Annotated in this window: 35 protein-coding genes and 3 tRNA genes (1 of these 38 running past the window's edge); 17 read left to right on the forward strand and 21 right to left on the reverse strand. The window is 55.9% G+C overall.

The annotated features are described in order from the left end of the window. Both purL and IFT53_RS19150 read left to right on the forward strand, forming a co-directional pair. Positions 1–1,389, forward strand: the 3' portion of a protein-coding gene (gene purL, locus IFT53_RS19145; protein ID WP_192066950.1) for a phosphoribosylformylglycinamidine synthase subunit PurL. It extends 846 nt beyond the left edge of the window; 1,389 of the gene's 2,235 nt are visible here — the last part of the coding sequence; its start codon lies beyond the left edge, outside the window; its stop codon occupies positions 1,387–1,389. Positions 1,390–1,404: 15 nt separating this feature from the next. Then, positions 1,405–1,638, forward strand: a complete 234-nt coding sequence (locus IFT53_RS19150) for a BolA/IbaG family iron-sulfur metabolism protein (protein WP_003507909.1) — start codon at positions 1,405–1,407, stop codon at positions 1,636–1,638. Positions 1,639–1,691: 53 nt separating this feature from the next. Here the strand turns inward: IFT53_RS19150 and IFT53_RS19155 are convergent, their stop codons facing one another. Next, positions 1,692–2,840: a hypothetical protein gene (locus IFT53_RS19155; RefSeq protein ID WP_192066952.1), complete on the reverse strand. Its 1,149-nt coding sequence runs from the start codon at positions 2,838–2,840 to the stop codon at positions 1,692–1,694. Positions 2,841–2,950: 110 nt separating this feature from the next. On the opposite strand from IFT53_RS19155, the gene IFT53_RS19160 reads away from it, so the two are divergent. Continuing rightward, positions 2,951–3,208 carry a hypothetical protein gene (locus tag IFT53_RS19160; protein WP_042619708.1) on the forward strand — a complete coding sequence of 86 codons (258 nt, stop codon included), beginning with the start codon at positions 2,951–2,953 and terminating at the stop codon, positions 3,206–3,208. Positions 3,209–3,300: 92 nt separating this feature from the next. On the opposite strand, the gene IFT53_RS19165 is transcribed toward IFT53_RS19160, so the two are convergent. Continuing rightward, a tRNA-Leu gene (locus IFT53_RS19165) sits at positions 3,301–3,385 on the reverse strand. Positions 3,386–3,573: 188 nt separating this feature from the next. Between IFT53_RS19165 and lipB the strand changes: the two genes are divergently transcribed. Both lipB and IFT53_RS19175 read left to right on the forward strand, forming a co-directional pair. Continuing rightward, the gene (gene lipB / locus IFT53_RS19170) at positions 3,574–4,308 is read left to right on the forward strand and encodes a lipoyl(octanoyl) transferase LipB (RefSeq protein WP_042619287.1); all 735 of its coding nucleotides are present in this window, start codon (positions 3,574–3,576) and stop codon (positions 4,306–4,308) included. A gap of 105 nt (positions 4,309–4,413) precedes the next feature. Further along, positions 4,414–5,478, forward strand: coding sequence for an NAD(P)-dependent alcohol dehydrogenase (locus IFT53_RS19175; protein WP_192066953.1), 1,065 nt, complete (start codon positions 4,414–4,416; stop codon positions 5,476–5,478). Positions 5,479–5,613: 135 nt separating this feature from the next. On the opposite strand, the gene IFT53_RS19180 is transcribed toward IFT53_RS19175, so the two are convergent. The 4 genes from IFT53_RS19180 to IFT53_RS19195 all read right to left on the reverse strand — a co-directional run bounded on the left by IFT53_RS19180 (position 5,614) and on the right by IFT53_RS19195 (position 6,939). Then, complete coding sequence (locus tag IFT53_RS19180; RefSeq protein WP_042619285.1) at positions 5,614–5,826, reverse strand: hypothetical protein; 213 nt, start codon at positions 5,824–5,826, stop codon at positions 5,614–5,616. Between the two features lie 235 nt (positions 5,827–6,061). Continuing rightward, positions 6,062–6,307, reverse strand: a complete 246-nt coding sequence (locus tag IFT53_RS19185) for a hypothetical protein (protein WP_197980304.1) — start codon at positions 6,305–6,307, stop codon at positions 6,062–6,064. A gap of 139 nt (positions 6,308–6,446) precedes the next feature. Continuing rightward, positions 6,447–6,522, reverse strand: a tRNA-Lys gene (locus IFT53_RS19190). A 165-nt stretch (positions 6,523–6,687) separates the two neighbouring features. Then, positions 6,688–6,939, reverse strand: coding sequence for a GlsB/YeaQ/YmgE family stress response membrane protein (locus IFT53_RS19195; RefSeq protein WP_042619284.1), 252 nt, complete (start codon positions 6,937–6,939; stop codon positions 6,688–6,690). 150 nt (positions 6,940–7,089) lie between these two features. Here IFT53_RS19195 and IFT53_RS19200 point away from each other — a divergent pair, with 150 nt between their 5' ends. Further along, positions 7,090–9,669, forward strand: a complete 2,580-nt coding sequence (locus tag IFT53_RS19200) for a mechanosensitive ion channel family protein (protein WP_192066955.1) — start codon at positions 7,090–7,092, stop codon at positions 9,667–9,669. A 167-nt stretch (positions 9,670–9,836) separates the two neighbouring features. Further along, positions 9,837–12,350, forward strand: coding sequence for a GcvT family protein (locus IFT53_RS19205; protein WP_192066957.1), 2,514 nt, complete (start codon positions 9,837–9,839; stop codon positions 12,348–12,350). 158 nt (positions 12,351–12,508) lie between these two features. On the opposite strand, the gene exoR is transcribed toward IFT53_RS19205, so the two are convergent. Both exoR and IFT53_RS19215 read right to left on the reverse strand, forming a co-directional pair. Next, positions 12,509–13,303: an exopolysaccharide production regulator ExoR gene (gene exoR, locus IFT53_RS19210; protein ID WP_042619282.1), complete on the reverse strand. Its 795-nt coding sequence runs from the start codon at positions 13,301–13,303 to the stop codon at positions 12,509–12,511. Between the two features lie 522 nt (positions 13,304–13,825). After that, positions 13,826–15,079, reverse strand: a complete 1,254-nt coding sequence (locus tag IFT53_RS19215) for an OmpP1/FadL family transporter (protein ID WP_192066959.1) — start codon at positions 15,077–15,079, stop codon at positions 13,826–13,828. A 489-nt stretch (positions 15,080–15,568) separates the two neighbouring features. Here IFT53_RS19215 and trmFO point away from each other — a divergent pair, with 489 nt between their 5' ends. Next, positions 15,569–17,062 (forward strand): methylenetetrahydrofolate--tRNA-(uracil(54)-C(5))-methyltransferase (FADH(2)-oxidizing) TrmFO, encoded by a 1,494-nt coding sequence (gene trmFO / locus IFT53_RS19220; protein WP_192066960.1) that lies wholly within the window; start codon positions 15,569–15,571, stop codon positions 17,060–17,062. Here trmFO and IFT53_RS19225 read toward each other — a convergent pair. From IFT53_RS19225 to yajC, 5 genes are all read right to left on the reverse strand, one after another. Beyond that, positions 17,011–17,508, reverse strand: coding sequence for a hypothetical protein (locus IFT53_RS19225; protein ID WP_244656389.1), 498 nt, complete (start codon positions 17,506–17,508; stop codon positions 17,011–17,013). The two genes, trmFO and IFT53_RS19225, sit on opposite strands and share 52 nt — an antisense overlap. Before the next feature lie 108 nt (positions 17,509–17,616). After that, positions 17,617–18,453, reverse strand: coding sequence for a phytoene/squalene synthase family protein (locus IFT53_RS19230; protein ID WP_446737693.1), 837 nt, complete (start codon positions 18,451–18,453; stop codon positions 17,617–17,619). A 26-nt stretch (positions 18,454–18,479) separates the two neighbouring features. Further along, entirely contained in the window at positions 18,480–18,872 is a 393-nt protein-coding gene (locus tag IFT53_RS19235; protein ID WP_042619278.1) for an Mth938-like domain-containing protein, read from the reverse strand. Further along, the gene (secDF, locus tag IFT53_RS19240; RefSeq protein WP_042619277.1) at positions 18,872–21,430 is read right to left on the reverse strand and encodes a protein translocase subunit SecDF; all 2,559 of its coding nucleotides are present in this window, start codon (positions 21,428–21,430) and stop codon (positions 18,872–18,874) included. The genes IFT53_RS19235 and secDF overlap by 1 nt, the downstream gene beginning before the upstream one ends. Before the next feature lie 63 nt (positions 21,431–21,493). Further along, entirely contained in the window at positions 21,494–21,850 is a 357-nt protein-coding gene (yajC, locus tag IFT53_RS19245) for a preprotein translocase subunit YajC (RefSeq protein WP_042619276.1), read from the reverse strand. A gap of 233 nt (positions 21,851–22,083) precedes the next feature. Here yajC and IFT53_RS19250 point away from each other — a divergent pair, with 233 nt between their 5' ends. Both IFT53_RS19250 and IFT53_RS19255 read left to right on the forward strand, forming a co-directional pair. Then, complete coding sequence (locus tag IFT53_RS19250; RefSeq protein WP_192066963.1) at positions 22,084–22,956, forward strand: ATP-binding protein; 873 nt, start codon at positions 22,084–22,086, stop codon at positions 22,954–22,956. 181 nt (positions 22,957–23,137) lie between these two features. After that, positions 23,138–24,037 carry a PhnA-like protein gene (locus tag IFT53_RS19255; protein ID WP_192066965.1) on the forward strand — a complete coding sequence of 300 codons (900 nt, stop codon included), beginning with the start codon at positions 23,138–23,140 and terminating at the stop codon, positions 24,035–24,037. A 118-nt stretch (positions 24,038–24,155) separates the two neighbouring features. On the opposite strand, the gene IFT53_RS19260 is transcribed toward IFT53_RS19255, so the two are convergent. The 3 genes from IFT53_RS19260 to IFT53_RS19270 all read right to left on the reverse strand — a co-directional run bounded on the left by IFT53_RS19260 (position 24,156) and on the right by IFT53_RS19270 (position 25,452). Next, complete coding sequence (locus IFT53_RS19260; protein ID WP_244656390.1) at positions 24,156–24,686, reverse strand: lipocalin family protein; 531 nt, start codon at positions 24,684–24,686, stop codon at positions 24,156–24,158. 85 nt (positions 24,687–24,771) lie between these two features. After that, positions 24,772–25,218, reverse strand: coding sequence for a VOC family protein (locus IFT53_RS19265; protein WP_042619703.1), 447 nt, complete (start codon positions 25,216–25,218; stop codon positions 24,772–24,774). A gap of 159 nt (positions 25,219–25,377) precedes the next feature. Then, a tRNA-Glu gene (locus IFT53_RS19270) sits at positions 25,378–25,452 on the reverse strand. Between the two features lie 168 nt (positions 25,453–25,620). On the opposite strand from IFT53_RS19270, the gene IFT53_RS19275 reads away from it, so the two are divergent. The 5 genes from IFT53_RS19275 to IFT53_RS24000 all read left to right on the forward strand — a co-directional run bounded on the left by IFT53_RS19275 (position 25,621) and on the right by IFT53_RS24000 (position 33,072). After that, the gene (locus IFT53_RS19275) at positions 25,621–25,845 is read left to right on the forward strand and encodes a hypothetical protein (protein ID WP_192066967.1); all 225 of its coding nucleotides are present in this window, start codon (positions 25,621–25,623) and stop codon (positions 25,843–25,845) included. A gap of 85 nt (positions 25,846–25,930) precedes the next feature. Next, on the forward strand, positions 25,931–26,812 hold the full coding sequence (locus IFT53_RS19280; protein ID WP_192066969.1) for a GGDEF domain-containing protein: 882 nt from the start codon (positions 25,931–25,933) through the stop codon (positions 26,810–26,812). 119 nt (positions 26,813–26,931) lie between these two features. Continuing rightward, a complete protein-coding gene (gpt, locus tag IFT53_RS19285; protein WP_042619272.1) occupies positions 26,932–27,429 on the forward strand; it encodes a xanthine phosphoribosyltransferase in 498 nt (165 codons plus the stop codon). A 685-nt stretch (positions 27,430–28,114) separates the two neighbouring features. Continuing rightward, positions 28,115–31,930, forward strand: coding sequence for a vitamin B12-dependent ribonucleotide reductase (locus tag IFT53_RS19290; protein ID WP_192066970.1), 3,816 nt, complete (start codon positions 28,115–28,117; stop codon positions 31,928–31,930). Between the two features lie 377 nt (positions 31,931–32,307). Next, positions 32,308–33,072, forward strand: coding sequence for a DUF1883 domain-containing protein (locus IFT53_RS24000; protein ID WP_192066972.1), 765 nt, complete (start codon positions 32,308–32,310; stop codon positions 33,070–33,072). Between the two features lie 329 nt (positions 33,073–33,401). Here the strand turns inward: IFT53_RS24000 and IFT53_RS19300 are convergent, their stop codons facing one another. Beyond that, the gene (locus IFT53_RS19300; RefSeq protein ID WP_192066974.1) at positions 33,402–35,876 is read right to left on the reverse strand and encodes an SIR2 family protein; all 2,475 of its coding nucleotides are present in this window, start codon (positions 35,874–35,876) and stop codon (positions 33,402–33,404) included. Between the two features lie 339 nt (positions 35,877–36,215). On the opposite strand from IFT53_RS19300, the gene IFT53_RS19305 reads away from it, so the two are divergent. Further along, a complete protein-coding gene (locus IFT53_RS19305; protein WP_244656394.1) occupies positions 36,216–36,398 on the forward strand; it encodes a hypothetical protein in 183 nt (60 codons plus the stop codon). Here IFT53_RS19305 and IFT53_RS19310 read toward each other — a convergent pair. Beyond that, on the reverse strand, positions 36,340–38,886 hold the full coding sequence (locus IFT53_RS19310) for an AAA family ATPase (protein ID WP_192066977.1): 2,547 nt from the start codon (positions 38,884–38,886) through the stop codon (positions 36,340–36,342). The two genes, IFT53_RS19305 and IFT53_RS19310, sit on opposite strands and share 59 nt — an antisense overlap. 257 nt (positions 38,887–39,143) lie before the next feature. Here IFT53_RS19310 and IFT53_RS19315 point away from each other — a divergent pair, with 257 nt between their 5' ends. Further along, the gene (locus tag IFT53_RS19315) at positions 39,144–40,403 is read left to right on the forward strand and encodes a hypothetical protein (protein WP_192066979.1); all 1,260 of its coding nucleotides are present in this window, start codon (positions 39,144–39,146) and stop codon (positions 40,401–40,403) included. A gap of 389 nt (positions 40,404–40,792) precedes the next feature. On the opposite strand, the gene IFT53_RS19320 is transcribed toward IFT53_RS19315, so the two are convergent. The 3 genes from IFT53_RS19320 to IFT53_RS23610 form a co-directional block, all read right to left on the reverse strand. Further along, on the reverse strand, positions 40,793–42,670 hold the full coding sequence (locus tag IFT53_RS19320) for an AAA family ATPase (protein ID WP_192066981.1): 1,878 nt from the start codon (positions 42,668–42,670) through the stop codon (positions 40,793–40,795). 10 nt (positions 42,671–42,680) lie between these two features. Continuing rightward, positions 42,681–43,298 (reverse strand): hypothetical protein, encoded by a 618-nt coding sequence (locus IFT53_RS19325; protein ID WP_244656391.1) that lies wholly within the window; start codon positions 43,296–43,298, stop codon positions 42,681–42,683. A 55-nt stretch (positions 43,299–43,353) separates the two neighbouring features. Beyond that, a partial coding sequence (locus IFT53_RS23610) for a hypothetical protein (RefSeq protein ID WP_206758583.1) occupies positions 43,354–43,534 on the reverse strand: 181 nt, incomplete at its 5' end.

The following is a 43,534-nucleotide window of genomic DNA, read 5'->3' on the forward strand; positions in this document are numbered from 1 at the left end:
GGTGCCAAGGGTGACCTCGGCATCGAACTCAACCTCGATCAGGTTCCCGTGCGTGAAGAACGCATGACCGCCTATGAGATGATGCTGTCTGAAAGCCAGGAGCGTATGCTCATGGTTCTGGAACCTTCCAAGGAAGATGTCGCCAAGGCAATCTTCGTTAAATGGGGTCTGGACTTTGCCATCGTCGGCAAGACAACGGATGATCTGCGCTTCCGCGTTCTGCACAATGGCGAAGAAGTCGCCAATCTGCCGATCAAGGAACTGGGCGATGAAGCGCCTGAATATGATCGTCCATGGACACCGGCCAAGGTGCCTGCACCGCTGGCTGAGAACGATGTTCCAGACGCCGATATTGCCGACGCTCTGCTCAAGCTCGTCGGTTCTGCCAACAACTCGTCGCGTCGCTGGGTCTATGAACAGTACGACACGCTGATTCAGGGCAATTCCCTGCAGCTGCCGGGCGGCGATGCCGGTGTCGTGCGCGTCGAAGGCCATGACAAGAAGGCACTTGCCTTCTCATCTGACGTGACGCCACGTTACGTGGAAGCCGACGCTTTCGAGGGCGGCAAGCAGGCCGTTGCAGAATGCTGGCGCAACATCACAGCAACCGGCGCATTGCCGCTGGCTGCGACAGATAACCTCAATTTCGGCAACCCGGAAAAGCCCGAGATCATGAGCCAGTTGGTTCATGCCATCAAGGGCATTGGCGAAGCCTGCCTCGCGCTGGAATTCCCGATCGTTTCCGGCAACGTCTCGCTCTATAACGAGACCAACGGCCAGGCCATTCTTCCCACCCCCACCATCGGTGGCGTTGGCTTGATGGCGGATTGGGGCAAGATGGCCCGCATCCGTTTTGCGGCCAGTGATGAGGTCATCCTTCTAGCCGGTGCGCCTGAGGGACTTGGCTCCCACATCGCACAGTCCGTCTATATGCGCGATATCCATAACCGCATCGATGGCCCTGCCCCGCATGTGGATCTGGCCCATGAAAAGAAGACCGGCGATTTTGTCCGCGCCATCATCACCGATGGCCTGACAAGTGCCGTCCACGATTGCTCATCCGGCGGTCTGGCACTTGCCGTGGCCGAAATGGCGATGGCGTCTGACATCGGCGCGACGGTTGATGCAGTCGAAGGTCACCACCCGGTGCACACATTCTACGGCGAAGATCAGGGTCGTTACGTGTTCACGGTCGCCCAAGCGAACCTTGAAACCGTCTCCGCTCGTGCGGCAGCTGAAGGCGTTTCGCTTGCCGTTATCGGCAAGACGGGCGGCTCAACTGTTAAGCTGGGTAACGCCCGCGCAGTAGCGATTAATGAATTGCGTTCAGCCCATGAATCATGGTTCCCTCAGTTCATGGATGGCGAGTTTCTCGCCGCTGCAGAATAATCGAGGAGAGATAGCATGCCCATGAAGCCCGGCGACATAGAGGACATGATCAAGGCCGGAATTCCCGGAGCAAAAGTCACCATTCGTGATCTCGCCGGTGACGGCGATCACTATGCGGCAGAAGTCGTGGCGGAAGCCTTCAAGGGCAAAACCCGCGTGCAGCAGCACCAGATGGTTTATGACGCGTTGAAAGGCAATATGGGCGGCGTGTTGCATGCCTTGGCACTGCAAACGTCTGCTCCAGAATAACGAATCTGTCGTTTTAAGATCAGGGCCTGCGCGAAAATCTCGCGCGGGCCTTTTTACATTTTGGGCGGCTGCTCGGAGCGCAGATTGGCAAAGGATGCCGCAGGCATCGGCCCCGCCGTTAGCAACGCGAAATCAAAGCCCGAACGGCGGTCAGAACCCAGCACATATTGGCGGTGCATGCGCAGAAAATTGCGCTTGTTCTTCTTATATCGCTCGGCAGAAAGCGAATGCTTGAAGCGGATCGGCACGATCTTCGGCTGGGCCGCATCGCCGTGACCTGTCAGCTTGGCTGTGTGACACTTGTAGAGGTGGATAGGGTCCGTCAGGCACTGAATATCAAACCATGTCACATGCTCATGCCGAGCCATCACGCCGATGCTCTGGCGCAGCCTTGAGGCACTTCTGAGCAGCGCGCACTGAAGCGCCGCTCCACCCAATGTGACGAACGAAACAGCCCGCCAGTCAAACGCGCCCGGCTTCAGCTCCAGCACGCGTCCAGCCACCGCCAGCGCAAGGCTTGCTCCCATGCTGTGGGATACGAACAGCACCTCCTCAGACCCCTGCTCAAGCGCGGCGATCACAGCTTGCGCCTTGGCGTCAATCCAGTCACGCGCCATAGGCTCGTCACGGCCAACAGTCAGGGCAAAGCGCCAGTCCGCAAAGAGATGAAGTGTGTGAAACCGATCCGAAAATGGCATCACACCTTTCGCGAAGAAGAGATAGCCGAGCGGGATGGCGATAAGGCAAAGAAAAACCGAGACGCCCAGCAGCAATGGCAAAGCGGCGATCAACACGGCGGCGATAGCACCGAGTGTAATCAGCAAAAACGGAAACAGGAAGAACAGCCCGAACCGCCACGCATGGCGGAAATAGGCGAGTGCTCCCCCCTCACCGATGATGCCGGCGCCTGCCCTGAACCCAAGCGCAATCTGCTTCCAGATGGACACGGCACGCAGCTGTGAAATCAGGTCATTATGGTCGTGGATCAGGATGGTAGACTGCGTGGCATGGCCATTGTGAAGGGCAGCCACATCCATGCGACTGCCCACCGGCGTCTCGTTGATGCCACTCACCTGATAGTCAACGCCGAACGTCTTGCCCGATTGCGCAGCGCTGCGCTCATAACGACGCTGATGCGCCTGCGCATCCAGCGGGTCAAAGCCGGGAAAATAAAAAACCAATCGCGACGAAACCTTCGTCATCTGTAGCAATCCTAAAAAACGGCAATCCAAAAGGATTGCTTGATACGGGTGGGCGCACCTATATTGAAAATAATAACTTTTTACAGGCGGCACCAAAAAAAGAGGCCCAATTGTCAAAAATCGTCGATCAGCTGATCAGCGGCGTCATCAAGGGCGCGGTGGCGGAAATCCTCAAGAAATCCGGCACCCGCCAGACAAGACGCACAAAGCGCCGCGCAAAGGCCAGCACCTCAATTGCGGGCGGCATCGTCGGCAGCATCCTCAAGGCCGCACTGGGTGAGAAAACCACCCGAAAGCCCAAGACGCGTATCGCCAAAAAGCAGGTCAGCAAACGCCGCACTGCCGCAGCCAGAAGCCGCCAGCGATAGGTGCTTTGCACCTGCTGCTATTAAGCTTTCACATCAACAAAAGCGCGGTACAGATTGATAAAAAAGAAAAAACCCGCCGAAGCGGGTTTCTTTGGTGCGGTCGAGAAGACTCGAACTTCCACGGGTTGCCCCACAGCGACCTCAACGCTGCGCGTCTACCAATTCCGCCACGACCGCATCGTGGTAGATGTCAACTTGCGCCGACGAAGGTGCATGTACCAAAAGCATTTTGGGTGCACAAGAGCGTCATGACAGTTTTTTGAAATTAAAAATCGGCGGCGGCGTCACTATATGAAAGAAGCCCGCAAATGCAGGGCTTGCAGCTCAGAAATCATTCTGCGAGAAGGCTGTGGAAAGGATTTTTTATGCTGACACGTACCGATATCAAGGCGGATATGTTCGCAATTTCCGGCTCAGCGCCCGTTCGCTGGCGAATCTCCGACGGATTTGTCCCCTATCAGGTGGCAATTGATGAGATGGAGCGCGAGGTGGCGGCGATTGCAGCTGGAGAAGCCGACGAGTTGATCTGGCTTCTGGAGCATCCTCCACTCTATACCGCAGGCACCAGCGCCGATTCTGCCGATCTGATCGAGCCGGATCGTTTCCCGGTCTTTGCGACGGGTCGCGGCGGCGAATACACCTATCATGGCCCCGGCCAGCGTGTGGTCTATGTCATGCTGGATCTCAAGCGCCGCAGACAGGATGTGCGCGCCTATGTGGCCGCACTCGAAGATGTCATCATTCGCACCCTGGATAAGATGAATGTGCGGGGCGAGCGCCGCGAAGACCGCGTTGGTGTTTGGGTACGCCGCCCGGAAAAGCCGCTTCTGCCGGATGGAAGCGTGAGCGAAGACAAAATCGCTGCCCTTGGCATTCGCCTGCGCAAATGGGTCAGCTTCCACGGCCTCTCCATTAATGTCGATCCGGATCTGGGACATTTCAGCGGAATCGTGCCCTGCGGAATTTCTCAATATGGCGTCACCAGTCTTGTCGATCTTGGATTGCTGGTTATGATGGGTGACGTCGATGTCATGCTGCGCCAGTCCTTCGAAGAGGTCTTCGGCGCAACCGCAAACGAAGCGGCTCATCAGACACTTTAATATCGAGCCGCAACCTTCTGTATCGATCAACGTTTCTCAATTGCGCAAAGCTGGATCATCATCCCGCTCTCGCTTTCATCGAAAAATCGAAAAAGGATCCATTTCATGTTCACAACATCTGCCTATGCCTGCGATGATGGCTCCTCCCCGCTGAAACTCGCCACAATCAAGCGCCGTGATCCGGGCCCGCGCGATGTGGAAATCGAAATCGAATTCTGTGGCGTTTGCCACTCGGATATCCACACCGCACGCGCAGAATGGGCAGGCTCTCTCTTCCCATGCGTGCCCGGCCACGAAATCGTCGGTCGTGTTGGCCGCGTCGGTTCTGACGTGACCAAGTTCAAGACCGGCGACCGCGTCGGCGTTGGCTGCATTGTCGATAGCTGTCGTGATTGCGCGAGCTGTGCGGAAGGCCTTGAGCAATATTGCGAAAACGGCATGACGGGCACTTACAACTCGCAAGACAAGGCCATGGGCGGCGAAGCACACACACTTGGCGGTTACTCCTCCCACGTCGTCGTGGATGACCGCTACGTGTTGAATATCCCCGAAGGTCTCGACGCAGCAGCAGCAGCCCCGCTGCTATGCGCCGGTATCACCACCTATTCTCCTCTTCGCCACTGGAATGCCGGTCCCGGCACCCGAGTCGGCGTTGTTGGGCTTGGTGGCCTCGGCCATATGGCCGTCAAGATCGCCAGCGCCATGGGTGCAACCGTGGTCATGATCACCACCTCTCCCGGCAAGGCAGATGATGCCAAGAAGCTTGGCGCGCATGAAGTGATCGTTTCCAAGGACGCCGAGCAGATGAAGAAGGCAACATCCAGCCTCGATCTCATCATCGATGCCGTGGCCGCAGATCACAATATCGACTCGTACCTTGCTCTGCTGAAGCGCGATGGTGCCTTGGTGCAGGTCGGCGCGCCTGAGAAGCCGCTGTCGGTCCATGCCTTCAGCCTCATCCCAGGCCGCAAGACCTTCGCTGGCTCCATGATTGGTGGCATCGCCGAAACGCAGGAAATGCTCGATTTCTGCGCTGAAAAGGGCATCACAGCCGAAATTGAAATGATCAACATGGATAAGATCAACGAAGCCTATGAGCGCATGATCAAGAGCGACGTGCGCTACCGTTTCGTCATCGATATGCAAAGCATGCCGAAGCAGGCCGCATAAACAAAACGGCAAAGAGCTAAAAAACGAAAACCCGCCGAAAATATCGGCGGGTTTTTTCATGGCTATATATAAGGAGATAACAGCGCAAAGCGCCTGGCTGGCTAACGCCTGCCACCTCTGCTTATGTCATCGTGATTAAGATAGAAGCCGGTCATCCGTAAAGCTGCTCTCAGGAACCTTGCCGCTGGCAAGTGCCATGATGGCAAGCACCGCATGCTGACGATCCCAGCCCGCACCCTCAGCCTTTTCCAGGAGACCATTGATTGATGGCTCGAGAGCGAATTGGCATTCAGCCTGATAATCCATCGTATCAACCGAAAGCGAAGGAGAATTGATCATAGCGCGCATTAAAGCACTCCATTTTACGTAACACCCGTGACATCAAGGTCACGACATACGTGCATTCACACACTCAGAACGCTGGACATCCCGAGAGACGACCAGCGACACAAGTAAAACGAATCCCCCAGCGGTCCGCAGAGTCTGTCATATGACTGACACTGTCAAGTTATAAGCGAGATTGAAACTGTGGATAGGCCTTCCACGCGGCCCCGCCAGTCGGGCCTAGGTTTTGAAGAGGACACTATAATCGCCCCTCCCGGTCGCGCCGCGGCTTGCGCCTCCAGATCAGCATAGCCATCAGAACCAGAGCGAAAAGGATGAACCACATCAGGGGAAATGCCATGAAAAGTGCTGCATAGCCGCAATTTTCTTCAAAACACGCGCCCAAGCCCCCGGCATCTTCAAACATGGTGACCGAGAACGCAGCGGCCATGCCACTGCCGACGACACCTGCCACCAGAATCAGAATGTTCGTAAAAACTCTCATTGCCGGTATTATGAGGCCAAATGAGACCGCTTTGCGGAGCGTGTCGGGAAAAACCAGAAGTTTTAGAAATTGCTTTGAAACGTGTTGCACACACGCACAGCGTTTAAGAAAATCAATACCTTAAAACGTTGAGAAAGAATGGTGGGTGATGTAGGGCTCGAACCTACGACCCGCTGATTAAGAGTCAGCTGCTCTACCAACTGAGCTAATCACCCGCCGCATCCGCCATTGTCTGGCGGTGTGAGTGGCCGTATAAAGAGGATATTTCGGCTTGTCCAGCGTGGAAATGACATTTTTGCGAAATTAATCTCGGAAAAACATCGACCACGCTGGAAAACCCCGCATTGCCGGGCTTTTTGCCCTGCAACATTTTTTCTGCATTAGCGACGAAACGCTCTCGCAACGGCGATCAAGATACATGCGCCGATGAAGCCTGCGATCAGGTAACCGATCCAGCCGGTCAGAACGATGCCAAAGACGGCAAGAAGTGTGTTGGCGATGATCGCGCCGACGATGCCCAATATGATGTTCATGAAAACACCCATATTGCTCTTCATGAACTGTTCAGCGAGCCAACCAGCTATTCCACCGATGATGATTGCAGCGATCCAACCAATTCCAGCACTTTCCATGATGTTCTCCTTGCTCAAGCACGATATGTGATCGGCAAGGTAATGGTTGAGACTGGAAAGAAGCGCTAATTCTGCGGTAGGTTCTTGATACACCAAATATGCCGACTATTTTGACCGCATGATTTGGCCGACTTTAAAAGGGCACTCTTGATGATGTTTTCGATAAGGCTGGAACGGTGGTTTCCGGCGCTGATGTTGCTGATAGCCACTTCGATAGTGGCATCATCCGCCGCTTTTGCGCAGGCGCCAGCTCAAACAGCCCCAGTGGAACCGCTCCCTATCGTTGAGCAGTCCAAGACCGACCTCGAGAAGTCGAGAGCGACCATGGCGCAGATCAACCAGCAGATCGAGGAAGCCCGCACCGAGGACCCGCGTCTGGTCGACCTGAAAAGCAAAGCGGATGATCTGGCCGGCAATGCAGCCAGCACGGTTGCCAGCCTGCGCAGCAGGCTTGACGAGATCAATGCGCGCATCAATTCCCTTGGCGCGCCACCAAAGGAAGGTCAGCCGCCGGAAGCAAGCGTGGTAACGGATGAGCGAACTCGCCTGAACTCGGAAAAATCCCAGATCAATGCGGTTCTGGGTGAAGCCGAGGCGGTTGCAGGCCACGCAACGCAACTTTCCAACAACATCACCTCGATTCGCCGCTCCCTTTTCGCCGCTACCCTGTTCAAGCGCACGGAAATTTCGCCCTCTGTCCTCAGCGAGGCTGGCCAGGAATTTCTCGGTGAAATTTCAGCCGTAAGCAGCTCGCTCTCAGGCTGGGCAATTTTCGTGTGGAATTACAAGCGCGTGTCCATGTTTGGCGCGGTGTCGCTGTCTGCGGTGGCAGCGTTGCTGTTTCTGGTTGGCGGATACCGCCTGCTGGGCCACAGAATGGAGCGCCGCGCCTTTTCGGGTGAGCCATCCTATCTCCGCCGCCTGTCGGTCGCCTTCTGGTCCACGATGATCCAGTCATCCTCCGTATTCCTGCTGATGGTCACCTCGGCCTTCCTGCTGGACAACTTCGGAGTTCTGAGGCCGGATATTGCGCCCATCGTTTTCGTGGCGATGACGGTTCTTGCCTTCTGCTATTTCGTTTCGCGCCTCACCTACGCAATTTTTGCGCCGAACCATCCCGAATGGCGCTTGCTGCATGTGTCCAATCGCGGCGCGCGTACACTATCTGCCGCCGTACTGTTCATGTCGCTCGTCAATGGTCTCGATTATCTTTTCGGCACTATCAGCGAGACGCTGAACTCGCCTTTGATTCTGACGGTCGCAAAAAGCTTCGTTGCCTCCATCATCATCGGCTCCATTCTTCTGGCCATGTCGTTCCTCAAGCCGATGATCGGCAAGGATGAGGACGCAGAAACCGGTCGTCAGCGCCTTCCCCGCTGGCTTTCAATCCTGCTGGCCATGGGCGGGCTTCTGCTGATCGGTGCCTGCCTGACAGGCTATGTCGGCCTCGCACGCTTCCTGGCCACCCAGATCGTCGCAACCGGCGCCGTTCTCGCAACGGTTTATATCGGCATCCTCTCGGGCAAGGCCATTGCCAAACAGGGTGCCTTTGCCGAAACCCTTGTCGGTCGCCATCTGGGCAGACGCTTCAAACTGGGCCCGGTCGCGCTGGATCAGGCAGGCCTTGCCGCCGGGCTCGGCATTTACGGCATCGCGCTTTCCTTCGGCGTTCCCCTCATCCTGTTTTCATGGGGCTTCCAGCCGGGCGATATCGAAAATTGGGCTTACCGTCTGCTGACGGGCTTCACCATCGGCAACACGTCCATCTCCCTCATCAGCATCTTCAGCGGCATTCTGGTCTTTGCCGTTGGCTATGCCATAACACGGTGGTTCCAGCGTTGGCTGGACCGCAACGTCATGGCTCGCGGACAGGTAGACGCTGGCGTCCGAAACTCGGTTGGCACCGGTATTGGCTATCTCGGCATCGTCTTCGCCGCCATATTCGGCATTTCGTCTGCAGGTCTTGATCTTTCCAGCCTGGCACTTGTGGCCTCCGCCCTGTCTGTCGGTATCGGTTTTGGCTTGCAGAACATCGTTTCGAACTTCGTGTCGGGCCTCATTCTGCTCGTCGAGCGGCCTTTCAAGGTGGGCGACTGGGTGGTCACCGGCACTGTGGAAGGCACCGTCAAGCGCCTGTCGGTTCGCGCTACCGAGATCGAAACCTTCAGAGGCCAGTCGATCATCGTGCCGAACTCGGAATTCATCAATTCCTCAGTCGGAAACTGGACCCACAGAAACCGCATCCAGCGTGCCGAAATCCCTGTCTCTGTGGCCTATGAGACAGACCCGCAGCAGGTCATGGATATTCTGTTGGAACTGGTGAAGAAGCAGACGCCAGTGTTGCGCAATCCTGAACCGCATGTGGAGTTTCTGCGATTCGGCGATTTCTCGCTGGATTTCGAACTGCGCTTCCACCTTTCCGACCTCAATCACGGCCTGACGGTGAAGAACAATCTGCGCATGGAAATCCTCAAGCGTTTCCGCCAGGAGGGAATCACCATTCCCATGCCGCAGCGCAATTTGAACATCCACGTCGAGGGTGAAACAAATCCGCAAATGCTCGCAGCGCTGCTGGCCGAAGAGGGCGAAAAGGCAGTTGTGTCCCATACAGCAGCGGCAGCCGCACCGAAGCAGGACATGCCGAAGGCACTGGACGAGAGCGATGCAGACACCGCGAAAGAGCCCAAGATCGAGGCATCCAAGCCATCTGCGCGCAACAGAGCGGGCTGAAGCACTCTGCGCTTGAAAATCGTCAAAAGGCTCGCCGTCGCGGCGAGCCTTTTGCATGTCGTAATCAGGCGTTTGAGCAACGATGCGACATTGCATAGTCTGGCCCATATTGGTTTGAAAAGGCTCACACATAAGCGGGCCATTATGCCTCAAGGGGAACTTGCATCATGAAGACACATGCGCGGGCGGTGGTAATCGGTGGCGGCGTTGTCGGTGTGTCGACGCTCTATCATCTGGCCAAAAAAGGCTGGGGCGATTCTGTGCTGATTGAGCGCAAGGAGCTAACCTCAGGCTCCACATGGCACGCAGCCGGTCTTCTGCCGCTGTTCAACATGAGCTATTCCGTGGGGCAGATCCACAAATACTCGGTCAAGTTCTATGAGGAGCTTCAGGAAGAAACCGGCATGAATGTCGGCTTTTCCAAGGTCTCCAACATCCGCCTCGCCCGCACCAAGGACCGCTGGGACGAGTACATGTATTATGCGGGCATTGCCGAAACCATCGGCGTCAACGTAAAGATGCTGACGCCTGAAGAGGTCAAGGAAATCTGGCCACTCTGCGAAACGGATGGTCTTCTGGGCGCCATTCAGCATCCTGACGATGGTTATATTCAGCCCGCAGACCTGACGCAGGCGCTGGCCAAGGGCGCACGCGACAAGGGCGCGACCATCTATCGCAACACCACCGTCACCGCGCTGGAACAGCTTGAGAATGGTCACTGGAAGGTGACAACCGACAAGGGCGAAATCATCGCCGAGCACGTCATTTCCTGCACCGGCAACTTTGCCCGCAAGACCGGCGAGATGGTCGGCATCAACATCCCAGTCATCCCGGTTGAGCACCAATATATCGTCACAGAGCCGCACCCGGCCATTCAGGAGCGCCGCAAGCAGGGTCTGCCGGAAATGGGTGTTCTGCGCGAATCCGATAGCGCCTGGTACATGCGCGAAGAAGCCGGCGGCCTCATTCTCGGGCCCTATGAGGTGGGTGCACCCGTCTGTTATGTCGATGGCCCCTCGGACCAGAGCGAATACGAGCTTTTCCAGGAAGAGCTCGACCGCCTCATGCCCCATATCGAAGCCGCCATCGCCCGCGTTCCGGCCTTTGGCGAAGTGGGAATCAAGAAGGTCTATAATGGCGCAATCGCCTACACGCCCGATGGTAACCCCATCGTCGGCCCTGCCCCGGGCTTGAAGAACTTCTGGCTGAACGAAGGTCACTCCTTCGGCATCACCGCTGCCGGTGGCGCAGGCTGGCAACTTGCGGAATGGATCGTAGAAGGCGAACCGACCCTCGACCTCATGGGCGTCGATCCGCGTCGATTCGGCCCTTATGCGACCGAAGGCTACCTCATTGCGAAAAACGAGGAAGCCTACGCCAACGTCTTCACCATGCATTATCCCGATGAAGAGCGCGCCGCCGCCCGTCCGCTCAAGACGACACCGATCTATGATCGCCTGAAAAAGCTCGGCGGTGTCTTTGGCAGCGTCTATGGCTGGGAACGCGCCAACTGGTTCGTGCCGGATGGTTACGCGCTGAAGCCAGAGGAACTCGGCGTCGGTGCCGATGTCATCACCAACCACAACCACGCGCCCGCGCTGGAAGATGGCCGCATCGTTGAAAAATGGTCGTTCCGCCGCTCCAACTATTTCGAGCATGTCGGCAACGAGGTCAAACACGTCAACGAACATGTCGGCGTGCTGGATATGTCTGCTTTCGCCAAGATGGAGGTTTCAGGCCCCGGAGCGCGGCAGTGGCTCGAATCCATCCTCGCCAATGCCATCCCGAAGAAGCGTGGTCGCATCGCGCTGACGCACCTTCTCACCAAGGATGGCGGCGTGAAGGCCGAGTTCACGGTTTATGAGTGGGCGCCCGGCCGGTTCTACCTCGTTTCTGCTGGTGGCCTGGAAAACCACGACCACGATGTGCTGCGCCGCCTCGCACCATCAGATGGCTCCGTCATCCTGCAGCCCATCACCCAGAAATACGGCGTTCTGGCACTGGCTGGCCCCAAGTCGCGCGCGGTCTTGCAAAAGCTCACCCGCACCAGCCTCGACAACAAGGACTTCCCATGGCTCACCGCCAAGGAAATTTCTGTCGGCGTTGCCACTGCCCACGCGCTGCGCGTCAACTTCGTTGGCGAACTCGGCTGGGAGCTGCACCACCCGATCGAGATGCAGGCCTACATCTTCGACCGCCTGATGGAAGCTGGAGCCGAATTCGGGATCAAGCCCTTCGGCATTCGCGCCATGGTCTCCATGTCGCTGGAAAAATCCTACCGCAACATGGGCCGCGAACTCTCGGTTGAATACAATGCCTATACGTCGGGACTCGACCGCTTCATCAAGCCGGAAAAGCAGTTTATCGGCCGCGATGCCGTGGTTGCTGGCAAGGAAAAGGGCTTGGGCTGGATCTTCTCCACGCTCGTCGTCACCGGCAACACCACGGTGGATGCACGCGGATCAGAAGCCATCTACAATGCGGCTGGCGATGTCGTCGGACGCGCGACATCAGGCGGCTTTGGCTGGCGCATCGGCAAATCGCTGGCGCTTGCCATGCTGTCACCTGCCGAAGCGAAGATCGGATCAAAGCTGAAGATCAAGATTCTCGGCGATCTCTATGATGCGGAAGTGGTGGGTGAAAGCCCGTTCGACCCTGACAACGCCGTCTTGAGGGCCTGATAAGGCCGCCCTCACGCTTTGAAAACCTCACCCCGGCCTCGTGCCGGGGTTAGTCTGTTGGGTGACGTCAGGCTCAAGCAACGGCATTGCGCGCATCGCCGCGTGCAGGCCCATCTATATCGTCAATGAAGAATTTGGTCCTGAGCAAGCTCAGCAGATCAATCAGCGTTTCCAGATGAAATATTCTGCGCCAGCGAGATCGCTATGCGCCGGTCATCTTCCGCCGCAACAGAGAACGCCTGTTCCTGCAGGTTCTGGATCCACTTACAGTTGATCGAAGAACACTTGTCCAGCGCAGCCGTCATGAAGGCCAAACCGCGCACGGTCTGACCTTCCTGAAACAGCAGGTTTCCAAAGATTGACATGGCTCCCGCGTGGCCATGCTTGCGTGCCTGGTTCAGCCACTTCTTGGCCTGCTGCGCATCGGCACGTCCGCCCTCGCCCGCCAGAATCATCTGAGCAAGCTCAAACTGAGCTTCGGCAACGCCGAATGTGGAAGCAACCTGGAAGTAGAGCTGGCGCGCCTGCGACAGATCGCTCTTTACAGGGCTGCCGGGAATGCCATGGCGGTAATAATCGGCGAGAGACAGCAACGCGTTGACGAAAAACCCGGTGTCTTCAGAGCCCGGCTCCACGCCCTGGCTCGCAATCTCGCTGTAAATCTTGAATGCCTCGAAGTCATTCTTCGCAACACCATCGCCATAGGCGTACATGTTGGCGAGTGCCCAGCGCGAGCCCGTATGACCCTTTTCCGCCGCGTAGCGATATGCTTCGACGGCGTCGTCCTTTTTGCCGCTCTTGTAAGACTTGAAGCCGAATTTGAACAGGTCAAACGGACCAGATTCCTTGGTAACGCCCGAATTGATATCAAAAGCTGCAGCAGGCATTGCCAGCGCTGCAAGCAACAAACCCGCCCATAGCGGCTTCAAAACATTGATGTCACATTTCAGCATTTAAACGGACTTCTCTCACTCTTCCCGGGGTATAGCGAATACTCACGCAATACTGCAAAGACAATTCACACCAGGCTGCGATTTTCGAACACACTGCGTCTTTCCAGCCGCACTTTTTAAGGTGCTACCGGTCTGCTTCTGCGTCTGTAGGTCGGTCTGTGCACGAAATGAGATATAAGCGCCGTTTCCGGCAATATAACGGCGTTTGGTCGCCGCAATCATGGTCTTCAGCAAGGCAACGAAATCAATTCGTGCGTTTACTTGCTTAGACACTGAATCCACTTTCATTTTCACATTAACCACTTCAGCAGAGCCTGTTTAAAAGCCCGCATATTCTTCCGTTTCCCGCGTCCCTGAAGACAAGCAAGCAACTTGTTTGTGGCGGGAAATGGACAAATAGGACGGCTTTCTGACGCAACGTGAAGGTTGCAGAAATATGTTGCTAAATCGTCACAATATTGCAGGCAGGCAACAAAAAACCCGGCCTTGGAAGGCCGGGTGATTTTGATAGAGTTGGTGAAATTAGAACTTCACCTTCAAGGATGTCGAGACAGCCGTAACGATGTCGTTTCCAAAATCGTAAGCAACATCGTCACCGTATGTAAATCCACCTCGAGACACCGCTCCGGAACTACCGCTTGTCAGCAGACCAACCGCACCGGCGAGGCGGATCTCCACATTCTCATTGACCGCGTAAGAAACGCCAGTGCCAAGTGTCCAGCTGTCGGTCTGTGTGCCAACGCCTGTGCTTGTTCCACGATCCCATGTCAGGCTCAGTGCGCCAGACCATTGATCGTTGAACTTGTGGCCGATGCCGCCAGAAACGGTCCAGCCATCACGATAGAGCAAATCCAGCGATGTTACGCCGCCCGGAGGGCATGGAAGTCCTGTCGATGCGACGGGGCAGAAACCGATGGATTGGATAAGGCTCCAGTTCGTCCACTTGACGGAGCCGAAAGCCAGCCAGTCTGGAGCAATACCGCTTTGAACCTTGAGTTCCAGCGAGTCTGGGGCTTCCGCAGAACCAACGACGCCGAAACGGCGACCAAGGAAGGGGTTGAGCGGGTTGACAGCGCCCGGTATCTGCGTCAGGTCGAGTGTGCCTGAGAGATTGTCATATTTCACTCGGCTGTTGTAGACGAGGCTCGCACGCAGCGCATATTCTGGAATTTCGTAGGCAACACCGGCTCTCCAGCCCGGTGCTTCATCGCTCATCTCAAGACGGCCAACGCCGGTGAAGAGCGTGGCTGCAGGTCCGGTGAGCGGTGCGACGAGGCGGGTCTTGGAACCTTCGATTTCCTGATAGAAGCCACCACCGATGACACGGAACTGTCCCGGACCTACGTCAAATTTGTAGGAGCATGTCAGGCCGTAATTATCGGTGCGAACTTTTGTCTCTATGTTGCTTTGCGCACCCACCCAACCGGCACCCGGCTGCAGATGTGCCCCGAACGGCTGAGAGTAGTCCACAAGGCAGTCAATAGCATCATAACCGCCCTTGATGCCGACATATGGAATGGCATAATTTTCGGAGTCATCGGCATACGTAGTACCCGCGCGCGACCCATCCAATGGATCTGTATCGCGAGCATTTTTGATTTTCCGCTGCGGCATCACATAGGTCACGCCGGAGGAAAAGGTAAACGGCGAAGCGTCAAAAAGCTGGTCTATGTTGTAACCACCTCTGTCCAACCCGCCCGCAAATGCAGGTGACATCGATGTCAAGCCGACGGCAAAGCTCAAAGCACCACTTAGAATGATATGTTGTTTTGCCATGTCTCTCCCCAATCAAGGCAATGCGATGGAAAGACCGTGCAATGCTTTGATAAAAAAGACAATCTGTCGCATGGCAGCCATGCGTTTTTGCAGTGCAAAAATAATTTACGTAAAATGCTGAACAACTCGAAGGCAGGCGAAAATCTCGTAAATTTATTCTCATGTCAGGCTATATTAGCCAATTATATTAGAACAATATGCTTTATATCTTACCAACTGTGACCGTGTGACAACATCCGGGGTTTTCGCGTCTAAGGCCGTATTTCCACGACCTTCGCCTTAGGGTGGCAGCGAATAAACACCCTCTGTTAAATTGCTTAGCCCGTGCAGACAGCATCGCCACACCAACGACATGCGGAAAATGTTTGGCGACATTCCGCTCTCGTGGTACTGCAACGGCACATTCGCCTCCTGAAAATGGCAGGCTATCCATCAAACAAACATATCTGCCACAACGCACGTCGTGCTGCATGGCGGTGCGAGTGCGTTATGCAAGACAAGACCTATTCCCCCATTCACGTCATCGGTGGCGGCCTTGCAGGTTCTGAAGCCGCTTGGCAGATCGCGCAGTCTGGTGTGCCTGTCATCATGCATGAAATGCGCGGCGTGCGTGGCACGGATGCCCATAAGGGCACCGCGCTTGCCGAACTGGTCTGCTCCAATTCATTCCGCTCTGATGATGCGACGGCCAATGCTGTCGGCGTCATCCATGCTGAAATGCGGCTTGCCGGCTCGCTGATCATGTCCTGCGCCGATGAGCACAAGGTGCCAGCCGGCAGCGCGCTTGCGGTGGATCGCGATGGCTTTGCCGACGCTGTCACGGCGAAACTCGAAGCGCATCCGCTGATTACCATCATCCGCGAGGAAATCTCCGGCCTGCCACCGCAGGAATGGGACAACACCATCATTGCCACCGGCCCGCTCACCTCGCCAGCCCTCGCCGCCTCCATTCAGGCGGAAACCGGTGAAGATGCGCTGGCCTTCTTCGATGCCATCGCCCCCATCATTCACCGCGATAGCATCAACATGGATATCTGCTGGTACCAGTCGCGTTACGACAAGGTCGGGCCCGGCGGCAATGGCAAAGACTACATCAACTGCCCGCTGGACGAACAACAGTACCATGCCTTCATTGACGCCCTCATCGCGGGCGATACGGTTGGTTTCAAGGAGTGGGAAGGCACGCCCTATTTCGACGGCTGCCTGCCCATCGAGATCATGGCGGAACGCGGGCGCGAAACGCTGCGCCACGGCCCCATGAAGCCCATGGGCTTGACCAACGCTCACAATCCCACCGTCAAGGCCTACGCCGTCGTCCAGCTACGTCAGGATAATGCGCTCGGCACGCTCTATAATATGGTGGGTTTCCAGACGAAACTGAAATACGGCACGCAGGCCGATATCTTCCGGATGATCCCCGGGCTCGAAAACGCAGAGTTTGCACGTCTCGGTGGCCTCCACCGCAACACCTATATCGATTCGCCGCGCCTGCTGGATCCGTCGCTACGGCTGAAGTCACGCCCATCTGTGCGGTTTGCAGGCCAGATCACCGGCTGCGAAGGTTATGTCGAAAGCGCATCGATTGGCTTGCTGACCGGCCGTTTTGCCAGCGCAGAGCGCAAGGGCGAACCCGTCAGCCTTCCTCCGGCCACAACCGCACTCGGCTCCCTGCTCAGCCACATCACCGGTGGACATCTTTCGAGCGATGAGGAGCCGGGCAAGCGTTCCTTCCAGCCGATGAACATCAACTTCGGACTATTCCCGGAATTGGAGCCAGGTTCGATCGTCAAGCCGGAAGGCGTCAAACGCTTCCGTGGCAAGGACAAGACCATCATGAAGCGTCATTTGATGGCCAGACGCGCCCTCACAGATTGCGCCTCATGGCTCGGCGTCCCCGCGCCGATCTTCGCAGAACCGGAAACGGCATCTGCTCAGGTGGAAACAGGCGGCGACACCTTGGTATCGGATGCTTCAGCGGCCTGATCCGCAGCGGGTTCCGGCTCTGTGGCCGGGACCGCTTCCAGCATGCTTCCCAGCATCCATAGGGAAACTTCCGCGGCCTCCTTCACCGTCTTGAAACGGTAGGCGCCGCTATATTTCGGCTTGTCCAGAAACGACACGACAAACCCATCGCCGGTTTCCAGATGTTCGACCTGAATGCATTCGGGATCGAGCAACATGCAGACATGGTGTTTACCCATGTTGCGCATGAAGCCAGCCTTGTTATCGTGAAGGCGCACGAAAACCGCATTACCATCAGCCGTCATGTGCAGGCTGCGGATGGCTTCGTTCGGAAAGGCGCGAGCAAAATCGAGAATGGCCTGACCCGGATCGTGCAGGTCATCCTCGTCCGGGTTACGCTTCAGGCGCAGGAAATAAAGGCCCAACATGGCCAAAGGAAAGAGGACGATCAGGATTGTAGGGCTCATCGATGTCTCTCCATACGGCTGCTCTCGTCGTCCCGGCTCAGGCGTTCTTCGCAATATCATCACATAGTGGTCAAGCCTTGCGCGAATATGGACTGGGCGGACCTATGGTCAGAAGCGACGGGTGAAAGACGCCTTGGCAAGCTGCCACTGGCGGCGAAACTGCGATGATAGGATATCCTGCGTCAAGAGCCCCGCCCCGGCCCTGCGCGCCCTGGCGATAACACCACCTGACAGCGCAACGGAAATAAAGGCTGGAAAAACCGCCTTAGGGATGGGCGCAAGCCGCGCCTTCTCCAGATGCCCCTGCGCATGAACGCAGAAGATCTCGATGGCAGCGCCAATCCGCGCCTTGTCCTGACCTTCCAGAAACGTCTCGCGGTCAAGCCCGGCAGCAGACAGCATGTCGAGGGGTATAAAGACCTGCCCCCTGCTGGCGTGTAGCGGCATCAGCAACAGCATCCCCGCCATGGCCTGTGCCACGCCGGCGTGACCTGCGGCCTCCGCATTGCCGGCAGCGTCTTCTGGCGAAAGCACGATGCTGGCAAGCTGGATCAGGGCGGATGCCGTTTCCCCGGCATAGCCTTCCAATGCGTTGCGATCGGTGAAAGGATCGTCATAAAGATCGAAAATCCGAGCTTCGATCATGTTAATCAACGTCTGGCGCGGAAGCTTGTGCGTCTCGATAGCATCCAGAAGAGCGGCAGCCACCGGATTGGCAAGGCTCTCGCCGTGGGGCTTGCCTTCCAGCAGATCGCGCCACCATTGCATGCGCACCTCGCCGGGAAGCGGATCACGCACGAGGTCGCGAATGCGGGCTATTTCTGCGTTGAAGGCATAGAGAGCGCAGAGTGCTGCGCGCTTATCCTGAGGTGACAAAAGGCATGCCAGATACCGATCACGATCGGTATCGCGCAACATGCTCATGCACGCGTCCGTATCTGTCATGCGCTCAGCCATTGTATAAAGCTCTTTCAGCCCTCGACGGCGATCAGCGCCGCCGCCACGGCACGCGATTCCGAAAGCATGATGTTGTAAGTCCTTACCGCAGCCCCCGTGCTCATCGGATCGACGGAGATGCCAGCGTCCTTCAAGGCGGCCCGCAACTCTTTGGGTATCATCCGCATCGTATCCCCCATACCAACAAGCAGAAACTCTATCTCGCTGGCCTGGGCAATGATCTGCGAAAAATGCTCGATGCTGAGCTGGCTCGGCTCATTAACGGCCCATCCGTGAATTCCCGAGGGAAGGCACAGAAGCGAACCGCGATGCGACATATCGGCGAAACGAAACCCGCCATTACCGTAGGCGTCTATGGGTGCCCGGCCGGGAAAATGGGCCGGGCGTATTTCGATACCAGCGGCCATCAGACGGCAGGCTTGCCGCCAATGGCATTGGCTTCGGCCTTCGCATCTTCAGGGTCGTTACCACCTGGACGAAGCTTGAAGGCAATCAGAACCGGCGCGGCGATATAGACCGACGAGAAGACGCCGATACCAACACCGAAGAGCATCGCGAAGGTGAAGGATCTGATGACTTCACCACCGAAGAGGTAGAGCGACAGCAGCGCCAGCATCACGGTCAGACCCGTCAGGATGGTGCGCGACAGTGTCTGGTTCAGCGAAACGTCGATAATCATCGATAGCGGCATCTTCTTGTAACGCCGCAGGTTTTCGCGAATACGGTCATAGATGACGACCGTATCGTTGAGCGAGTAACCGATGATCGTCAGAATAGCCGCGATACTGGTCAGGTTGAACTCGATGCCGAGGAACACGAACAGACCGATGGTGAAGACCACGTCATGCACCATCGAGATGATGGCACCGAGCGCAAACTGCCATTCGAAGCGCACCCAGATATAGGCCATGATGGCGACCATGGCGAGCGCGATACCGATGGTGGAGGTGAGCGTCAGATCGCCGGAAACGGCAGGACCAACCACTTCAACGCGGCGGAACTCATACTTGTCCTCAAGCTCGCCACGCACCAGCGTAATCGCAGACTGCTCAGCATTCTCGCCGCCTTCCTGCGCCTGAATGCGGATCAACACATCCTGTGGTGTTCCAAAGCCCTGCGCCTGAACCTCGCCCAGGTTCAACTGGCTGAGACGATCACGGATATCAGCGATATCGGCATCACCCTGCTTGGCCTTCACCTCGACAACCGAGCCGCCCTGGAAATCGATGCCCAGGTTGAGACCCTTGGTTGCGAAACCGCCGACGCAAGCCAGCATAAGCGCGCCGCTCAGGAAGAACACGAAGCGGCGGTAACGCATGAAAGGAACGTCTTTGCCGTCGAAAATCGCAGTGCGAATGCCCTTTGGCAGTGCCTTCGGACGGGTGCGGCGAACCCACACGCCGAACATCCACGCAGTCAGCGTATAGGCGGTAAAGACCGTGGTGACGATACCGACGGCAAGCGTCACGGCAAAGCCCTTGACCGGTCCTGTTCCCATGTAGAACAGAACGCTGGCAACAATCAGCGTCGTGATGTTGGCATCCATTATGGTCGCGAAAGCGCGGGTAAATCCGCTTTCGAGCGATGAAATCAGCGGCTTGCCGCTTCTCACCTCTTCACGAATACGCTCATAGATCAGAACGTTGGAGTCAACGGCCATTCCGATGGTCAGAACGATACCGGCAATACCCGGCAAGGTCAGCGTCGAACCGATGATACTCAACACCGCCAGAAGCATGACAATGTTGACGATGAGGGCGATGTTCGCCAGCAGGCCGAAGAAGCCGTAGAAGATGAACATAAAGATGACGACGGCGGCGGCACCGATGGCGCTGGCCATCAGACCGGCATTGATCGAGTCGCTACCAAGGCTTGGGCCCACGGTGCGCTCTTCAACAACTGTCAGCGTTGCCGGAAGTGCACCGGCACGCAGGAGAACGGCAAGGTCGTTAGCGCCCTCAACCGAGAAGTTACCGGAAATCTGGCCGGAACCGCCAATGATCGGCTCGCGGATAACAGGTGCGGAAATCACCTGATTGTCGAGAATGATAGCGAATGGCTTGCCGACATTCTGCTGCGTGGCCTGCGCAAAACGCTGTGCACCACGGCTGTCGAAGCGGAAGGTAACGACCGGTTCATTGTTCTGCTGGTTAAAGCTGGCCTGCGAATCAACGAGGTTATCGCCGGAAACAAGCGCACGGCGCTCCACCAGATATGGAACCGGTGGGTCATCCTGCGAATAAAGCACTTCAGATGTTGCTGGCGGGCGACCATTCATCGCTTCCTGCACCGGCATGGACGTATCGACCATGCGGAAGGACAGTTTCGCGGTCTGGTTCAACAGCGATTTCAAACGCTGTGGATCTTGCAGACCCGGAACCTGAACGATGATGCGGTCGCTGCCCTGACGCTGGATCAGCGGCTCAGTCGTGCCGACTTCGTCCACGCGGCGGCGAACGACTTCAATGGACTGGGACACCGCAGACGATAGGCGATAAGCGATGCCGTCATCCGTCAGATTAAGGCGCAGAACATTCTCGCCCACATCCGTCATCGTCACTTCGGTGATGGATGTACCAACCAGCGTGCCGGATGAAACCGGCAGAGTCAGGTCACGCAATGCCGTTTTGGCGGCTTCGTACTGGGCAGGATCGGTAATGCGAACCTGCACCTGCTGGCCGTTGCCAGCAAGGCCCGAATAGCGAATATTGGCATCACGCAACTGGGTGCGCACATCACCCACGATGGTCTCGAGACGTTCCTTCACAATGTCGGAACGCTCGATCTTGAGCATGATGTGGGAGCCACCCTGAAGGTCGAGACCGAGAGTTACTTTATTATCCTTGTACCAGTTCGGCATGCCCTCCAATTGCTTGTCGGTAAACAGGTTTGGAGAAGCGATAAACACGCTTATAAGCACGACCAGCCAGATGAAGGCTGTTTTCCAGCGGGAAAAATGAAGCATTGAGGTCTCGGTCAAGTTTGGGTGTCAGAACCCAGGTTGCGGATGCCGCAACCTGCTTGTCATTTACTTTGCGTTGGCAGGAGCTTCGGTCTTGACCGGCTCACCCTTGACGCGGACTTCAGCGATGTAGGTGCGCGATGCGCGAACCTTGACGCCTTCGGCAATTTCGACTTCCAGCTCGTTGTCGTCGATAACCTTGGTTACCTTGCCAACGATGCCGCCGCCCAGAACAACCTGGTCACCACGGCGAATAGCCGTCAGTGTTTCCTGACGCTTCTTCAACTGCGCGCGCTGTGGACGGATCAGGAAGAAGTACCAGACCACCATGAGTGGGGCGAACAGGAAAAGCATTTCAAGGCCGGACCCGAATGCAGATGGTGCGCCTGCCGCATCCTGGGCAAAAGCTTGGCTAATGAACATAAAGAACTCCTCAGATTATTCGGGCGCAGTCTTAGCCACTGGCCGGCTTTTCAAGCCGCCGGAATATAGTTGTGATCGCCCGGAATGCAACAGACACAGGCGATACGCAGTACCGTTTCCACGCCTCATAACCTTTCAAGAAGGTAAACACCATGCTACCCCGCAGAAATTCTAGTGTTATGCCGTCCTCATATGGTGGATTGCGCAACAACAATTATTCGGGAGACGTTGAGATGACGCCGGAAGAAACCAACCTCGCCTTGCTGGCTGAAGTGCGTCGCCTGGCTGCTGCAGTTGAGCGTCTGGCAGGGCCCGCCCCGGCGGTCAATGATTGGTCCAGCGCTGATTGCTTCGTCTGGATACCCGCAAACAGCTGGCTTCAGCCGGTGGCGCGGCCAAACCGCATCGCCCTGCAACTCATTCGCGGCGTAGATCATGTGCGCGATATTCTCCACGAAAACACGTTGCGCTTTGCTCAGGGCTTTGCCGCCAACAATGTGCTGCTGTGGGGCGCACGCGGCATGGGCAAATCATCGCTGGTCAAAGCTGTTCACGAAGATGTCAGGGCCGCGGGCGATGTGTCGCTGAAACTCGTGGAAGTCCACCGCGAAGACATCCACACCCTTCCCGCCTTGATGGACATTCTCAAGCGCGCAGACCATCGCATTATTCTCTTCTGCGATGACCTTTCCTTCGACCATGATGATACGGCTTATAAGTCGCTCAAGGCGGCGCTTGATGGCGGCATTGAAGGCAGGCCTGACAATGTGCTGTTTTACGCAACATCCAACCGCCGCCACCTTCTGCCACGCCACATGATGGAGAATGAGCAGTCCACCGCCATCAATCCGTCTGAAGCGGTTGAGGAAAAAGTCTCCCTTTCGGATCGCTTCGGCCTCTGGCTCGGCTTCCACAAGTGCAGCCAGGACGACTACCTTGCCATGATCGATGGCTATGCCGACCATTTCGATCTGGGGCTGCCGAAAGACACCCTCCACCACGAAGCGCTGGAATGGGCAACGACGCGCGGTGGCCGCTCTGGCCGCGTCGCCTGGCAATATATTCAGGACGCCGCAGGACGGTTGAGAAAGCCACTCAACAGATGATCTTCCAGCCAGTTCAGACTTGGCAGAAACAATCACTATCGCGTCCCATGTAAAAAGAAAGACCGGCACGCAACAGCGCCAATCCATTTCAATTAGTATTTCATACAATACTCAGGAACAAAGAGATCACGACATCGTTCTGAGCAGGCGCGAAACCCGCGCTACGTTACCGGAGAGCGAAATGACTGATCAGACCAGATACGCAACAACAACCGCAGGCGTTCACGCCCCTGTATCCCGCGAACCTATTGCCAATGTTTCCTGGGGCAGCATCTTTGCCGGTGTTGCTATTGCCCTTTCCCTGCACCTTTTGCTGAACCTTCTGGGTCTGGCCATCGGCGCTGGCGTTATCGATCCAGCGCAAAATGACACGCCGACCGCATCATCGCTCTCCATGGGTTCGGTCATCTGGGTCATCGTCAGCGGCATTATTGCAGCGTTCGTCGGCGCCTATGTCGCCAGCCGCCTGTCCGGTCGCGTGGTTCGCTCCACCGGCGCACTTCACGGCCTCACATCCTGGGCGGTCACAACGCTTGTTGTGTTTTACCTGCTCAGCACATCGGTTGGCGCGCTGGTTGGCGGTGCATTCACCGGCGTCACGAGCGTCTTCTCAGGCGCTGGCTCCACGGTTGCAACAGCGGCAACCGCTGCTGCCCCTGCCCTTGCCAACGCAAATGATCCTGTTTCCAGCATCGAACAGAGCATTCGTGAAGCAAGCGGCGGCAATGACCCACAGGCCCTGCGTGACGCAGCTGTCAGCGCCATGCGTGCCGCTTTGACTGGTGACCAGTCGCAGGCTGCCGATGCCCGCAACCGTGCAGCCGAAGCGCTTGCACGCGCACAGAACATCCCCGTCGAGCAGGCCCGTACGCAGGTTACCGATTACGAAAACCAGTACAAACAGGCCATGGAACAGGCAAAGAAAACCGCGACTGAAGCCGCACAGGCAACAGCGACAGGTGTTTCTGCCGCATCCTACGTTGCCTTCGGCGCCCTGCTGATTGGCGCAATCGCCGCTCTCTTCGGTGGCAACATCGGCGCTGCACACACGGAACGCCGCCGCGAAACCGTCATCGCATAAGCGATGTAACATCAAAGAACGAGATGCCCGCTTCACCGCGGGCATTTTCTTGTTCACAGATGCGCAATAAAAAATGCCCGCAAACCTGCGGGCATTTCTCATTATGAGCGGATCAATGTCAGAACTTGGGAAATTCCAGCTTGCTGGTGTCATAGCCCAATTCGCCGGCCTTTTTCACCATGCGCGCGAGAAGCGGTTTCGATGGCACGGTGCGCGAATAGATCCAGAGGTTCTTCATCTTGGGGTCGGCACTGATGAACCAGCTGCGATCCGGCGATTGGTAGAGCACCCAGTAATCGAAGGTGATCAACAGCGGGTAGCGAACTTTCAGCTTGGCCTTGGTCGTCTTCGAATCCGTCAGCGTGCCCAGGCCCTCGATGGTCTTGAGCTTGCCCTGCGGAGAACCTTCGCGGCAACCGTCCTGAACCATGATCTGATTGGGCGCCGCACCCTTCTTGTAAATGGTGAAACCGGCTTCGCAGCCATCGGTCAGCCACATCGGCGTCCGGCCGATTTCCAGCCATTTACCCTGATAGTGAGACATGTCTACCTGCGCGACGGACGGTTCCGCCTTCGCCTCAGGCACAAGACCTGCGCCAAGACAGGAAAACGCCACGACGGCGCTTAACGAACTCAACAAACGATTCATGGCTGCGATGCTCCAAGTTGATGGTCGGGAACAACGCCCGGCCATTGCCCAGGTTGCACGTGCATCTCTCACTTTACCGTGGCCGTCATTGCCGGAATGTGGCGATGTTTCTTCCGTCGGGATATTCCGCCGGTCCCTTGATTTCCAGCATGTTGCCGAAGGGGTCGTGTATATAGAAGGAGTGGCCCATTCCGCGTGCGCCGCCATGCATGGCCTCGCGGTCGATCTTCACACCGTGATTTTCCAGGTGCGCGCGCAGTTCCTTGTGCTCAAAGGGTCCGGTGGCAATGCAGATGTGGTCGACATTGCGCCCGCCTGCAACGGGCGGCGCCGCTTTATGCCCGCCCGGATGGGTAATATCCCATAAAACGATGAGAGATGCCCCGCACCAGACCTGCTCCATGCCCAGTGCTGGATAGGAATATCCCGGCCTGCACCCCATAACCTCGTGATAGAAGTGCAAGGCCTTGTCCATGTCATCCACCAGCAGAACGACGTGATCTATGCCGACAAGGGAAAATGGTACGCTCACGGACAGCTCCTCCCGATTCTTCACGGAGCAAGCTTCAGCGAATGGGGCAAACAATCAACCCCGAGAGATGATGGAAAAGTTCATCGGCCACAAAACATACGTGTTTTGATGCGTTGTTTAAGCTATATTCAATCATGTGGGGAGGTAAATACACACAAGTGGTACGCCCTAGGGGAGTCGAACCCCTCTTTACAGAATGAAAATCTGTCGTCCTAACCGATAGACGAAGGGCGCGTACACTTGTCGTGTGGCGCCCTTATAGTCAGAGGTTTTCGATATCGCAAGCGAGAAAATGCGTCTTTTGACAAAAAAATGACAGACCGCGCCAGAAGCCCTGCAAAATAAGGATTTCCTATTCAAAACAGGGGCTTATTTTTTCTGAATAGCGGCATTGATCAGACCGTGAGCGACGGTTCGGGTGAAAATGGCTGCACGACAGGCACAATGATTGCGCACCACAACACCGATTCAAAGGCTGCTTTAGCCCTTGGTGAGACAGAGCGGTTGCGCCATCAAACGGTGCCGATCATCTCAACTATTTTTCACAGAAAGCTGATCCAATCGCCGTTCTCTTTGCGTTTTGACACTTTGACTTGTGCAAACCACTGGCAAACCGGAAAAACATAAGGAAAGCCACGGAATTGCTTCTTTTCGTTGTGTTAGCTTGCGCTGCTATAACGTACCCGTCGCCCGTAACGAGAGAAGGTGAAGAATGCCGACTGAGAAACGACCCTTGATGCCAGCTTTTCGACAATCCCTTATTGCGAAGATTTTCGTCGTTTCGTTTCTAAGCGTTCACGTTCCTCTGATTGCCTTGATCCTCTTTCTGCTGTTCGGACTGGATACGGGCCCCGTGCCGGTTTTCACCCTGATCCTCGTCGCAACCCTTCTGGGCACCGCATTTTGCCTCTATGCGCTCTGGCGCTTCATTCGTCCGCTGCATCATCTGGCGGGCGCGCTGGAGAGATATCCGCAGGATAAAAGCCTGCTGAAGCTGAAATCGGTGGGCAAGGACGAGATTTCCATCGTCACGCAGGCCACCCACTCCATGCTGATCCAGGTCGAGGAACTGACCAAACAGCTCAAGCATCAGGCCACAACGGATTTTCTGACCGGGCTTGCAAACCGGCGCTGGCTGACCGAGCAGGTCCCTGCCATGCAGTCGCAGGCTGACCGTTCCGGCGATCCGCTGTCCATCATTCTGTTCGACCTCGATAACTTCAAGCTCATCAATGATGATTACGGCCATGATGTCGGAGACAAGGTGCTGATGATCGTTGGGGAAATCGTCAAGGATTCGCTGCGGCCATATGATCTGGCCTCCCGCATCGGCGGCGAGGAATTCTGCATCGTCCTGCCTCGCACATCAGGCACGGATGCCGTGGCCATTGCAGAGCGGCTGCGCACCGCCTTTGAATCGTGCCTTCTCGATCCCCTGGCCCGAGGCCGCATCACCTGCAGCTTCGGCGTGGTGGAGGCAGGTCCCGGCGAGCGCCTGCAACAGTTGCTCCGCCGCGCCGATAGCGCGCTTTATCGAGCCAAGGATGCCGGTCGCAACCGCGTCATCGGCACTTTTCTGGGCAGCAATGGCTGAAAGTTCAGGCGGCTTTGAGAGAAAGCGGTTGAAGGCAGATGCGATGTGCTTGCATTTCAGGCTTTCTTCCCGCTATTAGCCAAAGCCATCAACAATTTTGACCAGATGGTAGACGCCCCATGTCCCTTCCCGATAAAGCCTTTCCCGTCTCATGGGATCAATTTCACCGTGATGCCCGCGCTCTGGCCTGGCGTCTTGCCGGTCTGAACCAGGAGTTCAGCGCCATTGTCTGCATCACACGCGGTGGCCTCGTACCGGCCGCCATCATTTCGCGTGAGCTAAACATCCGCCTCATCGATACCGTCTGCATCGCCACGCGCCATGATTATGTCAATCAGGGCGAGACGATGCTGCTCAAGGGCATCTCTCCCGAACTGCTGGAAAAGGGTGGCGAAGGCATTCTCGTCGTCGACGACCTGACCGATACCGGCAAGACCGCCATCGAAGTGCGTGAAATGCTGCCCAAGGCACATTTCGCCTGCGTTTACGCCAAGCCCAAGGGTGTGCCAACAATCGACACCTTCATCACCGAAGTCAGCCAGGATACGTGGATCTATTTCCCCTGGGATCTGGGCTTCACCTATCAGGAACCGATTGCAAAGGGCTCGCGCGGCTAATGCCGCCTCCTCTGCCGATTTTTCCATCAAAGCCGCCTCCGGGCGGCTTTTTTGCGTCTGCTGCGCAGCATTTGCGGCCCGTCAAGACCAAAGTGGGAAGATGTGGAAATCACCCCCCTGTTGCTTGTACACAACACCGAAATTTTGCGCGAAAAAATCAAAAAGTCGCATTCCGCAACGTGAGGAAGGCGGTTCGGATATGGTTAAAATCGATCCAAGTTACTGAATTTTATAATGCCTTTTTCTTTCCCCGTTTTCCACAGGAGCCCCACACAATATCTTGTGGTTAACAAAGCCCTTCAAACTAGGCCTTGACGGAATCACCTCATATCCCGCAATGTAAAGTCATGTTGCGGCGGCAATGGAATCGGGTTTCTCACCACAGGTTCTTTTCAGTTTCAGTTCACGCGTTTGCCTTGCGTTCCTACCACAAGGGGGTGGAGCGCAATCGGCTGTTTGTGAGCGGAAGCCTGTTGCCAAAACAAAATGCGGGATAAGTGGCGACAGCAAACTGTTAATACTATATATAGTATGCTTGCAGCCGAAATCACCACGATGTAGAGGAACGGCATCCAAGGATGAACGTTTCACCTGAGAAGCCATTAACCGGCGGCGCGTACGAGGCGCGACGCTGGAGAGAATTTCTGCGCCCTGGCCAAGGGCGCCCCAAGACGAGGATTAAGACATGCGCATCGAACGCCGCTTCACCAAGCCCGGCCAGTCTCCCTATGCAGAGATTGAATTCCGAAAGGCGGTTAGCGAGATCAAGAACCCGGATGGCTCCATCGTATTCCGTCTGGCGGATATCGACGTTCCTGCGCAGTTCTCCCAGGTTGCGACGGACGTTCTGGCGCAGAAATATTTCCGCAAGGCCGGTGTCCCTGCGCGCTTGAAGAAGGTTGAGGAAAACGACGTTCCTTCCTTCCTCTGGCGCTCTGTTGCCGATGAAAAGGCCATGAAGGATATTCCGGAAGGTGAGCGTTACGGTTCTGAAATCGATGCGCGTCAGGTTTTCGACCGTCTGGCTGGCACATGGGCTTACTGGGGCTGGAAGGGCAAATATTTCTCCTCGGAAGAAGATGCGTCCGCTTTCAAGGATGAGCTGTCTTACATGCTGGCCACCCAGCGCGTTGCGCCAAACTCTCCACAGTGGTTCAACACCGGCCTGCATTGGGCCTATGGCATTGATGGTCCCGGCCAGGGCCACTTCTATGTCGACCCCTTCACCGGCAAGCTGACCAAGTCCAAGTCGTCTTACGAACACCCGCAGCCGCATGCCTGCTTCATCCAGTCCGTTGAAGACGATCTGGTCAATGAAGGCGGCATCATGGATCTTTGGGTGCGTGAAGCGCGCCTGTTCAAATACGGCTCCGGCACCGGCTCCAACTTCTCCTACCTGCGTGGCGAAGGCGAAAAGCTGTCTGGCGGCGGTCGCTCCTCCGGCCTCATGAGCTTCCTCAAGATCGGCGACCGCGCAGCTGGCGCCATCAAGTCCGGCGGCACCACCCGTCGTGCAGCCAAGATGGTCGTGGTTGATGCCGATCACCCAGATATCGAAGCTTACATCGACTGGAAGGTGAACGAAGAGCAGAAGGTTGCTGCCCTCGTGACCGGTTCCAAGATCGTTGCCAAGCACCTCAAGGCCATCATGAAGGCCTGCGTCAATTGCGAAGCGGGCTCTGAAGCCACGCGTGGCGATTGCTTCGACCCTGCGAAGAACCCTGCCCTGAAGCGCGAAATCCGTGCTGCCAAGAAGGACATGGTTCCTGAGAACTACGTCAAGCGCGTCATCCAGTTCGCCCAGCAGGGCTACAAGGAAATCGAATTCAAGACCTACGACACCGATTGGGATTCGGAAGCCTATCTCACGGTTTCGGGCCAGAACTCCAATAACTCCGTGTCCCTGAAGGATGACTTCCTGCGCGCCGTGGAAGATGATGGCGACTGGAACCTCACCGCCCGCAAGGACGGCAAGGTCATGAAGACACTGAAGGCCCGCGCGCTGTGGGAAAAGATTTCCCATGCCGCATGGGCATCGGCTGACCCAGGTCTGCACTTCAACACCACCATGAACGACTGGCACACATCGCCAGCCGCTGGTCCCATCCGCGCATCCAACCCTTGCTCGGAATACATGTTCCTGGATGACACAGCCTGCAACCTTGCATCGCTGAACCTGCTTCAGTTCAAGGACGCCAAGACCAAGAACATCGATATTGCCGATTACGAACACGCTGTTCGTCTGTGGACTGTCGTTCTCGAAGTCTCGGTCATGATGGCGCAGTTCCCATCCAAGGAAATTGCCGAACGCTCTTACGAATACCGCACACTCGGCCTCGGCTATGCCAACATCGGCGGCCTGCTGATGTCCTCGGGCATTCCTTACGATAGCGATGAAGGCCGTGCGATTGCCGGTGCCCTCACCGCCATCATGACAGGCGTTTCCTACGCAACATCTGCTGAAATGGCTGGCGAGCTCGGCCCCTTCCCCGGCTTTGCACCCAACCGCGACAACATGCTGCGCGTCATGCGCAACCATCAGCGCGCAGCCCAAGGTCTGGCCTATGGTTATGAAGGCCTGTCGGTAAACCCTGTTCCGCTCATCCATGCAGATTGCACGGATCAGGACCTTATTACCCACGCCGTTGCCGCATGGGAAAAGGCTCTGGAGCTTGGCGAAAAGAACGGCTACCGCAACGCCCAGACCACCGTTATTGCGCCAACAGGCACGATCGGCCTCGTCATGGATTGCGATACAACCGGTATCGAGCCAGACTTCGCACTGGTGAAGTTCAAGAAGCTGGCCGGTGGCGGCTACTTCAAGATCATCAACCGCGCCGTCCCTGAATCGCTGCGTTCGCTCGGCTATTCGGAAAGCCAGATTGCCGAAATCGAAGCCTACGCTATCGGTCACAGCAATCTCAACCAGGCACCTGCCGTCAACCCATCCACGTTGAAGGCCAAGGGCTTCACCGATGAGAAGATCGAAACGGTCAACGCCGCGCTGAAATCGGCCTTCGACATCAAGTTTGTCTTCAACCAGTGGACACTTGGTGCAGACTTCCTCAAGGAAACACTGAAGGTTTCCGACGAGCAGCTCTCCGACATGAGCTTCAACCTGCTGGAGCATCTCGGCTTTGCCAAGAAGGACATCGAAGCGGCCAACGTGCACGTTTGCGGCGCGATGACGCTGGAAGGCGCACCGTTCCTGAAGGACGAGCATCTGCCTGTCTTCGATTGCGCCAACCCATGCGGCAAGATCGGCAAGCGTTACCTCTCGGTTGAAAGCCACATCCGCATGATGGCGGCAGCGCAGCCCTTCATCTCGGGTGCGATTTCCAAGACCATCAACATGCCAAATGATGCAACGGTGGAAGATTGCGGCGCAGCCTACATGCTGTCCTGGAAGCTGGCGCTGAAGGCCAACGCGCTTTACCGCGATGGTTCCAAGCTGTCTCAGCCTCTCAACGCTTCGCTCGTCGAAGACGACAATGATGAGGATGCGCTGGAAGATCTGATCGCCCAGCCACAGGCAGCTCAGGCCGTCACCATCACCGAAAAGATCATCGAGCGTGTGGTCGAGCGTGTCAGCCGCGAGCGTGAAAAGCTTCCGAACCGCCGTCAGGGTTACACCCAGAAAGCAGCCGTCGGTGGCCACAAGGTTTACCTGCGCACCGGCGAATTCGGAGATGGCCGCATCGGCGAAATCTTCATCGATATGCACAAGGAAGGCGCCGCTTTCCGTGCGATGATGAACAACTTCGCCATCGCCATCTCGCTTGGCCTGCAATATGGCGTGCCACTGGAAGAATATGTGGAGGCCTTCACCTTCACCAAGTTCGAGCCAGCCGGCATGGTCATCGGCAACGATGCGATCAAGAACGCGACATCGATCCTCGACTACGTGTTCCGCGAACTCGCCGTCTCCTACCTTGGCCGTCACGATCTGGCCCATGTGGATACGTCGGACTTCTCGCAGACCGCACTCGGCAAGGGCATTGAAGAAGGCAAGACCAACCTCGTTTCCACCGGCTGGACACGCGGTTACAAGCCAACTCTGGTCTCCAACACCCCCGATCGCGCCTCGTCCGAGCCGAAGGGTTCAGCAACGGCAGCCCCTGCCCGCGCCTCTGGCACGGTCACGCAGATCTCCGGCAACACCGTCCGCAAGGTAGAGCCAACCGTCGCGATCTCCACTTCGGAAGTCGTCGCTTTCAAGCGCGAATATGAAGAGCGTGCCAAGGAAGCAGTCGAAATCGTAGAAGAAGGTCTGGCCACCGAATCCGAACAGGCCGCAACCGCCCTCTTCTCCGACAAGGCAGCAGCAGACGCCGCATCTGCCAAGACGGAAGCGAAAAAGAAGGAAGCCGAACGCCGCATCCGCTCGATTGCTCAAGGGTATACCGGCAACATGTGCGGCGAGTGCCAGAACTTCACCATGGTCCGCAACGGCACCTGCGAAAAGTGCGACACATGCGGCGCGACGAGCGGTTGCAGCTGATTTAAGCCGCGACATGTGTATGTAGGCAGCCATTGATTATGTCGCACAGCCATTAAAATGACGCAGTAAAACCTCGGGCCGGGAAATAGAAAAACCCGGCCCGAACGAAAATAAAAGCACGATTCTCTACATGAAGCGCTAACTCGCGCTTAGGCCATAACCATCGAGAGTTAAGCGATAATGATAAAGCAAATTATCGCCTATTTTAGATGATGACTTGCCTAAATACATGTGGGCTTTGCTCCTACTATTGGAATATAGAGGAAGTATACGATATCAATAGTTAGGCGATACTCGCCTAAAAGCACTCCGAGGAACAAAACGGGATCGAGCTTTGAGCTGGCGGCATTCGATGCTGGATTGAAAGGATAAGTAGCATGAACTACCTGCAATTCGATCTGGGCCAGCAGCGCTCCGGCCAGCTAGTTGAAGTAAGCCTCACTGCGGCAGCGAACGTGAGGTTGATGGATTCCTCAAACTTCAGTTCGTATAAAAATGGGCGGCGGCACCACTTTTATGGGGGGCTCGTCAAGCAGTCCCCTTTCCGTGTCCCCGTGCCGCGCACCGGCCATTGGTATGTTGCGGTGGACATGCAGGGCCTTCGGGGCCAAACTCGTGCATCTGTTCGCATGCTACCTGGCGCACTTCCTGCCGCCCGCGACGCTGCTCTCACATCTGTTCCCTCACTTCTCCGCCCACATGACGAGATCGAAGACGGTATCGTCCGAGACCATGATGTCTTCATCTCCCACGCCTCTGAAGACAAGGACGAGTTCGTCCGCCCCCTCGTCAAAGCACTTGAGGCTTGTGGACTTTCCGTTTGGTACGACGAGTTTACCCTGAAGATCGGTGACAGCCTTCGCCGCAAGATCGACCAGGGCCTTGCAAATAGCCGGTTCGGCATCGTCGTACTATCCGAAGCCTTTTTCAAAAAAGGTTGGACGAACTACGAGTTGGACGGAATCGTCTCTCGTTCAATAAGCGGCGAACAGCAACTCCTTCCGATTTGGCACAAAGTATCCAAGGCGGATGTGATGAAGTTCAGTCCCTCCCTGGTTGACAAGGTTGCAAGAAGCACCGTTACGCACACGCCGGACGAAATCGCGGAAGAGATCGCTGAATTGATCCGATCACAAGATTGAGCGGATAGAGGTGGACACGATGGAGAATCTGGAAGACCAGCAAGCTTCAACAGAACCTGCCGAAAAGGCGAGGCGTCCGGAAAGCGACGCCCGGATTCAGACAGAGACTTTGGAGGCGTACCAGTAAGGCTGCTTTCTGCGTCCCGCGTTGGATGGCAACATATCGATGTCTAAAAAGTCGCACGCCTACGCGATCAGAACCAATCGATTTGCCGCTAGGGAGTTGGGCTGCCGGGCCCGTGAAGTTACATCTAGCTAAGGGCTTCTTCGAAATTGAACTGCACGGCTCCACCTTGCCCTCCAAGTACCCCCATGGAGATAAAAAACAATCACGCACCCTCCGTCTCGAATTCCAAGATGTCGGTGTCCGGAAGCGCATCCTCCGGAAGCTCTTCGTCATTTATAGAGCTTTGCCCACCTATTCGGCGAGTGAATTTGACAATCATCGCGGTAATCTGCGGGTCGCCGAGCTTGTCTTCTGCTGACTTGAGATGTCTCATCGCCTCGTCAAAGTATGTGAGGTTACTGGTTAGCCGGTAATACTCGACCCCTAGCTCTGCATAAGCGGCTAAAACGTTTTTGTTCGCTGCATACCGTTCTGCGCCTACGACCGCCAGTTCGTGGGCTTGCTCCAACATTGCAACCCGGTCTTCGAGCAAGATCCCCGGTGTGTGAATAGCGCGTTCAACCTGATATTTTATTTTGTATCGATGAACCGGGCCGTCCCTACCGAAGTCCTTCTCGAACAGCTTGATCTCGGTCTCCGCTCGTGGAAACTCGTGCATATCTATTAGATTGCGTATGAGGCGGTGTCGCGGCACACGTTCGCCCGGAGCTCTGGAAATCATTTTTGCAAGAAGGTGGTTCTGAATCTTCTTGTCGGCAATCCTAGGTATGCCACTTTCGGTGTTGCAGAGCTCGCGAAGCGACCGCACTTCTATCGCAAACGTCGGCGAGATATTGTCAATGACATCCTCAAAAAGCTGGATCGTCTTGTCCAGATTTCCGAACTTGAATTTTGTTATGATAGCCGCGATAACGGGATGCCGGCACCGCCACCCAAAGATGCCATCACGGACGTGGTAGTCATATTCGCTGACGATGTCTGTCAAACCTTCCAAGGAGGCGGCTACCTGCTGTGCTGGCATTCCTAGCAACCTAATCACGAGTTGACGGTGGACATTTATGCCTGCTGTTTCCATCGCGGCAACATATCGGAAGACATCTTGAAGCGGTCCTGACAAAGAGGCGAAGTCCTGCAGGATGATAGCGTCCAGAGAGTCCGTATTATAGATATTCTTGAGGCATACGAACATGTCTTTAGACGCTCGGACGGTAAGCCGCCGACGTCGCTCAGACCTGTCGAATCCTGCAAAATCGTTACCTGTTAGACGCTTAATTTCTGGCACCCTCTCGACCATGTCGAGCAGCGCGTCGATCTCCTGATCGTTCAGCGTTGAAAGATTGAAGACTTTTCCATGGCGGAACAGGTTCCCGGTCTTTATGCGTGGATGCCAGTGGTTACGCGTCGATGCGAGCAAGATCTTTAGATGAGCATTATCCAAGATTGCTAGACGATCAATCAGTTCGTTGATGTCACTCAGGTGGAGATGTGCATCGTCTACAAAAAGGACGCCAACATCCTTGGTTGCTTTCAGGTTATTGGCGACCTTTTCCCAGAGCCTAGGGTCAAGGGTGTGCTGACCACCATGTTCCCAACATTTCCACCCCTTGTTCCGGCACTCGACCAATATCTGTTTCGCAGCCGTGCTCTTCCCAACTCCGCTGGCGCCCAGGATGGTCGCGATAAGGCTGAAATCAGTTGATAGATACGATCCGATGCGCGCCGAGAGGGTACGCTTAAACGTGAAACCAGTGACTATGTCGCCGTATGTCGCGGGCCAACCCGTATACATCGAAGAAAAGTTTGGAGCGAGGGTTACCGCATGATCCACGTCAATCGTGACTGGAACCAGCGCAGGCGCGACGTCGAGAGGATTTCCGGCCGTGGAGTTTGAAATCGGCCGATCGGGAGCCTTCTTCGCAAGCTCCTTGAAGAAATCATCGATGCTGCCGAATACCACGGTAAGGCCGAACTGCTCGTATAGAGAGGCGCGATCTTCATCACGGGTATAAGATAGAAGCCATACCCTCCCGGTTCCCATCGCTTCCCTATTGAGTCTGGCAGCCCTTATGGCCAACTCTTTCAAATGTGCATCGCCGAGCGAGTGGCCGATGATTACAAGGTCGGCCGAAATGACGTCCGCCTTCATTCGATCATAAAGCTGTTCGCGATAATTTGAAGTTTTGGTGTAATCAGATTCCGTCAAGATAATCCGCGAGTTGTGGCCGTCGCACTCGTCTTTCTCGATGGTGCCGTGCAACTTAAACAAAGTGACATCGGGCTGACCGTGGTCGCTGTTGAAATCGAAGTTGGAGGAGAAAACTTTTGCGCGCTTTTCTCGCTCTGCGTAGGAGAGTTCGATCAACCTGTCGTAGTTAGTAGTGTAGATGCTCTTCCAATCGAAGAGCGGCAGATTTCTCAAGCCACCAGTGGGCTTGAGATCGGAGCATTGTTTTCGAAGGACATCGATGACCTTCCTTCTCGACTGCGATTTATTTTCTGCAAGTTGCGTGATTTCACTTAGTGAGAAGTCGGGAGGTACCCTGAACTCCTGCGCGTAGGCAGATATTAGCTTTGCTACGCTTGGCGCACCGGAAGGTATCGACGACCCGGATCCAAACAAAAGCACGGTACGGCTCGGAGTAATCTCGTGGATCAGGTTTTCAATGGTCTGTGACATGGGCGCCTGCGTTATCAAAAACTTCAGGGAACGTGGATCGACTCATCCTATGATGTCAATCGCCAGTTCGTTTTTTCCGCATAACGTGCACAAGCAATTTCTTACATTTGCATTAGCGGCTGTCGCATCCAACCAAGAAACGCTCCGAGAGGCATTTACGCTGGATAATCCAGCGTAAAGCTCCCCGGTAGACCGAAATGATTTTCAGGCGTTCCTCGACGCCTGAAAGTTCTAAAGGGAACGAATAGGGATCAAATTAAGATGGACGTGCAGGAGACCGATGACATTTCGCCCATAGGTAAGCGCCCCTATCGTGTTCTCTGCATCGACGGCGGTGGTATGAGGGGCGTCTACACGGCAGCGCTTTTGGACAAGCTCTCTAGCTATTACGCTAAGCTTCGCGATGCGGAGGCGCTCGACATAGGCAAGGGCTTCGATCTCATGGCGGGAACAAGTACAGGAGCTATGCTACGGCGTTTTGCCGAATACGCAGAGCGTCGGCCCATTCCTTTAGTGCTTTAATATCATCCGAAATCTCTGAAGGTGGCGGTGGTTCATCATTACGAACGCGAGACGGGTCATGCGCATCGATGATGTCACTGCATTTTTTGAACGCCGCTCGGAACGCTTCCGTATCCGTCTCTAACAGCGCGGTGACCTTCTTCAAATGCTTGGTGTCAATGTAATCCCGATGCCGCATCAGCAAGCCCGCGAAAACGATTTCCTCGAGCGCCCGCTCCCACGTGGCCCGTAGAAAACCGTAGATTCTAACAGCGGAACTGCGATAGCCGGCCTCGTCGTTGGCATCATACAGAGCCTTGCCCGCCCGCTGGTCTTTCTCAAGCCGATCCAAGCGCGACTTGACGCCAGCATGATCCCAGGGCAATCCATCGCCCACAATACCGGTACCTTCAGGGCCCCGTGAGAGGTTTGCAAGTTTAGCGGGCACGCCTTGGCCGCGCGCGCTGTCATTCAGGTCATTTACAAACACAAGGTCGTGGGTGAAAACAATTATCTGACGTTCCTTCGCCTCTTCGACGAGCCTTCGCGCGACCTTCTTGCGCCAGCGGTGGTCTAGCGATGTAACAGGGTCGTCGAAGATGAGAGCAGACTTGTGTGTGGCTGTCGCGAGCTCGGTCAGGAAAGCCGCGAGTGCTACGCAGGTTTGCTCCCCTTCGCTCAGCACCAGATGCACCTTGGTCTTGGGATTTGCGAACAGACGGATTTGGTAGTTTGGTGATCCGTACTGACCACCGGAACGCACGACCTCAACACGGACCTTCTCCGCCGCAAGCCTTACGATCTCTCTCTGAAAGCGGTCACGCATACGGGGAGTGATGATGTCATCGGCAAGGTCGTTGCCAAGTTTCGTAATAGGGGTCGTCGCTGTCTGCCCTAGGCATCTGGCAATGCGCTCTATCTCCACCAGCCGGTAGACCTCTTTTTTAGCGACCTCATTAAGGGCGATAGCTGCTGCACGGTCTTTGAGCTCGTCATGCTCGGCCTGTAAAACTTCGCGGCCTTCGACGTCGGCTGCCGACTCCAACTGACTGGCATAGGCGCGGGTATCGTTTTCAAGCGCCAGCAGCGCTGTTTTTGGAACTGCCGACATCGGCGACAGGGTCATGACTCCGCTGTGACCAATATCTCGCAGACACTGGCGTCTACGCAGATCGGAGGTAGCCATAAAGCGCAGCACGTCGGCGGCCAAATCACCATGTTGGATGGCAATCCGCCTCCGAATATCCGCGATTAGTCGAATATCCGGTTGATGCGTCTCGAACCTCTTCAGTGAGTTCCTAAAGACCTTGTCGGCCGCATCAGCCTGCTTTTCCGTATCATCGCGGATGAAACCCTCGAAGCCACTCAGCCGTACACCGGCCTCGACACCCACCGGCTGATGGCACAGTACACAGTGTTCGCCCTCTACCGCCGGGAATTGCTTTTCGACATGCTTCGAATAGTGCCGCGCCGCCTCCCAGAGCTCCCGCCATACTTCCGCGCCGACGGCTGGAAAAGTGGCACCCTTGAAGACGTCATCCGCGGCGACCGTAGCGGCAACTCGTTTGGTTCTGGCGTCGTCTGCAAGCGATTTCAACGTATTCAGGGCATCATCGGAATAGTATTCCTCAACCTTCGTTAGATAGCGCACGATCTTCGCGATGCCATCGGCGAACTGATGTTGCTCGGCGGCAGCCTCAATTGGATTTTTGGCGAGGTCTTCGGTGAGTTGCCGGAGGCGTGCACTTTCTGCTTCTGTCATGACCGCGAGGATTGCCAGCGGCTGCAGTTTCGTATCGTGCTTCAAGCAGGACATAATACGCCCGACCGATGTGGTTGCCCGCCAAGTTGGCATATCGAAGACTGGATCGCGGAGCGCATTGATCTGAGACTCCTCGGTCTGCAGCAGCAGCTTAATCTGCGTGCAGACGGCCGCGAGGTCGTCGGGAATGTCGAGCCCAAAGGGCCGGAACGCGACCTCTGTCTTGTCCTGGATGTGGACTGCGCCGCATTCGCGGTCGAAAACGCTGACGGCGGAAAGCACTGGATCAGGACTCACGTCGTCCTCCCATCCCAGTACAGGCTGGTGCACGCCGTCTTTAGAGATCATAAAACTAGCGGTGGCTTTGACGCCAATCGTCGAAGAAAACGCGTCGGGCATGATTTCTCCGGCTTTGCGAGCCCTGCAGGCGCGCTTCAACACTCGTCCATACCCCGATTTGCCAGCTCCATTTGGTCCGTAAACAATGGTCAGGCCCTGTTGTTCGAACATTAGGGTCTGGTTCGGAGCCAATTGGTTTACTCCGACGACATCTCCAAAGGAGACCAAGGCGATTGTTGCGCCATTACCGGGGTTAGCCGGCAAGTGTACCGCTTCCAACGCCGCGGCCGTCAGTGAAATGTCGGGCGCGCCGTTCTCTTTCTTGCAGAGGTGCAAAACATCGTTGACGGCGCCAGCATCAAGCGTACCGCCCGTCACAATACGCCGAAGGGCATCACGCTGCCACATGGGCCGCCCTTGCGACCAATCCAGTATCGTTTGAAGCACAGTCTTCGACGGGGCAGCGTGGTTCATGGTGAAAGCTTTATTTTAAGGTGTCCTAAAACAATAACAGTCCGCAACCTATACTAGCGAACGAAATATAGAAGCAATGGGACGTCGGAACTTGTAGTCATCCACATTTATTGAAAGGGATCCTTAAATTCTTAGGTTGTATTTTCTTGAGCTTACCGGAAACGTATCGTCGACGCATTGAAGGATTCAGAATGAACGTGGAATGGACGCAACATCCTGCCGGACACGGTGGATTTCATACGGGCCGCGCGCGTTTTGACAGCGCCAATGTTGTCAACTGGATATACGACTGTGGTGCCCGCAACACGAAGAAGTTCGACAAGGTGCTCAAATCTTGGATATCCAACAATACGTTTCCGGTTGACTGGCTATTCATATCGCATTTTGACACGGACCACGTTAGTGGTTTGGATACGCTGCTGTCAGGAAAAGTTGTGAACAACGTGATGGTACCCTATGTCAACGATGACCAGCTCGCCTTCACCTTGCTACATGAGATCCGCAGAGGCAGACTGCAGCGCAGTTTCGTAGAACTTGTCTCCGACCCCGCACAATTTTTTCTGTCGAGAGGCGTCGGCCGCGTAACGTTTCTAGGAGGCCCCGAGAACTCGGAATCTGGGGAGCCTACAGAAGCGCGCCCTATAAGACCAGTGGGTTGGGAAACCCGCGACTTAACCGCAAAGATGAGGCCGATGCCAACAGCGGTTCCTGCCCCAGCCACAAAATCTGGGTCGGAGAAGAAAACCGATGACAGTGTTGAAATTGTTAATCAAAACGACTGCGAGATTTACGTTTCAAACCAAAACACGGGCCTTCTGTTAAAGCCCTACCGGACAGCGATAAGCACCAGCTCACTCAGAGGTCTTCGTACGGCTCTGTATTCACTGTTGCGCATAAGCAGTCGTGCTGTCGCTTCCCGGCCGGGTTTAGGACGACTTGCGCACGCCATAGCTCTTCACGCGCGCACTCCTTCCGGTCGGAGCGATCTGCAAAAAGTCTTCAAGCTCTTCGTTGGTTCTTCCAATCGTGCCTCGTTATCACTGCTCAGCGTCCCTATTCATTTCGATGAATCAAAGAGGAAACACGGTTATTTTCGCTGGAACCGGGCGTTTGAATATGATACCCCTCATTTCTGGGGGGAATGGCCTCCAGCATGGCTGAATACAGGAGATTCCGAACTCCTCAACAAAGCTGATGTTGACGCCTTTGCAGCGGCTTATTCTGCCCACTTGCCCTCCGTGCATATGTTGGCGCTTCCTCATCATGGCTCAGACTTAAATTCGAATATCACGCTACAAAATCTTTGCCCAAACGCCGCGCTCGTCGTGCATGTGAAGGAGGGGGCTAAAAAACATCCCGGACCCGTCGTAACTGGATTGGCTGGAGGAAGGTTGCTGAAAGTAACCGATGCTCACCGGAGCATCCTGCGTGCGTCCATACACGTCAGTTAACCAAACCTCCCAATGCACTCGACCGCAGATGCCCAGTCTAGCCATCGAAAATACGACAGTAATTTTCGGGTTGGCTGGACCACGGTTTCTCGCGGCACAAGGCAAACTCTCTCAAGATGAACGGAGTGCCGACACGCCAACAGTAACCGCTGTTCTACCCCCACGTTGCCCGCTGTCGACTAACCTGTGAGTTGCCTTGGCTGGCAGACCTTCAGACGCAGACGTTGTCAGAATGAAAAGGCGACTCCTCAACCCGCGGAGCCGCAGTGAAACCCCAGCAGCTTCGAGGATTGTATTCTTTACACGTACTCGCCCATCCGTAGTCCCGCTTTCCTTGACGGTGCGCACGACAAGCCTCCAGTCCACCTCCGGCGTAGGATTTGCTACTGTCACGCTGAAGTTTCCCGAATAATGGTCCTGACTTCTTCCCCTTCAATCATGGCCTTCTCCACCAGTACGTCGGCAATCCTTTCGATGGAGCTTCTGAAACGCGTGACGATTTCCCGGCTGCGCTCCATTTCCCGGCCAAGGACACGCTCGACGCGGGCAGCGACGTCACGGTTGTTTCGTCGGAATCGATCGCGCTGCTCGATGGATTTCAAATTGAAGTAGCCAAGGCCCTCTCCCATTCCAAGCTGGACTTCCATCCTAGTGACGAGGTCGCTTGCCTTGTGCAGGTCACAGCCCTCAGCATCGCCCGCGCCATCGAACGCGGTACCGACGATGACCTCCTCCGCCGCCCTGCCCGCCAGCAGCAAGGCGACGTGGTCAAGACAGCCTTGACGCTCCCTGAGCCGGGCTTCCTCGATCTCGAAATGTGCAAACCCCAAAGGTTGTCCGGCATGGGCTTCCCAAGGTACGGCAACGGTATCCAAGGATCCGACGCCCAGTCGAACTCCGACAACCGCATGTCCCGCCTCGTGAATTGCGATCGTCCTTCGCTCGCCCCCGGTGATCTTCCTCGCTGGTGGCAAAGCCGACATCACATCTGCAAGTGAAACAGCCCTTCCCTCTGCGCGGGCAAGCCGCTTTGCGTCTCGACCGACTGTCTGGAAATGCGCACCGGTTAACCCAAAGGTCGCCGCAGCGATCGCGTCCACCTCGCGGTCCGACAACTGGGCACCGAGATAAGTACGCGAGAGATGCTTTCGCTCATCTGCATCCGGCAGCGGAATACTGATATGCCGGTCAAGCCGCCCCGGCCGCAGGAGAGCGGCGTCAATCGCTTCCGGATAGTTTGTGGCTCCGATGACGACGACGCCTTCGAGCCTATCGTAGCCGTCGATCAACTCGAGTAGGAAGTTGATCACCTGCCGCCAGTAGGTTTCGTGTTGAGTTCCAACAACCTTATCTCTGTTGCCGATCCCGTCGAACTCGTCGACGAACAAGATGCTGGGTTTGTTTGCCTTTCCCTCGTCGAAACTTCGTCGCATCGCTTTCAATGTGTCGTCGAGGTGCCCGGCCGCTTGCCATCGCGCGACGGACGTCGCGACCAAATGTGCACCACACGACCGCGCAAGCGCGCCAGCGAACATCGTCTTCCCGGTTCCCGGCGCTCCACTCAGTAGAAGTCCCCGATCGACATCCGCCCAGGCAAGCTTTCCGTCTTTCCACGCCGTGATGTCTCTTGCCAGAGACAGTCCCCATGTCTTCGCCTCGCCATACCCTACAAGGTTTTCGAGATGTGGCGGCGCTTCCACGACAGGCCGCTGCTTATCTGTCTTAGCTGCGGCAAGTCGCGCTAGAACGTCCGAGGCAGGTCTCCCTGCCCTGAAGGCAGCAAAGACATGTGAAAGAGGATGCTCCAGCATCATCCGCGCATCCGCCGTGTCGATATTCTGGCCCGAAACCTCCTTCGCGGCGGCAGCGATATGGAATGGTCTCACGGCACCGACGTTTACAACACGGTCGGCCGCCAGGTCGATTTCTCTTGGCAACCCATGATCCGAGGGCCAGATGATTAGGATAGAGTGCCCCGATTTCAGTTGGGCGCCGATCAGTTCAATATCAACGCCGCCTTTAGTGCTAAGTTTAGGCGACGAGATTTCAAAGCTGGAAAGGCTCTCACTGGTGCTCGTCAGAATGCTCGCTGCGGCGACATATTCGTCGAGTACGGATCCAGAAGGGATCCGGAGAACAATCACGATCTGGCGTCCGTTCTGATTTCTCTTGAAAGCTCCTCCAAGACGGGCTGCAGATTTGAGAGTGAGCGCATAGACCATTCGCTCAAGCGTAACCGTGCGGCGACGCTTACGGAAGTTTTCCATTCCGACCTCCCTAGCGCTGGAAGCGACGGATGACCGTCTCGGGGTCGATCATCCTCTCGTCGAGATCGAGCGCGATCAATTGATGGAGGGCCATCCAAGAGATGCCTGTCATCGGCTTCACTTCAGTGAAAATATGCAGGCACTCTGCGACAGTAAGCGCGCCGACCTCGTCAAGCGCGGATAGCATTCTGATCCTGTCGTTCAGAGGTGTCCTGGAGTGCGCGTAGCGGAGGAGATCACGAGCGTTTGCAAGCCGAAACCCCGCTTCGATCTCCTGTCGCGGGATGCCCCGATACTGGTAACCGGCTAGAGCAGCACCTTCCTTGATAGCAGGATTTTCCTCGTCCTCGACAGCGTCGAGGAGAAAGGGTTTGCCGTGCTCGTATTTCACAAGAAAGTCCGGAACATGAGAACCGAGCTCAGTTTCGAACTCCAAAGGCAAGCAAAGCCAGGCGACGACAGTCGGATCGACGTCGAGAATGCAGCCCAAATCTCGCGCTGCCCTCGACCGAAACATCGGGTCGCCAGAACAACGGACTGTGCCTTTTGGATAGAAAAGTTTGGAAGAAGCTTCATCAAAAGCGGCACACAGGGCCGCTGCCGTATCAAAATGCGGATGGCTCATCATGAACACCCTCGATTAGATAAACGTTGCCTGCGCCGCTTCGGAGCGGCCTGCCCGTTCAACCTATTCGAGATATGTTCAGCATCTTGATCATGCGGAACAAAATATGAACAAAAATAGGAAAGTCAATAGCCAATCCATTTCTTCGGCATTTCCTATGTAACCGGTGTTCCGCTCCCACGTTGCCCTTCGGCGTTTGATCTGTGATCGAGTTTTCATGGATAAAGAGCGGGAGTTTC

Source organism: Rhizobium sp. CFBP 13644, from assembly GCF_014842165.1.
Classification (GTDB): domain Bacteria; phylum Pseudomonadota; class Alphaproteobacteria; order Rhizobiales; family Rhizobiaceae; genus Agrobacterium; species Agrobacterium tumefaciens_C.

What these genes read in the sequence shown, in the direction of transcription:
- IFT53_RS19315 (WP_192066979.1), top strand. Translation starts at nt 39,144, where the DNA reads ATGAACGTGGAATGGACGCAACATCCTGCCGGACACGGTGGATTTCAT.
- IFT53_RS19205 (WP_192066957.1), top strand. Translation starts at nt 9,837, where the DNA reads ATGAAGACACATGCGCGGGCGGTGGTAATCGGTGGCGGCGTTGTCGGT.
- IFT53_RS19260 (WP_244656390.1), bottom strand. Translation starts at nt 24,686, where the DNA reads ATGAATCGTTTGTTGAGTTCGTTAAGCGCCGTCGTGGCGTTTTCCTGT.
- IFT53_RS19300 (WP_192066974.1), bottom strand. Translation starts at nt 35,876, where the DNA reads ATGTCACAGACCATTGAAAACCTGATCCACGAGATTACTCCGAGCCGT.
- IFT53_RS19230 (WP_446737693.1), bottom strand. Translation starts at nt 18,453, where the DNA reads ATGACAGATACGGACGCGTGCATGAGCATGTTGCGCGATACCGATCGT.
- exoR (WP_042619282.1), bottom strand. Translation starts at nt 13,303, where the DNA reads ATGCTGAAATGTGACATCAATGTTTTGAAGCCGCTATGGGCGGGTTTG.
- IFT53_RS19255 (WP_192066965.1), top strand. Translation starts at nt 23,138, where the DNA reads ATGACTGATCAGACCAGATACGCAACAACAACCGCAGGCGTTCACGCC.
- IFT53_RS19225 (WP_244656389.1), bottom strand. Translation starts at nt 17,508, where the DNA reads ATGAGCCCTACAATCCTGATCGTCCTCTTTCCTTTGGCCATGTTGGGC.
- IFT53_RS19185 (WP_197980304.1), bottom strand. Translation starts at nt 6,307, where the DNA reads ATGAGAGTTTTTACGAACATTCTGATTCTGGTGGCAGGTGTCGTCGGC.
- IFT53_RS19195 (WP_042619284.1), bottom strand. Translation starts at nt 6,939, where the DNA reads ATGGAAAGTGCTGGAATTGGTTGGATCGCTGCAATCATCATCGGTGGA.
- IFT53_RS19235 (WP_042619278.1), bottom strand. Translation starts at nt 18,872, where the DNA reads ATGGCCGCTGGTATCGAAATACGCCCGGCCCATTTTCCCGGCCGGGCA.
- lipB (WP_042619287.1), top strand. Translation starts at nt 3,574, where the DNA reads ATGCTGACACGTACCGATATCAAGGCGGATATGTTCGCAATTTCCGGC.
- IFT53_RS19280 (WP_192066969.1), top strand. Translation starts at nt 25,931, where the DNA reads ATGCCGACTGAGAAACGACCCTTGATGCCAGCTTTTCGACAATCCCTT.
- IFT53_RS19310 (WP_192066977.1), bottom strand. Translation starts at nt 38,886, where the DNA reads ATGTGGCAGCGTGATGCCCTTCGGCGTATTGTGACGGGCGGTACGCTT.
- gpt (WP_042619272.1), top strand. Translation starts at nt 26,932, where the DNA reads ATGTCCCTTCCCGATAAAGCCTTTCCCGTCTCATGGGATCAATTTCAC.
- IFT53_RS19250 (WP_192066963.1), top strand. Translation starts at nt 22,084, where the DNA reads ATGACGCCGGAAGAAACCAACCTCGCCTTGCTGGCTGAAGTGCGTCGC.
- IFT53_RS24000 (WP_192066972.1), top strand. Translation starts at nt 32,308, where the DNA reads ATGAACTACCTGCAATTCGATCTGGGCCAGCAGCGCTCCGGCCAGCTA.
- IFT53_RS19305 (WP_244656394.1), top strand. Translation starts at nt 36,216, where the DNA reads ATGAGGGGCGTCTACACGGCAGCGCTTTTGGACAAGCTCTCTAGCTAT.
- IFT53_RS19150 (WP_003507909.1), top strand. Translation starts at nt 1,405, where the DNA reads ATGCCCATGAAGCCCGGCGACATAGAGGACATGATCAAGGCCGGAATT.
- IFT53_RS19215 (WP_192066959.1), bottom strand. Translation starts at nt 15,079, where the DNA reads ATGGCAAAACAACATATCATTCTAAGTGGTGCTTTGAGCTTTGCCGTC.
- IFT53_RS19180 (WP_042619285.1), bottom strand. Translation starts at nt 5,826, where the DNA reads ATGCGCGCTATGATCAATTCTCCTTCGCTTTCGGTTGATACGATGGAT.
- IFT53_RS19175 (WP_192066953.1), top strand. Translation starts at nt 4,414, where the DNA reads ATGTTCACAACATCTGCCTATGCCTGCGATGATGGCTCCTCCCCGCTG.
- IFT53_RS19325 (WP_244656391.1), bottom strand. Translation starts at nt 43,298, where the DNA reads ATGATGAGCCATCCGCATTTTGATACGGCAGCGGCCCTGTGTGCCGCT.
- IFT53_RS19320 (WP_192066981.1), bottom strand. Translation starts at nt 42,670, where the DNA reads ATGGAAAACTTCCGTAAGCGTCGCCGCACGGTTACGCTTGAGCGAATG.
- IFT53_RS19200 (WP_192066955.1), top strand. Translation starts at nt 7,090, where the DNA reads ATGATGTTTTCGATAAGGCTGGAACGGTGGTTTCCGGCGCTGATGTTG.
- IFT53_RS19155 (WP_192066952.1), bottom strand. Translation starts at nt 2,840, where the DNA reads ATGACGAAGGTTTCGTCGCGATTGGTTTTTTATTTTCCCGGCTTTGAC.
- IFT53_RS19290 (WP_192066970.1), top strand. Translation starts at nt 28,115, where the DNA reads ATGCGCATCGAACGCCGCTTCACCAAGCCCGGCCAGTCTCCCTATGCA.
- trmFO (WP_192066960.1), top strand. Translation starts at nt 15,569, where the DNA reads ATGCAAGACAAGACCTATTCCCCCATTCACGTCATCGGTGGCGGCCTT.
- secDF (WP_042619277.1), bottom strand. Translation starts at nt 21,430, where the DNA reads ATGCTTCATTTTTCCCGCTGGAAAACAGCCTTCATCTGGCTGGTCGTG.
- yajC (WP_042619276.1), bottom strand. Translation starts at nt 21,850, where the DNA reads ATGTTCATTAGCCAAGCTTTTGCCCAGGATGCGGCAGGCGCACCATCT.